The organism is Xanthomonas sp. BRIP62418 (assembly GCF_003993495.1).
Lineage (GTDB): Bacteria > Pseudomonadota > Gammaproteobacteria > Xanthomonadales > Xanthomonadaceae > Xanthomonas > Xanthomonas euroxanthea.
The window spans coordinates 171,013-228,683 of record NZ_QEZG01000041.1 but is presented as its reverse complement, the minus strand read 5'-3'; the positions used below and the strand labels follow the sequence as shown (position 1 = coordinate 228,683).

Annotated in this window: 45 protein-coding genes (2 of these 45 only partly in view); 34 read left to right on the top strand and 11 right to left on the bottom strand. The window is 65.0% G+C overall.

Translation table 11 applies throughout. The annotated features are described in order from the left end of the window. The 9 genes from EO174_RS15705 to EO174_RS15665 all read left to right on the top strand — a co-directional run. A protein-coding gene (locus EO174_RS15705; RefSeq protein ID WP_126945706.1) for a peptidoglycan endopeptidase crosses the window boundary here: on the top strand, positions 1 to 160 show its 3' end. The gene continues 233 nt to the left of window position 1, outside the view; the window shows 160 of its 393 coding nt (coding positions 234-393); its start codon lies beyond the left edge, outside the window; it ends in the stop codon at positions 158 to 160. Continuing rightward, the gene (locus tag EO174_RS15700; RefSeq protein ID WP_241240021.1) at positions 151 to 4,761 is read left to right on the top strand and encodes a phage tail protein; all 4,611 of its coding nucleotides are present in this window, start codon (positions 151 to 153) and stop codon (positions 4,759 to 4,761) included. The genes EO174_RS15705 and EO174_RS15700 overlap by 10 nt, the downstream gene beginning before the upstream one ends. Further along, on the top strand, positions 4,758 to 5,069 hold the full coding sequence (locus tag EO174_RS15695) for a hypothetical protein (RefSeq protein ID WP_126945703.1): 312 nt from the start codon (positions 4,758 to 4,760) through the stop codon (positions 5,067 to 5,069). The genes EO174_RS15700 and EO174_RS15695 overlap by 4 nt, the downstream gene beginning before the upstream one ends. Continuing rightward, positions 5,069 to 5,746, top strand: a complete 678-nt coding sequence (locus EO174_RS15690) for a hypothetical protein (protein WP_126945700.1) — start codon at positions 5,069 to 5,071, stop codon at positions 5,744 to 5,746. The genes EO174_RS15695 and EO174_RS15690 overlap by 1 nt, the downstream gene beginning before the upstream one ends. A 29-nt stretch (positions 5,747 to 5,775) precedes the next feature. Further along, positions 5,776 to 6,042 (top strand): hypothetical protein, encoded by a 267-nt coding sequence (locus EO174_RS15685; protein ID WP_126945697.1) that lies wholly within the window; start codon positions 5,776 to 5,778, stop codon positions 6,040 to 6,042. Beyond that, the gene (locus tag EO174_RS15680) at positions 6,039 to 6,689 is read left to right on the top strand and encodes a hypothetical protein (protein ID WP_126945694.1); all 651 of its coding nucleotides are present in this window, start codon (positions 6,039 to 6,041) and stop codon (positions 6,687 to 6,689) included. Before EO174_RS15685 ends, EO174_RS15680 begins: the two co-directional genes overlap by 4 nt. A gap of 258 nt (positions 6,690 to 6,947) precedes the next feature. Next, entirely contained in the window at positions 6,948 to 8,054 is a 1,107-nt protein-coding gene (locus EO174_RS15675) for a DNA cytosine methyltransferase (protein WP_126945691.1), read from the top strand. A 10-nt stretch (positions 8,055 to 8,064) separates the two neighbouring features. Continuing rightward, on the top strand, positions 8,065 to 9,396 hold the full coding sequence (locus tag EO174_RS15670; RefSeq protein WP_126945688.1) for an ATP-binding protein: 1,332 nt from the start codon (positions 8,065 to 8,067) through the stop codon (positions 9,394 to 9,396). Beyond that, on the top strand, positions 9,393 to 10,433 hold the full coding sequence (locus EO174_RS15665) for an O-methyltransferase (protein ID WP_126945685.1): 1,041 nt from the start codon (positions 9,393 to 9,395) through the stop codon (positions 10,431 to 10,433). The genes EO174_RS15670 and EO174_RS15665 overlap by 4 nt, the downstream gene beginning before the upstream one ends. 16 nt (positions 10,434 to 10,449) lie before the next feature. Here the strand turns inward: EO174_RS15665 and EO174_RS15660 are convergent, their stop codons facing one another. Continuing rightward, a complete protein-coding gene (locus EO174_RS15660) occupies positions 10,450 to 10,653 on the bottom strand; it encodes a hypothetical protein (protein WP_126945682.1) in 204 nt (67 codons plus the stop codon). Positions 10,654 to 10,712: 59 nt separating this feature from the next. On the opposite strand from EO174_RS15660, the gene EO174_RS15655 reads away from it, so the two are divergent. Both EO174_RS15655 and EO174_RS15650 read left to right on the top strand, forming a co-directional pair. Further along, positions 10,713 to 10,937 (top strand): hypothetical protein, encoded by a 225-nt coding sequence (locus EO174_RS15655; protein ID WP_126945679.1) that lies wholly within the window; start codon positions 10,713 to 10,715, stop codon positions 10,935 to 10,937. A 9-nt stretch (positions 10,938 to 10,946) separates the two neighbouring features. Next, positions 10,947 to 11,885: an SOS response-associated peptidase family protein gene (locus EO174_RS15650; RefSeq protein ID WP_126945676.1), complete on the top strand. Its 939-nt coding sequence runs from the start codon at positions 10,947 to 10,949 to the stop codon at positions 11,883 to 11,885. 421 nt (positions 11,886 to 12,306) lie between these two features. Here EO174_RS15650 and EO174_RS15640 read toward each other — a convergent pair whose 3' ends face one another. Then, a complete protein-coding gene (locus EO174_RS15640; protein ID WP_126945673.1) occupies positions 12,307 to 12,771 on the bottom strand; it encodes a hypothetical protein in 465 nt (154 codons plus the stop codon). A 434-nt stretch (positions 12,772 to 13,205) separates the two neighbouring features. On the opposite strand from EO174_RS15640, the gene EO174_RS15630 reads away from it, so the two are divergent. Then, the gene (locus tag EO174_RS15630) at positions 13,206 to 13,463 is read left to right on the top strand and encodes a hypothetical protein (protein ID WP_104582079.1); all 258 of its coding nucleotides are present in this window, start codon (positions 13,206 to 13,208) and stop codon (positions 13,461 to 13,463) included. A gap of 191 nt (positions 13,464 to 13,654) precedes the next feature. Next, positions 13,655 to 14,257, top strand: coding sequence for a hypothetical protein (locus EO174_RS15625; RefSeq protein WP_104647963.1), 603 nt, complete (start codon positions 13,655 to 13,657; stop codon positions 14,255 to 14,257). Between the two features lie 13 nt (positions 14,258 to 14,270). On the opposite strand, the gene EO174_RS15620 is transcribed toward EO174_RS15625, so the two are convergent. Then, complete coding sequence (locus tag EO174_RS15620; protein ID WP_126945671.1) at positions 14,271 to 14,945, bottom strand: methyltransferase domain-containing protein; 675 nt, start codon at positions 14,943 to 14,945, stop codon at positions 14,271 to 14,273. Positions 14,946 to 15,452: 507 nt separating this feature from the next. Here EO174_RS15620 and EO174_RS15615 point away from each other — a divergent pair. Beyond that, entirely contained in the window at positions 15,453 to 17,075 is a 1,623-nt protein-coding gene (locus EO174_RS15615; protein ID WP_126945668.1) for a hybrid sensor histidine kinase/response regulator, read from the top strand. A 264-nt stretch (positions 17,076 to 17,339) separates the two neighbouring features. On the opposite strand, the gene EO174_RS15610 is transcribed toward EO174_RS15615, so the two are convergent. The 5 genes from EO174_RS15610 to EO174_RS15590 all read right to left on the bottom strand — a co-directional run bounded on the left by EO174_RS15610 (position 17,340) and on the right by EO174_RS15590 (position 21,612). Beyond that, positions 17,340 to 17,618, bottom strand: coding sequence for an oxidative damage protection protein (locus EO174_RS15610; protein ID WP_104647961.1), 279 nt, complete (start codon positions 17,616 to 17,618; stop codon positions 17,340 to 17,342). A 22-nt stretch (positions 17,619 to 17,640) separates the two neighbouring features. Then, the gene (gene mutY, locus EO174_RS15605; protein WP_126945665.1) at positions 17,641 to 18,714 is read right to left on the bottom strand and encodes an A/G-specific adenine glycosylase; all 1,074 of its coding nucleotides are present in this window, start codon (positions 18,712 to 18,714) and stop codon (positions 17,641 to 17,643) included. A gap of 75 nt (positions 18,715 to 18,789) precedes the next feature. Next, positions 18,790 to 18,981: a hypothetical protein gene (locus tag EO174_RS15600; RefSeq protein WP_241240020.1), complete on the bottom strand. Its 192-nt coding sequence runs from the start codon at positions 18,979 to 18,981 to the stop codon at positions 18,790 to 18,792. A 72-nt stretch (positions 18,982 to 19,053) separates the two neighbouring features. Beyond that, positions 19,054 to 20,691, bottom strand: coding sequence for a signal recognition particle-docking protein FtsY (gene ftsY, locus EO174_RS15595; protein WP_164739125.1), 1,638 nt, complete (start codon positions 20,689 to 20,691; stop codon positions 19,054 to 19,056). Between the two features lie 204 nt (positions 20,692 to 20,895). Then, positions 20,896 to 21,612: an AraC family transcriptional regulator gene (locus EO174_RS15590; RefSeq protein ID WP_104582088.1), complete on the bottom strand. Its 717-nt coding sequence runs from the start codon at positions 21,610 to 21,612 to the stop codon at positions 20,896 to 20,898. Positions 21,613 to 21,772: 160 nt separating this feature from the next. Between EO174_RS15590 and EO174_RS15585 the strand changes: the two genes are divergently transcribed. From EO174_RS15585 to EO174_RS15525, 13 genes are all read left to right on the top strand, one after another. Beyond that, positions 21,773 to 22,711, top strand: coding sequence for a proline racemase family protein (locus tag EO174_RS15585; RefSeq protein WP_126945655.1), 939 nt, complete (start codon positions 21,773 to 21,775; stop codon positions 22,709 to 22,711). Then, the gene (locus tag EO174_RS15580) at positions 22,711 to 23,961 is read left to right on the top strand and encodes an FAD-dependent oxidoreductase (protein ID WP_126945652.1); all 1,251 of its coding nucleotides are present in this window, start codon (positions 22,711 to 22,713) and stop codon (positions 23,959 to 23,961) included. Before EO174_RS15585 ends, EO174_RS15580 begins: the two co-directional genes overlap by 1 nt. Then, complete coding sequence (locus tag EO174_RS15575; RefSeq protein ID WP_024937895.1) at positions 23,958 to 24,203, top strand: 2Fe-2S iron-sulfur cluster-binding protein; 246 nt, start codon at positions 23,958 to 23,960, stop codon at positions 24,201 to 24,203. Before EO174_RS15580 ends, EO174_RS15575 begins: the two co-directional genes overlap by 4 nt. After that, entirely contained in the window at positions 24,196 to 25,509 is a 1,314-nt protein-coding gene (locus EO174_RS15570; protein ID WP_126945649.1) for an FAD/NAD(P)-binding oxidoreductase, read from the top strand. The genes EO174_RS15575 and EO174_RS15570 overlap by 8 nt, the downstream gene beginning before the upstream one ends. After that, positions 25,506 to 26,414, top strand: a complete 909-nt coding sequence (locus EO174_RS15565) for a dihydrodipicolinate synthase family protein (protein ID WP_104582093.1) — start codon at positions 25,506 to 25,508, stop codon at positions 26,412 to 26,414. The genes EO174_RS15570 and EO174_RS15565 overlap by 4 nt, the downstream gene beginning before the upstream one ends. A gap of 186 nt (positions 26,415 to 26,600) precedes the next feature. Then, positions 26,601 to 28,217, top strand: coding sequence for an aldehyde dehydrogenase family protein (locus tag EO174_RS15560; RefSeq protein WP_126945646.1), 1,617 nt, complete (start codon positions 26,601 to 26,603; stop codon positions 28,215 to 28,217). Then, positions 28,214 to 29,413: a Xaa-Pro peptidase family protein gene (locus EO174_RS15555; RefSeq protein ID WP_126945643.1), complete on the top strand. Its 1,200-nt coding sequence runs from the start codon at positions 28,214 to 28,216 to the stop codon at positions 29,411 to 29,413. The genes EO174_RS15560 and EO174_RS15555 overlap by 4 nt, the downstream gene beginning before the upstream one ends. A 140-nt stretch (positions 29,414 to 29,553) precedes the next feature. Beyond that, complete coding sequence (locus EO174_RS15550; RefSeq protein ID WP_164740230.1) at positions 29,554 to 31,371, top strand: DUF885 family protein; 1,818 nt, start codon at positions 29,554 to 29,556, stop codon at positions 31,369 to 31,371. Then, positions 31,368 to 33,233: a DUF885 family protein gene (locus EO174_RS15545; RefSeq protein ID WP_164740229.1), complete on the top strand. Its 1,866-nt coding sequence runs from the start codon at positions 31,368 to 31,370 to the stop codon at positions 33,231 to 33,233. The genes EO174_RS15550 and EO174_RS15545 overlap by 4 nt, the downstream gene beginning before the upstream one ends. 145 nt (positions 33,234 to 33,378) lie before the next feature. Further along, on the top strand, positions 33,379 to 34,965 hold the full coding sequence (locus EO174_RS15540) for an APC family permease (protein WP_126945637.1): 1,587 nt from the start codon (positions 33,379 to 33,381) through the stop codon (positions 34,963 to 34,965). After that, positions 34,955 to 37,303: a S9 family peptidase gene (locus EO174_RS15535; RefSeq protein WP_126945634.1), complete on the top strand. Its 2,349-nt coding sequence runs from the start codon at positions 34,955 to 34,957 to the stop codon at positions 37,301 to 37,303. The genes EO174_RS15540 and EO174_RS15535 overlap by 11 nt, the downstream gene beginning before the upstream one ends. Next, positions 37,303 to 38,940, top strand: a complete 1,638-nt coding sequence (locus EO174_RS15530; protein WP_164740232.1) for a DUF5597 domain-containing protein — start codon at positions 37,303 to 37,305, stop codon at positions 38,938 to 38,940. The genes EO174_RS15535 and EO174_RS15530 overlap by 1 nt, the downstream gene beginning before the upstream one ends. 242 nt (positions 38,941 to 39,182) lie before the next feature. Next, positions 39,183 to 39,479, top strand: a complete 297-nt coding sequence (locus tag EO174_RS15525) for a hypothetical protein (RefSeq protein WP_126945631.1) — start codon at positions 39,183 to 39,185, stop codon at positions 39,477 to 39,479. 635 nt (positions 39,480 to 40,114) lie between these two features. Here the strand turns inward: EO174_RS15525 and EO174_RS15520 are convergent. After that, positions 40,115 to 41,281 carry a DUF5694 domain-containing protein gene (locus EO174_RS15520; RefSeq protein WP_241240019.1) on the bottom strand — a complete coding sequence of 389 codons (1,167 nt, stop codon included), beginning with the start codon at positions 41,279 to 41,281 and terminating at the stop codon, positions 40,115 to 40,117. Between the two features lie 279 nt (positions 41,282 to 41,560). On the opposite strand from EO174_RS15520, the gene EO174_RS15515 reads away from it, so the two are divergent. The 4 genes from EO174_RS15515 (at position 41,561) to EO174_RS15500 (ending at position 52,442) form a co-directional block, all read left to right on the top strand. After that, complete coding sequence (locus EO174_RS15515) at positions 41,561 to 43,918, top strand: Tat pathway signal protein (protein WP_126945628.1); 2,358 nt, start codon at positions 41,561 to 41,563, stop codon at positions 43,916 to 43,918. 186 nt (positions 43,919 to 44,104) lie between these two features. Then, positions 44,105 to 46,444 (top strand): S9 family peptidase, encoded by a 2,340-nt coding sequence (locus EO174_RS15510; protein WP_126945625.1) that lies wholly within the window; start codon positions 44,105 to 44,107, stop codon positions 46,442 to 46,444. 582 nt (positions 46,445 to 47,026) lie between these two features. Then, positions 47,027 to 49,924: a TonB-dependent receptor gene (locus EO174_RS15505; RefSeq protein WP_126945622.1), complete on the top strand. Its 2,898-nt coding sequence runs from the start codon at positions 47,027 to 47,029 to the stop codon at positions 49,922 to 49,924. A gap of 142 nt (positions 49,925 to 50,066) precedes the next feature. Next, positions 50,067 to 52,442, top strand: a complete 2,376-nt coding sequence (locus tag EO174_RS15500; RefSeq protein ID WP_126945619.1) for a glycoside hydrolase family 127 protein — start codon at positions 50,067 to 50,069, stop codon at positions 52,440 to 52,442. A 412-nt stretch (positions 52,443 to 52,854) separates the two neighbouring features. Here EO174_RS15500 and EO174_RS23255 read toward each other — a convergent pair whose 3' ends face one another. Both EO174_RS23255 and htpG read right to left on the bottom strand, forming a co-directional pair. After that, positions 52,855 to 53,487: a DUF6624 domain-containing protein gene (locus EO174_RS23255; RefSeq protein ID WP_241240018.1), complete on the bottom strand. Its 633-nt coding sequence runs from the start codon at positions 53,485 to 53,487 to the stop codon at positions 52,855 to 52,857. A 690-nt stretch (positions 53,488 to 54,177) separates the two neighbouring features. Continuing rightward, positions 54,178 to 56,082, bottom strand: a complete 1,905-nt coding sequence (gene htpG / locus EO174_RS15490) for a molecular chaperone HtpG (protein WP_126945616.1) — start codon at positions 56,080 to 56,082, stop codon at positions 54,178 to 54,180. A gap of 172 nt (positions 56,083 to 56,254) precedes the next feature. Between htpG and rsmD the strand changes: the two genes are divergently transcribed. The 3 genes in view from rsmD to EO174_RS15475 are tightly spaced (at most 47 nt apart) and all read left to right on the top strand, a layout consistent with a single transcriptional unit that may run on beyond the window. After that, positions 56,255 to 56,944 carry a 16S rRNA (guanine(966)-N(2))-methyltransferase RsmD gene (rsmD, locus tag EO174_RS15485; RefSeq protein WP_206515076.1) on the top strand — a complete coding sequence of 230 codons (690 nt, stop codon included), beginning with the start codon at positions 56,255 to 56,257 and terminating at the stop codon, positions 56,942 to 56,944. After that, positions 56,941 to 57,447 carry a pantetheine-phosphate adenylyltransferase gene (coaD, locus tag EO174_RS15480; protein WP_104582103.1) on the top strand — a complete coding sequence of 169 codons (507 nt, stop codon included), beginning with the start codon at positions 56,941 to 56,943 and terminating at the stop codon, positions 57,445 to 57,447. The genes rsmD and coaD overlap by 4 nt, the downstream gene beginning before the upstream one ends. A 47-nt stretch (positions 57,448 to 57,494) precedes the next feature. Next, positions 57,495 to 57,671 carry the 5' portion of a hypothetical protein gene (locus EO174_RS15475; RefSeq protein WP_164739854.1) on the top strand. Its footprint extends 321 nt past the window's final position, so the window shows 177 of its 498 coding nt (coding positions 1-177); it begins with the start codon at positions 57,495 to 57,497; the stop codon falls past the right edge of the window.

The following is a 57,671-nucleotide window of genomic DNA, read 5'->3' as shown; positions in this document are numbered from 1 at the left end:
GGGCCAGAGCCGGCCCGGACACGTCGGCATCTTCTTCTACCTGGCCCACGAGGGTTGGGTGCTTCACACAACCAGCGCGCTGGGCAGCAGCTGGCTGCACCGGGCGCGCGAGTTGCCGGACTACGGCGCAAGGATCGAGGGGTATTACACATGGGTCTGATGACCACGCCTGCGAGCGACGGCCAGTTGGTGCTGACGCCGCATCCGGTCACTCTGGAAGGGCAGCGCCACATTGCGATGGATCTGCGGCCGGGCGAGCGCCTGTGTGAGTTCCTGCATCGGCACGTGATCGACCTGGATCAGGGCGATTGGTCGGTGTCGATCGGCGGGCGCGTCGTTCCGCGGCATCTGTGGGCCTACGTCCACCCGAAGGATGGCCAGGTCATCGAGGTACGCGGCGCGGTTGGCCGGAACGCGCTGTACATCGTGGCAATGGTAGCGCTGACCTATTTCACCTTCGGTATCGCCGGTGCGGGCGGCGCCGTAGCAAGCGCCTGGGGCGGCTTAGCCGCATCTGCGGTTTTCGTGGCCGGTTCGCTGGTGATCAACAAGGTGCTGGGTCCGAAGGTCGAGAGTCCGGCCGGCCCGAGTACCGCCGGCACGGTCTACAGCCTGGCAGCGCCGCGCAACCGTCTGCGCCCCAATGAAGCGGTGGGCCTGCTGTTCGGTCGCATGCTGATCGCCCCCGATTTCGCCAGCAAGCCCTACACCTTCTACGAGGGCGACAACCAGTACATCGGCATGGTGCTCACGCCGGGCATCGGCGTTGGCCGGGTGGGCGGGTTCACCAATGCTGGCACGCCGCTGTCCAGCTATGAGGGTGTAAGCGTCTACCACTCCGGCTATAGCCAGATGCCGGATGAAACCATTCCGCTATACAGCAACGTGGACACCACCGACGGTGGTGAATTGCCCGACACTGCGGACTTCGTTACGCGCACCACCAGCGCCGACACCGTCCGCATCCAGATCAACCTGGAATACGTGCTGGGCGGCGTGGGCACGTCCGGCAAGAAGTACAACGTGTCGGAGACCGTGCAAGTGCAGTACGCGCCGGCGGGCACTGGCATCTGGGAAACGCTGGCCACGCAGATGTTCACCGGCGACAAGCTGGACGTAAGCAAGCGCGCAACCGTGTCGGCAGACGTGGCCAAGGGTCAATACGACGTGCGCGTGCGCATCCTGGGGCAGGGCAACTACGAGGGGGAAAACACCCAGCGCAACGACTTCCAGTGGTCGACGATGGGCAGCGTGCAGGCCGACGCCGCGACCTATGCCGGCTTGGCGCGCACCGGGATCCTGCTGAAGGCCACTGGCCAGATCAACGGTCAGCCCGATGAACTGCGCGCCGAGCATATCGCCTCGCCGATCCCGGTATGGCGCAATGGCAGCTGGGTGGCGGAAGAGTCAAGCAACCCAGGCGCGCACATCCTCAAGTACGTCCGCGGCTACTACGACCAGAACGGCAAGCTCATCGCCGGCATGGGCAAGAGCGACGAGGAGATCGACATCGAGTCGCTGCAGGGCTTTATGGGCCACTGCGAGGCGAACGGCTACACCTACGACTACTGGCTGTTCGAGGAGCGCAACCACGACGAGGTGCTGCAGGCGATCGCCCTAGCTGGCATGGGCCAGACCACCTGGGCTGGTGGTCGCCTTTCGGTGGTATGGGCAGCCGACGAGCAGCCGCTCTCCGGCGTGGTCAACATGGCCGAGATGAAGAAGGGTAGCTTCAGCGTGGACTACACGCTGGCAAGCGCTGCAGACGGCATTGAGTACAGCTATTTCGACAGCACGACCAAGAAGGTCGAAATGCTGCGCGTGCCGGCGCCGGGCATCAAAGTCGAAGATATGCTCAACCCTGCGCGGTTCACCGGTGAGGGTATTGGTCGTGAGGCGCACGCGGCCGAGATGGCGCGTTATCACCTCGCTCAGAGCTTGTTTCAATACAAGGACATCGGCTTCGCCCAGGATCTGCAGTACCTGTCCTATCGCCGCATGTCGATGCTGTCGATCTCGCACGACCTCACGCAATGGGGCTTCGGCGGGCGCATCGTCGCGGCAGAGCGGAGCGCGCTGCTGGGCACGGTCACGCTGACGCTGGACGAACCAGTGCCGCCACCAGATGCCCGCAGCGCGTTCATCGGCCTGCGTATTCCGGGCGAGGCGGTCTATCGCACGTTCCGCGTGCGCAGCTTCACCGAGGCAACCGACACCATCCAGTTGGTTGGGGGGTGGCCGGACGATGCGCCGCTGCCGGGCGAGGGTTACGACGACCCCATGGTGCAGGGTGGTTGGCAGGACAACCCTGCGCACGACACGGTGTGGATCTACGACTTTAAGGCCACGCCGGGCCTGCGCGCGCGCGTGGTTGTGATCCAGCCGGAGAGCGATCTCAAGGGCGCGAACATCAACGTGGTGCCGGAGGGACCCGAGTTCTGGATTTACGTCAAGACCGGACAGTACATCCGGCCGGAAAATGGCTCATCGCTGGCTACCCGGCCGGTCCTCAGCAACCTGGCAATTAACGAGGACCAGATCACCACCGGTGACGTCACGGCCACCGATCTGGTGGCCACCTTCGACATCACCGGCCCGTTCGATCACGCTGTGGTCTATGCCTCGGCGTCAGACGGCAACGGCGAGCTGCAGGAAGTGGCGCAGACGCGCACCCGCACGGCGCGGTGGCGGATCCCGCGCGCCGGCACCTACACGATTAACGTGCGCCCGTTCGGCCCGGAGGGGCAGATGGGTATCGGTGCCTCGCTGATCTTCACGACCATCGGCGCCGACGCACCGCCGGTGAACTACGACCTGTTCGACGTGGAGGAGATCTCCGGCGGCATCCGGCGCTACACCTGGGGCTTCTGGAACGACACCATCCGCTCGGCCAACCTGGCCGGCGCGGAGATCCGCTACACCGCGGCACCGGAGCAGGGCGCGCCGATGCCGGCGTGGGAAGCCATGACGCCGGTCGGCGACAGCGGCTACCACACCGGTGCGTTCGACTCGCCCATTCCGGCCTCGGGCAAGTGGACGTTCGCTATCCGCTCGCGCAATACCAACGGCACGCTGTCGGTGGCGGCCAAGTACGTCACCAAGTCGCTCGGCAAGAACCTGGGCGAGCTGCAGGAGGAAATGCGGCAGGCGATCGACCAGACCACCGAAGAGGTCCGGCAGGGCTTCCTGGAAGCTGCGGCGCGCGACCGCCAGATCGCCGAGGCCGCTCTGGCGGCAGCAAACAAGGCACGTGAGGATGCGATCGCACATGCGGACGCGCTCAATGCCACCCTGGGCGACCTGGTCAACGCTGACGAATGGAACGCGACGTCGCAGTATCCGAAGGGCGACTTCGTGCGCCACGACGGGCGGCTGTACCGGGCGCGGGTGCCAAACTCCGGCGTGGTGCCAGCGGGCAACGACGCCACGTGGCAGAACGTGGGCAACTACGCGAGCGCGGGCGAGGCCATGGCGGCCGCAGTCGACATGGCAACGCAGACGGCGAACAACCTGGCGGCCGAGGTCACCCGGTTATCAGCGGTGTATGCCCGCCTACCTGCGGGCGACGGGCAGCTGGCTCCATCCGCATGGGTTTCGGAGGGTTTTGCGGCACTGACGAATGCAGACTCTGCGATAGGCCGGCGCGTCGGAACTGTAGAGGGCCGCATGCCGTCTGGTAACGGTGCCCTCGAGACAGCGGCAAGAGTCACGGCAGTGGATGAGGCGGCGGTCCGGCGCGATGAGGCGATTGGCCAGCGGGTGGTGGTTGTGGAGGCACGCATGCCGGCCGGCAATGGCGTTCTTGCGACTTCGGCAACTGTGAATGCCGTAGATCAGGCGCGCAGCGGCGGTGATCAGGCGCTGGGCCAACGCATTGAAGCGACGAACGCAGCAGTGGCTGGCAAAGCCGACACCTCGGCGCTCAACGCGCTGAGCTCACAGGTGCAGCAGGTGGGCAATCAGGCCAACGCCACCAGTACCGCGGTCACGGCCGTGGTGGCAAAGACGAACATCAACGCCAACATGCTGAAGAATCCCACCTTTGCCCGAGGGTCTTCGAGCTGGGTCCTACCTGCCGGAGCGGTCCTGTTCAATAACGCGTTGAACGGGCCCTACCTGGTGATGCCTGCCACGTCTGGCGGGGCCGCGGCGGAGCAGTTCGTAAACGACACACCTGCCGGCATCTACACATTGTCGGGGGACATCCTAAAAACCAATGGTAATGGGGTGTCTAGGCTAGAGATCGGTGCATACAACTCGTCCGGCTTGATTGGATCGGTGTCGGTTTCAGCTGACTCTGGCAGCTGGCTTGTCTGGAAGAGATTTCAAATAAGCGTGAACGCACCTTCGGGCACGACTCGGCTATTAGTGCGGCTGATCGTCGAAGGAACTCCGGGGCCAACGTACTTCAGGCAGCTCAAGGTGGAGCCGGGGCTGGTCGCTACGTTGTGGACCGATGACACCTCTGTCTTGGAGCAGGCGTCCGTCACGCAATCGCTGGAAGCACGGATGACGGTCAACGAAAACGGGTTCGCTAGCTACTCGGCGTCGTACACGTTGGCGCTGGACGTGAACGGGAAGGTGGTTGGCATGCGTTCGGTCAACGACGGAGTGATCGGCAAGATCACGTTCTCCGCTGACGTGGTGGAGATCATCGGCGCCACGCCAGGTGGCGGCCGCAATGAGTTCGTCGGCGGGAAGTTCTACGCCTACGCGCCCAACGGCCGCCGTGTGGTTGCCCTCGGGTATGGAGTGACATGACCAACGTCCTGATCATCAACGACGCCGACACCGGCGTCGTGCTGCTGCAGGTAACCGATCAGCCCGACTCGGACCTGCTGACGCAACACATGGGTGCGGTCGCCATCGCCAGCGGCAGCAATGGGTCTGTGCCGGTGCCGGTCACAGGGAGCGCCAACCAGCTGTACTACTGGTTCGTGGCCGATAGCGGCGCAGGCAACAGCCTGCTGCCGTACTTCAGTGACGACGGCAACACCATCAGTTGGGTATCGCCGGCGGCAAACGTCGGCGCGCGAGCCGGCGGCACCCTGTTTTACGGGAGGTTCTGATGGCCTATGCAATCTTCGAGGCCGGCCCCAATCGCGTTGTCATCTCTGAAACCTGGAAGAACCTGGCGCTGGCGTCGAAGCAGACGATCACCCCCGCTGGCAGTGGCGTGCTCAAGGCCTGGAGCCTGACTGTCACCGGCACCAATCCGGCCATCGCTTTTCTTGGTGAGAGCAACGCCGTGCTCGCCACACGCACCCAGAGCGGAAACAGTTTTACGTTCAGCGGCTTCACGACCAGCGGCAGCTTTGCGGCCTACGTCTTCGACGAGCCGAACTTCGGGCGGCGGGACTACCTGGTGATTACCAATCCCGACACCGGTGAGGTGCACTTCGACGCTACGCTGAAGTACATGAAGGTGCGGGCGTTGCTGCAGGGAAATGCCAATCAGGGCGGGTCGATCACCTTGCCCGCAGGCCGGACCTACGCCGCGCTGGCCGGCTCCACCGGCAACATCATGCTGGCCATCGGCGGCCTGATTGGCGGCGGCCCGCAATGGCAGGTGCAGCAGTTGTGGCGCAAGGGCGTGGTCAATATCAACGGCAATGTCGCTTCGATTGCCACCATCGATACCGCCCAGGATCTGCGCACAGGCACTAGCGGAACTCCTCAGCCGCCCCCTGGCAACTACGGCCAGGCCTGGGTGCGCTCTCCCATCATCGACGTCACCGGATACTAATCATGATCACGTGTCACACTGGAAATAGCATGAAGATTCGACCCCACCGTGGCGCCTTGGCCGAAGCCATGGCCAACTGCCGAAACATCGAGCCGACACTCGGTGCCGTCGTAGAATTTCTGCGCGGCGACGGGCGTGGGGCTTTCGTGGTCACGCCAGACGTGGTCAGTGTCAAGAAGTACGGCAGAGGTTTGGATGAGCGAACCGGCTGGGATACCTATGCAGTGTCCGTGCGCGGCATGGGGATCATGGCGTGGATCGACGGCCCGCTGGAAGGCATGGAGGTAGCCAAATGATCATCAGCCAGAACCCGACTTTCGGCACCACAACGCGCCTATTGGCCCCACGCATTGAGATCCGTTGGGACCCGGCCACCAATGACGGACCGGTCGAGTTCCACCTTGAGCAGATGACCACCAAGCCGCACCCCGACGGCTGGACCCAGACGCTGGAGCGTTTCTTCCTGCGCGTGCTCACGATGCAGATAAGCGACCTGATCGGCCGTAGCTACGACATCACCGCACCAGCAACGACCGAGCCAGACCCGGCGACAGGAGAGTTGGTCAAGGTGCCAGGCGACACGGTGACCGAACCCGGCGTGCATCTGCTGCTGGGTATCAAGGCGGCCACGCGCGCCGCCTACGATTCCAACGTCGCCGCACCCGACGCAGATGCCGACCCGATTGCGCGGCAGATCACCATCATCTGGAACCCGACCAACGACACCGGCACCGTTACGTTCCAGGTCGAAGACCGTGGCACCGCCCTCGGCGTGCTGGCTGCGCCGATCGCCGACCTGATTGCCCCGACCTACGCCATCCGCTATGCCGGCGCTGAGGCGCCGCAGGATTTGGCCGGCTGGAAGCTTCAGGCTCTGATCAAGGCGGCATCGGACAGGGCAATTGCCGCCAGCTTGCTTAAGCTGGAGGAACATGTGGTCTGAGCGGGCTGTACTGTGCCGACACGCCCAAACTCCCGGCCCCGTGCGGCCAATGTTCGCTCAGACGTGGCCTGTTTTCTTTTTGCATCGCACACTGCATAGTTAGAGCGTAGCCGTCTTGGTAGTCTCCGATTTAACAAAGCGAAGTGCTAAGGCCTGCGACCTCTGCAATAGCAACCTACCGCTTGGTTGTGGATGCTAAATTTTCAGTGATCTCGAACGGATATATTTGAGTGTCTAATCAAAGTGCCAAAATCTAGCATGAGAAAGGTTGTAGATCTCTTTGCGGGCGTCGGCGGACTGTCGCTCGGCGCTGCTCGTGCTGGTTTTGATGTAAAAGCAGCATATGAGTGGGATGCTAATGCAATTGCGTACCATGGTAAAAATTTTCCATCGAGCCGGCACATTAAAGCTGATATTGCTGAGGTCAGGGCTGCGGAAATTCTGGAATCAGCTGGTGTTGTGAATGGTAGCGATCTTGGGATTATCGGCGGTCCCCCTTGTCAAGGCTTTAGCGACATAGGAAAGAAAAGCGCCAGCGATCCAAGAAATCAGTTGTTCAGCCATTTTTTTAGATTGGTCAGCGAGGTGGGGCCTTCGTTCTTTGTTGCAGAAAATGTCCCCGGGATATTGAAGGTAAGAAATTCAGGGGTGCTAGCAGAAGCCCTCTCGCAGGTTCCAAAACGATATAGGTTGCTAAAGCCGATCCTGGTGAAAGCGTCTGATTATGGCGCTCCTACAATTAGAACGCGGGTATTCTTTGTTGGGTATGATCCAGATTGTGTGGGTAATCTCAGCGAAGCGAATTTTTTACCAGAAGAAAAAGAGGACGTTAGAGTGGGGAGGGCTCTTAGGGGGCTGCCTGCCATTCGTTCATCTTGGTCTAACGAAATCTCTGGTTGGAGAAAAGTAGCAGAGTGGGATGCTGGAGAATTCGAGCAGCGGCTCAAAGGCGTGATCCCTGTGGGCGTGGGCGATCAGGAATCCATTATAAAACTCAAGCAAGAGCGCCTTGTTTCTGGATTTTTGGGGACAGTTCATTCGAGCGAGTCGGTTCGCAGGTTTTCCCTAGTTAAGCCGGGAAAGACGGATCCAATATCAAAGTGCTACCGATTGGATAGGGATGGCTATTGTCCGACTTTGCGGGCTGGTACAGGGCCAGATAGAGGAAGCCACCAAGCGCTTAGGCCACTTCATCCTTCCTCTCCGCGGGTGATTTCACCGCGAGAGGCAGCTCGTTTACAGGGCTTTCCCGATTGGTTCCAATTCCATCCAACAAAGTGGCATGCATTTCGACAAATAGGAAATAGCGTTAGCCCGATAGTTGCTGAATCAATATTGGCGTCAATACATAGAGCTATGGATTAGGTGGAAAAAAATGAATAATGAAGCGAGTTCTCAGGTGGCAGTTAGGAAGATACATGCGAATGCAACAAAGGATTTTTTTGTCACTATGATAACTCGCGATATTTCTCTAAGGGACTGCATATTTGATCTGCTAGACAACTCTATAGACGGAGCCCGGCGTGGCCATATGCCGGGTGATAAACAAAGTCTTGCTAGTTATGAAATCAATTTAGCTTGGCGGAATGATTTTTTTTCGATAGAAGACAATTGCGGAGGTATCCGCCTGAGTGATGCTATTGATTACGCTTTCCACTTTGGCCGAAGAATAGATGCGCCCGCAGAGACTAAGGGGGGGATTGGTCTTTACGGTATAGGTATGAAGCGTGCCATTTTCAAACTGGGGCAGATGTGCCGGGTGACAAGCCACGCTAGTGATGCATCGTTCCAGGTAATAATTGACGTTGCGGAGTGGGAAAAATCAGTTGATTGGGATTTTGACTATGTCGATATTCCTGTGGTTGAGCAGAAGGGATCGAAAATTGAGGTTCAATCGCTGAATGCGGGGGTCAGCAGTATTCTTAACGACCCTTCATTCGAAACGCAGTTTATTCGCGATGTTGCCAGAGACTACGCTTTCTTTATTGCACAGGGGCTTAGAATCCGCGTTAACAATACGTTGGTCCCGGCGTACAAATATGTTTTGAAGCAGTCGGACGAGTTAAGGCCGTTCGTTGAGTCTTATGACGATGCAGGTGTCCGCGTAAGAATACTTGCTGGTTTGGCTGAAGAGCTTCCTGGTGATATTCCGGATGATCTCAGGCCAGACAAAGTAGAGCAGTTCGGCTGGTTCGTAATTTGTAATGGCCGCGTGGTCTTGGCTGCGGACAAAACAGAGAAAACTATTTGGGGCGTGGATGGCTTCAATGTCTGGCATCCTCAGTACAACGGCTTTGCAGGGTATTTGTTTTTCGAAACGTCCGACCAGCGGGCGCTTCCGTGGACTACGACTAAGCGTGAACTGGACGTGTCTAATGCTTTGTACAGACGTGCATTAGTTAAAATGAAAAATGTCTCCAGATTATTTATGGAGTACACAAATAGGCGCAAGTCTGATCCCGATAAAGCGCGTACTGCGGAAAGCAGTAGCAAGAAGGTGGACATCGGCACGCTAGTTGTCGCTCAACCTCTGCTTTTGCCCAGAGTCGACGTGGTTCAGCGCCCGGATCTTGTAAATATTGCTTATAAGCGAGATCGGAAAGAGGTGGAAGCCGTTAAAGATCATATTGGTAATGCTGGGATGTCACTCAAGGATCTGGGGGCGTACACCTTTGAATACTATAAAGCTGTGGAAATGGGTCAATGAGCGCGCCATCTTTCCAGCGTTTTGACTACGTGTTGCGAACTAACAAGGCAATTGAACGAAAGCTCTTTTTTGATGTCGTTTATTCTGCAAAAAAAGAATTCAAGCTTTCTGCTCAGTGGTACCTTGGGTTCGGTTCGATGTGGTTCAACGATTTTAAAATTGCTCACAGACTTCTTCATCTTGATGACATGATATCTATTGAGCATGAGCCTCATGCGGCAAGAGCGGAATTTAATCGCCCGTTTTCTACCATCAAGGTTATCGGTGGTGAGAGTGGCGAAGTTCTTGAAAATAGAGTCAACGCAGCGTTGTGGACCCGCCCTTTGGTTGCTTGGCTTGATTATGACGGCCGTTTGAACGAGTCAGTGGTTTTAGATCTATCTACCTTATTGCAGAAATCGGCTAGAGATTCCATTGTTGCTGTAACTGTTAATGGCGCTCGAGGCACCTATCGGCCCAAGCCAACGTCGTTTGTTTCTGGCTCGACTTCTTCGCGGAACGGAGCCGGCGTCGTCGCTGCCTTTTTGGGTATCAGCTCTGCTCCGAAAGAGTTTTTGGATGCTGCAAGTGCTCCTGGTCCTACAGGAGATGTAAGTGATAATGACTTTCCGAGATTTTTAGGGTCTTATATCCTTAATTATATGTGGCATACCGTGGTTTCACTCGCTCGCAAAGACGCTGATGGAGAATTTGGTTTCAAGCCTTTGTTCTTAATGCACCACAAGGACAACGCGGACATGGTGACAGTGGGGGGCGCAATAATCTCTGAGGCGAGCCGTAAAAAGTGGGATGAGATGTTCAAGGCTCATACAGGACTGTCGGATGAGAAATCGGACGTTAAATATTGTGTGATGGATTTGGCTCCAGTGACGTTGAGGGAAAAAATTACATTAGATCGTCATCTGCCTAACTCGCTTTCGGTGGAGGAATACGAACAAGCAGTTATCTCAGAAGGAGTGAGGCTCGAAGTAGCCGAGGTGGAAAAATATAGAAAGTTTTATCGGCAGTTTCCGCTGTTCATGGAAGCTAGTTATTAGCGTAACGGTTTAGATCCTAGATAAATCCATCTAGATCCTCGCGAGTGAGCACGCCGAGGCGATGGCCCCACGACGCGACCAACTCAACAACTGCCGTTGCCTCACTAGGAAAGGCAAATAGCAGCTCCGCCTCGAACTGATTGAGGACCTCTAGCGGCTCGGACGCGGCCACCAGCCGTTGCTGCAGCTGTTCGAAGAGGCTGGGGGTGGTGGTCTCCATGCCAGCAGTCTACGGCCACCTGTCTCACGCCCTGAGACGGTGCTGCCGATACTGCGGGCATGGACAGATCCCAGCTTCGAACCCACCTCGACAACCTGGACGCGGCCGTGCCGGCGCTGCTGGCAAACAGCCCCGACCGTTGCCACTTCTGGCAAGCGTTTGCCGGCATGGCGGATGTCGTCGGCGACGGTGCCGTCACGGGGGAGGATGCCCAATTCGTCTCCCGGCGGCTCGATGAGATCCTGGCCTGGCATGGCCTGGAGAACAGCGACCGCGACTGCTGAGGGTCCGCCATGTGCTACTCCGCTGAGATCCAGGCCGACTACCGAAAGCTGGTGCGCAACTTCGGGGCGATCATGTCGATCGAGGAGTTCTCCAAGCTGTGGCTTCGGCAGGGCGAGGCGGAGAAGCGGCCCAAGACCCCGAAGGCAATGGACGATGCATTTCGCGCGGGCGGGGAGGGCGGCGTGGCCGCGATCGCCGCAGAGCTTGCCGTATGGGACGCCGAGGACACGCAGGCCCTGGAACAGGAACTGTTCAAGCAGGCCCGACGCCTGGCAGATGCAGAGCGGGTGCTGGCCAGCGCCAAGCCGACCAAGAAGGCGGCGAACGACCAGCGCATCGCCACGACCAAGATCGAGCAGATCAAGGGCCGCATCGCTGACCTGCAGCGGACCGAACCAAAGGCGCGGGATTACCGCATCTTCCCCGGCTACTACGCGCCGGTGATCATCTCCGAGGGCGCCCAGCGCGTCATCAAGCCGATGCGGTACCAGTGCCGTCCGGCCGGCAAGCCGCCGATCTACGACACGAAATACCCGGGCACCTACAACGCCCGGCGGGACAGCCTTCAGGGGTTCTGGCGCGAGCAGTTCGGCTATACCCACGGCCTGCTGGTCGTCGGCAGGTTCTACGAGAACGTGGAAGGGCCGGACGGCAAAAATCGCGTGGTGCAGTTCCAGCCAAGCGACCGCGAGCCAATGCTGGTGGCCTGCCTGTGGTCCCGCTGGACAGATCCCGCCGGCGAGCAGCCGGACCTGCTGAGCTTCGCCGCCATCACCGACGAGCCGGAGCCCGAGGTGGCCGCAGTGGGACACGATCGGACCATCATCAACATCAAGCCCGAGCACGTCGACGCCTGGCTCAATCCGGATCCGGCCAACCTTCAGGCGCTGCAGGCGATTTTCGACGACAAGCGGCACCCGTACTACGAGCATCGGCTAGCAGCGTGACCAGCAACAGCCACCAACAGGATAGATAAGCCATGCCATCCCGATCTGCGCACCGCGCCGCTCTCCGGCGATCTCAGGAGCCGAATGTCATTGCTCCAGCAGGCATTACGCTGCCAGATCTACCCAACCGTATGAATTGGCACAACCCCGTGATAGGAGATCGCACCGATCGCGATCGTTGGGACGTGCTGAATGTAGGGCCTAGTGGCGCGGTTGTAGTTGCATCAGTACACCGCGGGGAGCAGCACTATGCCGACGTGTTTCTTCCAATCCCCGGAAGCCCGCTCGTACCCGCGCCGCGCACGTTGCCGATCGTTCAGGCTTTCGAGGTTGCGGCAGAGTTCGCGCGAACCATAGCAAAGTAGTCGCTCACCGCGCTGTCCTGCCAAATGGACGAGGGCTGCCGGTCAGCTGCAGCGGTTTAGCGTCTTGGCTTGACTTTTCTAGAGCGCCGAGTGTCTTGGTAGCGCACTCCTATCTCAGTGACAAGGTAGCCGGGCCGCTTCCAATCCTCCAGGCTGAACGTCCAGCAGTCTTTCAACAGACTTGGATGCGTGTGCACGTATGGCAGCCCGTCGCGCTCAACGAAGCAGCTGTACCGGTCATGGTAGGTGCGGATAACCACAGCATGCCGACCTTGCTCTGTGCGAATTGTTCCGCAGACTTCTGCGCGCAGGTTCGCTGTGAATTTGTTCAGCCTTGGTGCTATGCGGAGGATGAAGGCATCCATCGTCTCCCCTGGTTGAGAGAGTTCGACTGACAGCTGCGTCACCCGTGGATCGGCGTTTGCTGGTGTGATCCAAACGGCGCAGGCCCATGCCAAAAGCTTGAGCCAAATTTGCACCAGTGCCAGCTTTTCATGCCGCGTCAGAGCCTTCTGTTTCATTCGCGCTTTCTCCAAGTGACTCAGAGAAAGGCTTAGGGATCAGTTACTTAGATTTGCGGTTCGGGATTGAAAATCCCCGTGTCGGCGGTTCGATTCCGTCCTCGGCCACCATTTCCAAGCCTTCGATCGCAAGGCTTCCCGGCAATCGCCGGATGTGCAATCTCCTCCCGTTTTTATTGATGCCACGTTGCAGCGATTGCTGCAGGTGGATGTGCTGCGTCTGCCGGCAGACCTGTCGCATGCGGCTGGACGAATTGCCGTGTCGCTCTGCGCTGTCACGCCAGCGTCCGGGCGCTGCCGGTTGCGTCCCCAAGGAGGCCCGGCAGCGTGCGCCGGGGGGGAGTAAAGGAAATGACTGCATTTGCGCGCGCCCGGCCGGGTCGCGGCGGTTTTTTCCACGTCGTCTTCAACTGCACGTGGCGATACTTCCGCGCATGACGCACAAAACACTTCGACGCACGTTGATTCACGGGTACTGCGGTGAGTTCCGCGTGGAAACGATGGAAAGTCAGGCCCCTGGACAGACGCAGTGGTCGTCGACGGCGTTCGTGTATCACCGCGACCGCGCCTCGCCGATCGCCACGATCGAAGGTGCGGGGCAGGGCGAATACCGCGGTGATGCGCGCGAGCAGGCGCTGCGTGTGGGCTCCTGCCTGGCCGAGTTTCTGGACCCGAAGGAATATCGCCGCTGACGTCTGACGTCCGGCGCCGGCAGTGCGGCAGACGTGTTCGCATCATCGAGCCGGCGGCCATGCGATTGAGTGCCGGTGTGATGCAATGGACTGCAATCGCCCATGCAGACGCGATCTCACGCAGTGCACCACCGGCCGGCCGAGCTGGATCGCCGCGTATGCTGGCGTCCCATGCACATGAAGGAACGGCAATGACAACGCGATACTGGTGGTTGGCCCTGACACTGGCAGCCGTTGCGCCGTGCGGCGCAGCGACGCTGCCTGCTGCTGCGTCCAGGCTGCTGCCGTCCGGGCAAACGGTCATCGGCCTTGCCGAGGCGGATCTGAGCGGAGATGGGCGGCCGGATTATGTGGTGGCCCTGCGCGCCGCCACAGAAGATGCACGCAAGGCAGACGGCGCCCCGGCGCCGGCGCGAACCCTGCTGGTCGTGATGGCGACCGCCGATGGCGGCTTTGCGATCGCCGGGCGCAATACGCGGGTGATCTTCAAGGCCGACGAAGGCGGGCAGTGCGATCCGTTTCTGGATGGCGAAGACGGCCTGGTGGCCAAGGGCGCCTACTTCACCGTGCAAAATGGCGTGGCCTGCGGCCAGCACTGGACCGACTACATCACGTTCCGCTATGACCGTGCGCGTGGCGGGGTGTTCTTCCACAAGCGTGTGCTGGAAGGCTGGGAGATGAACTCGGACGACTCGCCCGATGCCGACGCGCTGCGCATGAGCGAGCACAAGGAGATCAAGGCCGATCCGCGCAAGCCGATCGCCCTGTCTGCCTATAACCCTGCAGTCGAGTGAAGCGGCAGGCCGCTTAGCCGCCTGCCGGCCACCAGTTGTCCATGTTGCGCCGGTAGACGAACAGTCGCGGCGCCTTGGCCACCTGGGCGGCGGCCTGGCGCTCGCCGGCGACCAGCGAAAACCCGATGTCCGCCAGCATGCGCGAGAGCGCGTTGGCATTGCCGCGGCCCGGGTCGCTGATGACGATCTCGCACGAGGGCTTGGCCAACGCAGGGATCAGGGTGGCCAGCATGGTGGCGTGGCGGCTCTCGTAGAGCACGTCGCTGGCGATGATCATGTCGAACCGGCCCATGTTCAGCGCGCCGGCGTCCCAGTCGAGCCGGCGATACGGCACCGAGTCCAGCGAGTTGAGCGCAGCGTTGTACGCCAGAAACACCTCGGCCAGCGGGTGATGGTCGCTGGCGACCACGTCGGCGCCGCGCCTGCGCAACACCAGGCTGGCCAGCCCCAGGCCGCAACCGAGTTCGAGAATGCGCTTGCCGTCGATCGGGCGCGTGGCCATCGCTTCGGCCAGCAGTCGACCCGCAGGCCAGACCTGTCCGAACAGGCTCCATTGCGCCGAAGAGATGCCCGCATCGGACGCACTCTCGTCCGGATCGGCGTATTGCTGCTTATCGGCAAGTGCGCGGATGACGTAGGTCAGTTGCCCGAAGGTCAATTCGTGAATCTGGGTCTGGTAGCCCGGCATGGTGGCATCGCATGGTCGCCAGAACCTGCGCTGGCTGGAAGGACGCGCGCAACGGCGCCAGAACGGCCGAATGAAGCGCAGGAGCTGCTTGCTGCCTCCGCATGCTACGGCAAAACCGCCGATGCGCCTGCCTGCCACGGACGGCCTGTCGCGCCACCATTAACCTGCTTTCGGCAAGCGACGGCGCAGGCAATGGCTCACAGCTGCGCGCGTGCCTGCACGCCGGTGCCTGCGGCGGTGGGCGCCATCGCGTTTCGTCGGTTGACCGGGCCGTGCACGGACCATGGCTGGATGTGCCGGCGATGCGGGCACGGGGCTGCTGGTGGCCGCTGCGGCGGGCATCGACGTGGTGTCAACGCAGGCGCCGCATCGGCACGTGCTGCGTCAGGCGGGTTGGGTTGCGTCGGCGGGCGCGGCCGTACGGGAAAGGCTCATGGATGTGAGGGATCAGCTCACCGGCCCCAACTAGACTGTCGCCACGGGAATGGCCCCGCGGAGAACATGCACTTGAACGATCCTGGGTACGGAGAGCCACGGGCGCCTCACATCGGCGAATCACGCAGTCTTCCGGTCGAGAAACATCGCTCGGATATCTTCTTTGCGGCGGTGGAGACCACGCGGATGCCGATGACGGTGACCGACCCGCACCTGCCGGACAATCCGATCGTGTTCGCCAACCGCGCATTCCTGGAAATGACCGGGTATTCGGCAGAGGAGATCATCGGCAACAACTGCCGCTTCCTGCAGGGGCCGGAGACCGACCGCTCCAGCATCGACGATGTCCGCGAATCGATCGAAAACCGGCGCGAATTCGCCACCGAAGTGCTGAATTACCGCAAGGACGGTTCGTCGTTCTGGAATGCGCTGTTCGTTTCGCCAGTGTTCGACGAGAGCGGCCGTCTGGTGTATTTCTTCGGCTCGCAGCTGGATGTGAGCCGTCGCCGCGATGCCGAGGACGCCTTGCGCCAGGCGCAGAAGATGGAAGCGCTGGGGCAGCTGACCGGCGGCATTGCGCACGATTTCAACAATCTGTTGCAGGTGATGGCCGGCCACCTGGAAGTGATCCAGATGATGGCCAACAAGGGCGGCGACAACGCGCAGCGCATCGCCTTCAGTGCCGAGCACGCGGCTGCGGCAGCCGCCAAGGCGGCCACGCTCACGCAGCAACTGCTGGCGTTTTCGCGCAAGCAGAAGTTGCGCGGGCGGGTGGTGAACCTCAACGGTCTGGTGTCGGGCATGAACAACATGGCCGAGCGCGTGCTGGGCGGCGGCATCACCATGCAGCAGTCGCTGGACGAGCGGCTGTGGAATTGCCAGATCGATACCACGCAGGCCGAAGTGGCGTTGTTGAACGTGTTGATCAACGCGCGCGATGCGATGGCGCAGGTCGAGCGCAAGCAGGTCACGGTGCAGACGCAGAATGTGGAAATCACCAGCCACGATCTGGCGATGTATCACCAGCTGGCACCGGGCCGTTATGTGAGCCTTGCGGTGAGCGATACCGGTTCGGGCATGCCGCCGGATGTCGCCAGCCGGGTCATGGAGCCGTTCTTCACCACCAAGGACGAAGGGCAGGGCACAGGCCTGGGCCTGTCGATGGTGTACGGCTTCGTCAAGCAATCCGGCGGCACCGTGCGCATCTCCAGCGAAGTGGGCGAGGGCACTACGGTGCGGCTGTACTTTCCCGCTTCCAGCGAGTTCGAGAACGAGCTGCAGGCGGCCAAGGGCCGCGCGATCGACAAGGGCGGCAGCGAGACCATCCTGATCGTGGAAGACAAGCCGGATGTGGCGGTGGTGGCGCAGATGTTCCTGGAAGATGCCGGTTACCGCATCCTGACCGCAGCCAGCGGACGGGAGGCGGTCGAGGTGCTGGAACAGCATCCGGAGGTGGACGCAGTGTTTACCGATCTGATCATGCCCGGCGGCATGAATGGCGTGGTGCTGGCACGCGAGGCGCGGCGCATGCTGCCCAGGGTCAAGGTCCTGCTGACCACCGGCTATGCCGATGCCAGCATCGAGCGCACCGACGTCGGCGGTGCGGAATTTGACGTCGTCAACAAGCCGTACACGCAGAAGGAACTGCTCAAGCGGATCCGCATGCTGCTGGATGGACCCACCGGCGTCGGCTGAGCTGCGCGCATCCGGGCATCGCGGTGCCCGGATGTCGGTTGCAGCTGGTCGGCGATCGTGCAGTGTCGCTGCACTGCCGGGGATGCGCTGCGCCAGGCGTATCCCGCTCAGGAACGGTCAGCCAGTTGTAGCGAGCAATCCTTCTGCTTGGGTAAACGGCGCAGGATCCGCAAGGCACACGCGATGCACGCCGATGCCATGCACCGGCCGGCCCTGCCCGGCACGAGCGCAGTCGTCGGTGGGCGGCGGCGAGTCCTGGTGCGCTTACTCTTCGCGCATCGGCGCGACATAGCCGTCGGGCTTGTCGGCATTGCGCTCGAACAGGAACTTCTGCAACTCGGCCTCGAGAAACGCGCGGTGCTTGGGGTCGCGTGGCGAGAGCCGGTTCTCGTTGATCAGCATGGTCTGATGCGCCAGCCACGCCTGCCATGCGCTCTTGCCGATCTGCGCGAACACGCGCTGGCCGAGCTCGCCGGGATACGGCACAAAATCCAGGCCTTCGGTGTCGCATTGCTGGTACTGGCAGAACACGGTGCGGGACATGCGGATTCCTTTGAGTGCGCGCCTAGAGGGCGTCGAGCAGTTTGCGGATCGGCGCCGGCAAGCCCAGCGATGCGAGATCGGCGCGGGCGACCCAGCGCAGATCGTCATTGTCGCGTACCACCGGGCGCAGCGCGACCTTGCGGATGCGCAAGGGCTGCAGATGCAGGCGGTAATGGCTGAAGGTGTGCACGATCAGCGGCATTTCGTCGGCGCGGTCGTAGTTGCCGTCGATATGTGCCGCGAACCAGGCGCGCATGCCGCCATCGGTCTCGGCCTGCGGCAGCGTCCACAGCGAGGCCCAGATGCCGGTTGGCGGGCGGCGCTGCAGCAGGATCTGCCTGTCCGCGTTTTCCAGCAGCAAGGCGGTGGCTTCGCGCTCGGGCAATGCCTTGCCGGGCTTGGGCGTGGGCAGTGCGTCCACCAGGCCATCGCGGCGCGCGGCGCAAGCGTCCTGCAGCGGGCACAGCACGCAGGCCGGTCTGGCGCGCGTACATAGCGTGGCGCCGAAATCCATCTGCGCCTGCGTGTAGTCGGCCAGGCGGCCGGCCGGCACGTGCGCCACATGCGTCGTGGCCAGCTGCCATAACTGTTTTTCGATCATCGGCAGGCCGGGATAGCCGGCGATGCCGTGGAAGCGCGTCAGCACGCGCTTGACGTTGCCGTCCATGATCGCGAAGCGGTCGTTCCAGGCCTGGCTGAGGATCGCGCCCGCAGTGCTGCGGCCGATGCCGGGCAAGGCGAGCAAGGCATCGACATCGCGTGGCAGTTCGCCATCGTGCAGGGCCAGGCATTGTTTGGCGGCCGCGTGCAGATTGCGTGCGCGTGCGTAGTAGCCCAGCCCGGCCCAATGCGCCATCACGCTGTCGTTGTCGGCTGCGGCCAGATCGGCCAGGGTCGGAAAGCGGGCGACGAACTTCTGGAAATACGGAATGACCACCGCGACCTGGGTCTGCTGCAGCATGATTTCCGACAGCCACACCCGGTACGGCGCACGTGGATGCTGCCAGGGCAGGTCGTGGCGGCCGTGGCCGTCGAACCAGTGCAGCAGGCGGTCGACGAAAGCGTCAGCGGTGGCAGTGGCGTGGTCGGCTGGCATAGGTTCTGCTGGCGATGGAGGGCAAAGGGCTTCAGGGCGGGGCCGGGCCGGCGGCTTGTGCTGCGCCGGTGCCGCTCAGTGCAGCGGAAAGGCCAGTCCGGCCAGGCGCTGTTCGCAGAAAACGCCTTCATCGCCAGGGCCGTGCGGCGCGGCCGGTGCATGGTAGTAGACCGCCGCGGGAGTGGCGCGGGCCTGTCTGCGCAGCGCCGCCGGCAGGGGTTGGGCAAACTCCAGTACACGTTTGGCACGCGACCAGTCGCCCGACATCTGCCGCACCGTGCAGCCTGCCTGCAGCGCCTGGCTGCATAGCGGCTGCAGATGCGGGCAGGCGCGTTCCACTCAGCTGCCCAAGGCTTCCGGCAACAGGGCATCGACGAAGGCGACCGGGTCGAACACACGCAGGTCTTCCGGGCGTTCGCCGATGCCGGCGAAGCGGATCGGAATATTGAACTCGCGGGCCAGGGCGAACACTACGCCGCCCTTGGCGGTGCCATCGAGCTTGGTCACGACCAGGCCGGTGACGCCGACCGCGGCATGGAACTGACGCAGCTGCGAAATGGCGTTCTGCCCGGTGGTGCCGTCGATGACCATCAGCACTTCGTGCGGCGCGGCGGCATCGATCTTGCCGAGTACGCGGCGGATCTTGCCCAGCTCGTTCATCAGCCCGGTCTGGGTGTGCAGGCGGCCGGCGGTGTCGGCGATCAAGACCTCGGTGCCGCGCGCCTTGGCGGCCTGCAGGGCGTCGAACGCCACCGAGGCGGCGTCGGCGTTTTGCCCCTGCGCAATCACGGCCACGCCGTTGCGATCGCCCCAGGCCTGCAGCTGCGCCACCGCGGCGGCGCGGAAGGTGTCGCCGGCTGCCAGCATCAGGCTGTTGCCGTCGTCCTTGAAGCGCTTGGCCAGCTTGCCGATGGTGGTGGTCTTGCCGACGCCGTTGACGCCGACGGTGAGCACCACGAAGGGCTTGGCCGCGCGGTCGATGACCAGCGGCTTGGAAACCGGCTGCAGCAGCGCGATGAGATCGGCGCGCAAGGCCTTGAACATCGCCTGCGCATCGACGAACTCGCGCGACTTCATGCGCTTGCGCAGCCCTTCGACCAGGGCGGTGGTGGCGCCGATGCCAACGTCGGCGGTGATCAGCGCGGTTTCGATCTCGTCGAGCAGGTCGTCGTCGAGCTTGGGGTTGCGCGAGAACAGACCGCCGAAACTGCGCGCGAAGCTGCTGTTGCGCAGGCGATCGCGCCAGCCCGGTTTGCCGGCCGGGGCGGCCGGTAGCGCATCGCGCTGGCCGACGATGCTGTCGTTGTCGGAACTGGCCGGCACTGGGGCGCTGATCACGGCCGGGGCGACCACAATGGGGGCGGCCGCGGGCGGCGGGGCGACGACCGGCGTCGCTGCGGGCGCAGCGGGTGTGGCGGCAGGCGCAACGACGGCGGGCGTGGCAGCGGGCACGCCGGTCGGCGGTGCGACTGCGGGCGTGGCATGTTGCGACGGCGTCGGTGCCGGCGTAGCTGCCGGTGGCAGGGGCGCGCTCTGTGGCTGTACGACTACCGGCGGCACCACCACTGCCGTGGTGGGGCTGGGCGTGGCAGCGGGCATCGGATCGGGCAGCGCCTGCAGGGCCGAAGGCGCTGGTGTTGCCGGCGGTGTGGGTGCGCTGGGGACTGCGGCAACGCTCTGCGCCTGACCGGCCCGCGCGGCGATGTCCTGCGCATGCTGTTCGGCCGGTGCGGCGGCGGGCGGCGTTGCGGCCGGCGTTGGCGCTACCGGTTCGCTGCTAACGGGTGCGGCAGGCGCAGGCGATGCCGTCGTTGCCGCCGCGCCGGGTTCGGCAGTGGGCATTGCCTCGACCGGCGACGCCGGGGTGGCAGCGGAGGGCGCGGTGGGGAATGCGGCTGCCAGTTCTTCCAGGCTATAGCGCGAGGTACGCGCGCTGTCGGGCGTGGTTGGCTTGTTACGGCGGAAAAAGCTGGCCATTGGCAACGCAGTAGGGGAAACCCGAAATTCTATCATCCGGGTCCTGGTTCGCCTTGACGCGCCCTTCAGCGCGGCCTTGGCCGGCACTGCCATGCGCGCTGCGACAGCGCCGCAACCACCCAGGCAAACCGCATTGCCACAGCACCGTCGATGCTGCCGAATTCGGCATTTGTGGCAGCGATGTGCCGGCGCGTGTCTGCGTGCCTACAGCTGGCCCTTGAGCGCACGGTAATCGCGCGGGGTCATGCCGACGGTTGCCTTGAACTGACGCGCGAACGCGCTCTGGTCGGCAAAGCCGCAACGTTGCCCGATGCTGGCGATGCTGTCGTCGCCGTACAGCAGCCGCATCGCCGATTCGATACGCAGCTTGGTCAGCAATTGCTGCGGGGTCACCTGGAAGACGCGGCGGAAATGCCGCTCCAGCTGCGCCACCGACAGGCCGGCCAGGTCGGCCAGGCTCTGCACGCGCAGGTTGTCGCCGAAGTTGGCCTGCATGTGATCCATCACCTGGCTCAGGCGCTCGTACGCCGAGTGCCGGCTGTCGGGCTGGCCCAGGTCGCGCGAAATGCCGACCACGCCGATCACCTCATTGGCCTCGCAAAGCGGGCGCTTGAAGGTCAGGCACCAGCCGGGCAGGCGGTTGGGATACAGATGCACCTCCAACTGGTTGTCGATGAGCTCGCCACACAGCACGCGGCGGTCCTGCATCATGTAGCTGCCGCCCAGCGGCAGCGGGAACACTTCCAGCGGCGAGCTGCCGATGATGTCGCTGCGCAGTTTGCGTCCGAGCCGGCGCACCAGCGTCAGGTTGCAATGGGTGTAGCGGCCCTCGCTGTCCTTGATGAAGAACACCACGTCCGGCAGCGCATCGAACAGCGTCTGCATTTCCAGCGCGGGAAGGTTGAGGTCCATCGGCGTCATGGTGGAGGTCACGATTGACGGCTGCACGAAAGGCGCGGCCCTGTATGGATCCTAGCGCAAACGCGGGGCCGTGAATCGGCTTGTCGATTGTGCGGATTTCCGCATTTGCAACTCGCATTGGACGCTAGTCGCCTGCCAGCCGGCAGTGGGAGCATGAGCCATGCACACGATCGACGTCATCGACTCCCATACGGCCGGCGAACCCACCCGCGTGGTCCTCTCCGGCTTCCCCGACCTGGGCGATGGCGATCTGGCGCAATGCCGCGAGCGGTTTCGCCGTGATTTCGACCCGTGGCGCAGCGCGATCGCCTGCGAACCGCGCGGCTCGGACACCATGGTCGGCGCCTTGCTGCTGCCGGCCCGCGACCCCGGCGCCTGCACCGGGGTGATCTTCTTCAACAACGTCGGCTACCTGGGCATGTGCGGGCACGGCACCATCGGGGTGGTGCGCACGCTGGCCGAGCTGGGGCGCATCGCGCCGGGCCGGCACCGCATCGAGACGCCGGTCGGCACGGTGGGCGTGGAACTGGCCGAAGACGGCACGGTGTCGGTGGACAATGTCGACAGCTATCGCGTCGCGACCGACGTGGAGGTGGACGTGCCCGGTCACGGGCCGGTACGCGGCGATGTGGCCTGGGGCGGCAACTGGTTCTTCATCACCGGGCAGGCGCCGTGTGCGCTGGAGCTGGCGCATCAGCGCGAACTGACCGCCTACACCGAGGCGATCCGGCTGGCGCTGGAAGCGGCCGGCATCACCGGCGAGGCCGGTGGCGAGATCGACCACATCGAAGTCAACGGCGCCGCACCCGACGGCAGCGGCGTGGCGCGCAACTTCGTGCTGTGCCCGGGCCTGGCCTACGACCGCTCGCCGTGCGGTACCGGCACCAGCGCCAAGCTGGCCTGCCTGGCCGCCGACGGCAAGCTGGCCGAAGGCGAGCGCTGGGTGCAGCAAGGCATCCTGGGCAGCGCCTTCGAAGGCAGCTATCGCCTCAGCGGGCGTGGCATTGCGCCACGCATCAGCGGGCAGGCCTACATCACCGCACGCACGCAGCTGCTGATCGACCCGGCCGACCCGTTCGCCTGGGGCATCGTGGCCTGATGGACGAGCAGCTGCGCGCGCAGGAGGGACACGCCGGCGCAGCGTCTGCCGCGGCCGCCCGCTTGCCCGATGCGTCGCTGGCCGCCGCGGATGCGCCAGCCACCGACACCCGCAACGTGCCGGCCGCTGCCGGTACGCGACGCAGTTACGACCTGATCGTGGTGGGCGCGGGCATCGTCGGGGCGGCCTGCGCCGAGGCGGCGGCCGGCGAAGGGCTGCGGGTGGCGATCGTCGAGCCGGGGCCGATCGGCGGCGGTTCCACCGCCGCGGCGATGGGGCACCTGGTGGCGATGGACGACGACCCGGCCGAGCTGGCGTTGTCGGCGTACTCGCTGCGGCTGTGGGAGCGGTTCGCACAACTAAGCGAAGCCGAGTTCAGCCGCTGCGGCACGCTGTGGGTGGCGCGCGATGCGCGTGAACTGGCGGCGGTGCCGGCCAAGATCGCGCGGCTGGCGGCGGCCGGTCTGCAGGCCGATGCCATCGCTGCCAGCCAGTTGTATGCGCTGGAGCCGCACCTGGTGCCGGGCCTGGCCGGCGGCATGCGCGTGCCCGGCGAGGCCGTGGTGTATCCGCCGCGGGTGGCGCGGCATCTGGTGAGCCTGGCCTGCAAGGCCGGCGCGCAGCTGTTTGCCGGCCGCAGGGTGGAGCAGTTGCAGGCGCAGGGGGTGCGTCTGGACGATGGCCAGCTGTTGGCGGGGCCGGTACTGGTCGCCAGCGGCGTGGCCTTGCCGCAGCTGTTGCCCGAGCTGGCGCTGCGCCCGCGCAAGGGCCATCTGGTCATCACCGACCGGCATCCTGGTTTGATCCGGCATCAGCTACTGGAACTGGGCTATGCCGATTCGGCGCATGGCGCCGACGCCACCAGCGTGGCGTTCAATGTGCAGCCGCGGCCGACCGGGCAGATCCTGATCGGTTCCTCGCGCCAGTTCGGCGAGCACGACCGCGCGCTGTCGCTGCCGGTGCTGCAGCAGATGCTGCAGCGCGCCTTCGCGTACCTGCCGGTGCTGCGCGAGTTGCAGGCGATCCGGGTGTGGGCCGGGCTGCGCCCGGCGACCCCGGACGGGCGCCCGTATCTCGGGGCGGTGCCCGGGCGGCGCGATGTCTGGGTGGCCGCCGGTCACGAGGGGCTGGGCGTCACCACGGCGCTGGGGAGCGCCCGGGTGATCGTGGACAGCCTGCTCGGGCGCACGCCGGCCATCGACCCCAGCCCGTACGCACCGGCACGCGCCGTGCACGGTGCCGCCGCATGAGCGCGACGGTGCGCCTGCACGTGGATGCGCAAGCGGTCGAAGTGCCGGCCGGCGCCAGCGTGGCCGCGGCGGTGGCGCAGGCGACGCTGCAGTTCCGGCAATCGTGCAGCGGCCAGCCGCGCGCGCCGTTGTGCGGCATGGGCGTGTGTTTCGAATGCCGGGTGCGCATCGACGGCATCGGCCAGCAACGTGCCTGCCTGGTGGATGCGCGCGACGGCATGCAGGTACGCACCGATGGCTGAGCGGGTGCAGCATTTCGATGTGCTGGTGATCGGCGCCGGCCCGGCCGGCCTGGCGGCGGCGCAGGCCGCGGCCAGTCATGGCATGCGCGTGGGCGTGGTCGACATGCAGCCGCGTGCCGGCGGGCAGGTGTGGCGCAGCGACCTGCTGCATGGCGCGCCCGCCGATGCGCGCACGCTGTTGCAGCAGGTGCAGGGCGCTGCGTCGATCACGCTGCTGACGCGCACGCAGATCCTGCTGGCGCAGCCGGGCTGGCTGTTGGCCGATGGCCCGGACGGTTCCCTGCAGCTGCATTACGCCGCCCTGGTACTGGCCACCGGCGCACGCGAACTGCTGCTGCCGTTCCCCGGCTGGACCTTGCCCGGCGTGACCGGCGCCGGCGCGGCGCAGGCGCTGGCCAAACAGGGCTGGCCGCTGGCCGGCACGCGCGTGGTCGTCGCCGGCAGCGGCCCGCTGCTGCTGGCCAGTGCGGCCACGCTGCAACGGCATGGCGCACGGGTGCTCGGTATTCACGAACAGACGTCGGCAGCCGCGTTGCGGCAGTTTGCGCTGCAGCTGTGGCGCTGGCCGGGCAAGGCGGCGCAGGCGGTGGCGTTGCGCCTGCAATTGCGCGCGGTGGCCTATCGCGCCGGCAGCATCGTGGTTGCCGCGCACGGCGACACGCAACTGCGCGAGATCGACATCGAAGGCCCTGCCGGTCGCGTCCGTATCGCCTGCGATCACTTGGCGGTGGGCTATGGCCTGGTGCCGAACACCGAGCTTGCACAGCTGCTCGGCTGCCGGCTGGACGCATGCGGCGCGCATCAACAGGTGCAGGTGGATGCGCTGCTGCGCACCAGCGTGCCCCAGGTGTTTGCGGCGGGCGAAGCCTGCGGCATCGGCGGGCGCGATTGCGCGCTGGTCGAAGGTGCGATGGCCGGGCATATGGCTGCCGACGCACCGGACGCCGCGCTGCGGCTGCAGCCGCGGCGGCGTGCCGCGCGTGCGTTTGCCGAATTAGTGCAACAGCAATTCGCTCTTGATCCACGCATCCGCACGCTGGCCCGGCCCGACACGCTGGTATGCCGCTGCGAAGACGTGCCGCTGGCTGCGCTGGACAACTTCGACGATGCACGCGACGCCAAGCTCGCTTCGCGCTGCGGCATGGGCGCCTGCCAGGGCCGCATCTGCGGCACCGCGCTGGCCGAACTGGGGCGCTGCCCGCCCGCGCTTTCCACCGACGCCGGCCGCCGGCCGCCGTTGTTCCCGGTCCGCCTCGCGGCGCTGGCCGACCCGTTCACTTCCGACTCGCAAGGGAATCATCCATGAGTATTGCTGCGTTCTGGCACGGCGTGTTGCCGGCCATCACCACCCCGTTCACCGCCTCCGGCGAGATCGACCACGCCTTCCTGGGCAAGCACGCCAATCAACTGGTGGACGCCGGCTGCACCGCGATCGTGCCGCTGGGTTCGCTGGGCGAAGCGGCTACCTTGAGCGTGGAGGACAAGATCGCCGTGCTCAAGACGCTGATCAGCGCATTGAACGGCCGCGTGCCGGTGGTGCCGGGCATCGCCAGCCTGGCCACCGGTGAGGCGGTGGCGCTGGCCAAGGCGGCCAAGGAGCTCGGTTGCGGCGGGCTGATGGTGTTGCCGCCCTACGTCTACTCCACCGACTGGCGCGAGATGGGCGCGCATGTGCGCGCGGTGATCGCCGCGACCGACCTGCCGGTGATCCTGTACAACAACCCGGTGGCCTACAAGACCGACTTCGGCCCGGCCCAGATTGCCGAGCTGGCCGCCGAATTCCCCAACCTGCAGGCAGTGAAGGAGTCCTCGGGCGATGTGCGCCGCTTCGCCGCGCTGCAGGAATTGCTGGGCGACCGCCTGGCGCTGCTGGTCGGCATGGACGATGCCATCGTCGAAGGCCTGAGCATGGGCGCCAAGGGCTGGATTGCCGGGCTGGTCAACGCCTACCCGAAGGAATCGGTGCGCCTGTTCGAACTCGCGCGCGATGGCGGCTACCCGGCGGCCAAGGAACTCTACGACTGGTTCCTGCCGCTGCTGCGCCTGGATACCGTGCCCAAGTTCGTGCAGTTGATCAAACTGGTGCAGGAAAAGGTGGGCCTGGGCAGCGAGCGCGTGCGCGCCCCGCGGCTGGTGGTCGACGGTGCCGAACGCGAAGCGGCGCTCAAGGTCATCGATCACGCCATCGCCACTGCGCCCACACTGTCCTGACGATGAGGTCTCGCCGCACGTCCCTGGATACGCGACGCGCACGGAGTCATGCGCGCATGGGGTGGCCGGTGTAGCGAGACGCGGGTCGCCGAGGGTGTCGCATCAACATGGCATCCTCGGCGTTTTTTGGTCGGCCGCTGCCGCATGGCGTGCAGCGGCCGTCCTCATGTAACCGAAGGTGCCGCAATGAACGAGACGCTCCACTCCACCTCCAGACAGCAGGCCGAGGTATTGCTGGCCGGGCAGTGGCAACCTAGCCGCGCCGCCACCGGCAGCTTCCGTGCCGCCGACCCGGCCACGGGCGAGGCGATCGGGCCGCAGTTTCCGGTCAGCGGTGCGGAGGATGTCGAAACCGCGATTGCGGCAGCGCAAGCGGTTGCAGCAGAGCTTGCGGCGGCGCCGGTCGAAAGGATCGCCGCATTCCTGGACGCCTATGCCGACGCGCTGGATGCCGATGCCGACACCCTGGTGGCGCTGGCCCATGCAGAAACCGCATTGCCGGCACCCACGCGCTTGCGCGGCAACGAACTGCCGCGCACCAGCGGGCAGTTGCGTCAGGCCGCACAGGCGGTGCGCAGCTATAGCTGGACCCAGCCCATCATCGACACCGCTGCCGACCTGCGTTCGCATCTGGCGCCGTTGGGCAAGCCGGTGGTGGTGTTTGGCCCGAACAATTTCCCGTTCGCCTTCAATGCGATTGCCGGCAGCGATTTCGCCTCGGCCATTGCCGCGCGCAATCCGGTGATCGCCAAGGCGCATCCGCTGCATCCGGCCACCAGCCAGCGCATGGCACAACTCGCGCACACAGCCTTGCTCGCGGCGGGCCTGCCGGCTGCGGCGGTGCAGTTGCTGTATCACGTCGACAACGCGACCGGCCTGCGACTGGCCGGCGATGCGCGGCTGGGGGCGATCGGCTTCACCGGTAGCCGTGCCGGCGGGCTGGCGCTGAAGGCCGCCGCCGATGCGGCCGGCGTGCCGTTCTATGCCGAGCTGTCCAGCGTCAACCCGGTGTTCCTGCTGCCGGGCGCCCTGGCCGAACGCGGTGCCGCGCTGGCGCAGGAATTCTTCTCCTCGTGCACCCTGGGCAGTGGCCAGTTCTGCACCAATCCGGGGGTGGTGGTGGTGCCGCAGGGCGAAGCCGGCGATGCCTTCGTGGCCGCGACCACGGCGCATTTCGAGGCCGCCCTGCCGATGGTGCTGTTCTCCGGATCCGGGGTGGAAGGCGTGCAACGCGGTGTGGCGGCCCTGCGCGCTGCCGGTGCCGCGCTGCTGGCCGGTGGACATACCGGCGAAGACGGCTATCGCTACGCGCCGACCTTGCTGAGCGTGGATGCGCAGGCATTTCTCGCCAATCCGCATGCACTGCAGACCGAGGCCTTCGGCCCGGTGAGCCTGCTGGTGCGTGCGCGTGACCTCGCGCAGATGACGCAGCTTGCCGCGGCATTCGAAGGCAACCTCACCGGCACCTTGTATCGTGCAGCCGATGGCAGCGACGATGCGGCCTGGCAGGCCATCGCCCCGGTGCTGCGGGCGCGGGTGGGGCGGTTGATCAACAGCAAGATGCCGACCGGCGTGGCGGTGAGTGCGGCGCAGAATCACGGCGGGCCATTCCCCAGCACCGGGCATCCGGGCTTCACCGCGGTGGGCATGCCCGGTTCCATCCGCCGCTTTGCCGCCTTGCACAGCTACGACGCGGTGCCGGACGCGTTGCTGCCGGCCGAGTTGCGCCAGCGCAATCCGGGCGGGGCGGCGCGTCTGGTCGATGGGCAATGGAGCACCGCCGATCTTGGAGGGGGCACATGAGCGGCCAAATCGGCGGGCTGTCGCTGGAGCAGGCGCGCGCGCAACTGGCGCCGTGGACGCAACGCGCCGCGCCGATCGCCGTGGGCGAATACGCACAGCGCATCGAACGCGCGCGCCGCCTGATGACTGCGCACGGCGTGGATGCGCTGTTGATCGGCGCCGGTACTTCGCTGCGCTATTTCACCGGCGTGCCGTGGGGCGCGAGCGAGCGCCTGGTCGCGCTGCTGCTCACGCTGGACGGCGACCCGGTGCTGATCTGCCCCGCGTTCGAGGAAGGCTCGCTGGATGCGGTGTTGAAGATTCCGGTCGCCAAGTATCTGTGGGAGGAACACGAGGACCCGTACGCGCTGGTGGTGCAGGTGATGGACGACCGCCACGCGCATGCACTGGCGCTGGATCCGGGCATCGCCTTTGCCGTGCACACCGGCCTGCGCGCGCACCTGGGCACGGCCATCCGCGATGCCGGGGCCATCATCGATGGCTGCCGCATGTGCAAGTCGCCGGCCGAGCTGGCGCTGATGCAGCAGGCCTGCGACATGACCCTGCTGGTGCAGCGGCTGGCTGCCGGCATCGCGCAGGAAGGCATCGGCACCGACCAGTTGGTGCGCTTCATCGACGAGGCGCATCGCGCGCTGGGCGCGGACAACGGCTCGAGCTTCTGCATCGTGCAGTTCGGCCATGCCACCGCATTCCCGCATGGCATTCCCGGCGTGCAGCACCTGCGCGCCGGCGAGCTGGTGCTGATCGACACCGGCTGCACCGTGCAGGGCTACCACTCCGACATCACCCGCACCTGGATCTACGGCACGCCCAGTGACGCGCAACGGCGCATCTGGGACCTGGAACAGGCAGCGCAGGCGGCGGCATTTGTAGCGATCCGCCCGGCTGTTGCGTGCGAAGCAGTGGACCAGGCGGCGCGCAGCGTGCTGGAGGTGGCAGGGCTGGGCCCGGACTACCGCTTGCCCGGCCTGCCGCATCGCACCGGTCACGGCTGCGGGCTGGCGATCCACGAAGCGCCGTATCTGGTGCGCGGCAATGCGCAGCCGCTGCAGCCGGGCATGTGCGCCAGCAACGAGCCGATGATCGTGGTGCCCGGCGCGTTCGGCGTGCGCCTGGAAGACCATTTTCATGTCACCGATGCCGGCGCGCAGTGGTTTACGCCGCCGTCGCCGGCGATCGACCACCCCTTTGCATGAGCCTGTACAGGCCCACGCACGCGTAGGAGCGCACCCGGGCGCGACGGGCATTTCCGATAAAGCCCGACGGGCATTTCCGATAAAAAGCCGTCGCGCTCAGGCGCGCTCCTACCGCCGCCATTGCATCCTGGAGTCACTGCATGAACCACCTGCGTCCTGTCGCCATCGGCCTGCTGGCCGCCGCCCTGTTCACTGCCTGCAAGCCGGCGCCGCCTGCCGCAGAAACATCGGCTGCGGCCACGGCCGCGCCGACCGGCGAACAGGCCGCCAAGGCCTTCGATGCGCTGCTGGACAAGCAGTGGCAATACCACCTGCAGCACAACCCCGAGTTCGCCAGCATCATCGGCGACAAGCGGTACAACGACCGTTGGAGCGATTATTCGCTTCAGGCCGTGCAGGCCGAACGCAGCGCCACCGCCGAGCTGCTCACGCAATTCGAAGCGATCGATAGCAAGACGCTGGACGAGCAGCGCCAGCTCAGCCTGCAGATGATGCTCGGCCAGCTGCGTGACACGCTGGAAGGCATCGACCTGAAGACCTACGCGATGCCGCTGGAGCCGATCGGCGGCATCCAGCTGGGGCTGGCCGGTTACGGCGATGCGTTTCCGTTCGAGAACGCCAAGGATTACCAGGACTACATCAAGCGCCTGCAGACGATTCCGACGGTGATCGACCAGGTGATCGCGGTGTCGCGCCAGGGCGCGAAGGACGGCCTGGTGCAGCCGCGTTATCTGCTGGAGCGCCTGCCCGAGCAGATCGACAAGATCGCCGCGCTGACCGACGAGCAGAGCCCGTTCGCCTCGCCGCTGAAAAAACTCGATGCCGCGGTGCCGGCCGACCAGCGCGCCGCGCTGCGCGCGCAGTTGCTGGCCGCGATCGCGCAGCAGGTGCGCCCGGCCTACGCCAAGCTGGCCGCGTTCGTGCGCGACGAATACGCCGCGCAAGGGCGCGCGCAGGAAGGGCTGTGGTCGCTGCCCGATGGCGAGCGCCGCTATCGCTATGCCATCCATACCCAGACCACCACCGACATGGCGCCGGAGCAGATCCATCAGATCGGCCTGAAGGAAGTGGCGCGCATCGAAGGCGAGATGACGGTGATCGCCAAGGCACAGGGCTTTGCCGACCTGGCCAGCTTCCGCAAGGCGGTGGACACCGACAAGCGCCACTTCGCCAGTTCCGGCGAGCAGATCCTGCAGCAGTACCGCGATTACATCGCCGCGATGCAGCCGGAGCTGCCCAAGCTGTTCGGCCACTTGCCCAAGACCGCGCTGGAGGTACAGGCGATGCCCGCATTCCGGCGCAGCGCGCCCGGCGCCGAATACTGGCAGAGCAATCCGGAAGGCACCAAGCCGGCGATCGTGAAGGTCAACACCAGCGACTTCGCCAGCCGCACGCTGGTCAATATCGAAACCACCGCCTATCACGAGGGCGTGCCGGGCCATCACCTGCAGATCTCGCTTGCGCAGACGCTGCCATTGCCGCCGTTCCGGCAGCAGGCCGGCTACAACGCCTATATCGAGGGCTGGGCGCTGTATGCCGAGCGGCTGGGCAAGGAGATCGGTTTCTTCAAGGACCCGTACAACGACTACGGCCGGCTGTCGGGCGAGCTGTTGCGCGCCAATCGCCTGGTGCTCGACACCGGCGTGCATTACAAGCGCTGGAACCGCCAGCAGATGGTGGATTTCTTCCACGCGCATCCGTCCGACGACGAGCCCAGCATCCAGTCCGAAACCGATCGCTATATCGTCTGGCCGGGCCAGGCCCTGGGTTACAAACTGGGGCAGCTGCAGATTCTTGCGCTGCGTGCGGAGGCGGAAAAAGAACTCGGCGACCGCTTCGATGTGCGCGCCTTCCACGATGCGGTGCTCGGCGGCGGCGCCATGCCGCTGGCGATGCTGCAGCAGCGCGTGCGCCAGTGGATCGCGCAGGCCAAGGCGGCGCCGGAGGCACGCGGATGAGGACCATCACCGTCTGGCGCGCGAGCGCATTGGGTGTGCTGATTGCTGCCAGCCTGGGCGGCACCGCAATGCAGGCGCAGGCCGCAGCGCCGGCAGCAAGCACGCAGGACAGTGCAGCGGCACGCTTCAAGGCCTTGTATACGCGCGAATGGCGCTGGCGCCAGGCGCAGTTGTCCGGCGCCGTGGATGAAGACAATCAGGCCACCCAGGACAGGCAGTCCGACCATCTGCCCAAGGTCGATGTGGCCACCCAGAACCTGCGTACCGCGTACTGGCAACAGGCCTTGAAGGAACTGGATGCGATTCCGGCAGCGCAGTTGCCGGCCGAAGATCAGGTGAGCTACCAGGTGTACCGGCAGCAGCTGCTGGTGCTGCTGGACCAGCAGCATTTCCGCGCCTGGGAAATGCCGTTCAACAGCGACTCGGCGTTCTGGAGCGACCTGGGCTTCAACGCGGAGGTCAAGCTGCGCACGCGCGAGGACTACCAGCGCTATCTGAAGATGCTGGCCGATATCCCGCGCTATTTCGCCGAGCACACCGACAACATGCGTGCCGGCCTGGCGCGTGGTTTCAGCCAGCCCCGGGTGACCCTGACCGGGCGCGACCAGTCCATTGCCGACGTGGTGCAGGCAAAGGGCGAGACCAATCCGTTCTACGCACCGTTCAAGCAGATGCCGGCGACGCTGCCTGCCGACGTGCAGGCGCAATTGCGGCAGCAGGCGGTCAACACCATCGATACGCAGGTGCTGCCCGCCTACGCCAAGCTGCTGGACTTCATCCGCAACGAATACCAGCCACGCGCGCGCACCACGCTGGCCGGCGAAGCCCTGCCGGATGGGCAGGCGTACTACCGCGCGCAGATCCGCGAGTTCACCACGCTCGATCTCAGCCCCGAGCAGATCCATCGGATCGGCCTGCAGGAAGTGGCCAAGCTGCGCACGCAGATGGATCAGACCATCGCCGCCAGCGGCTTCAAGGCGCCGGCCGGGCAGGCGGTGTTTCCGGCCTTCCTGCAGTTCCTGCGCAGCGACCCGCAGTTCTATGCCAAGACGCCGGAACAGTTGCTCAAGCAGGCCGCCTGGATCGCCAAGCGCGTGGACGCCAAGGTGGGCGATTACATCGGCCGGCTGCCGCGGCGACGCTTCGCGATCGAGCCGGTACCGCCGGACCTGGCGCCGTTCTACACCGGCGGCCGTGGCGGCCCCGGCATCTACCTGGTCAACACCTACAACCTGCCATCGCGGCCGCTGTACAACCTGACCGCGTTGACGCTGCACGAGTCCTCGCCCGGCCACGCGCTGCAGATGCCGCTGGCGGCCGAGGCGCAGGGGCTGCCGGAGTTTCGCCGCTACGCCTACATCTCTGCCTACGGTGAAGGCTGGGCGCTGTATTCGGAGTACCTGGGCCAGGAAATGGGCATGTACGACACGCCCTACGATCGCTTCGGCTATCTGACCTACCAGATGTGGCGCGCCTGCCGCCTGGTGATCGACACCGGCATCCACCACCAGGGCTGGACGCGCGCGCAGGCGCAGGCCTACCTGCGCGACAACACCGCCCTGAGCGAGCATGAAGTCACCACCGAGGTGGACCGCTACATCGCCTGGCCGGGGCAGGCGTTGTCCTACTACCTGGGCGAGTTGAAGATCCTGGAACTGCGGCGCAAGGCCGAAGCCGCCCTGGGCGAAAAATTCGACCTGCGCCATTTCCACGATGCGGTGCTGCAGACCGGCTCGGTGCCGCTGCCGGTGCTGGAAGCGCGCATCGACCGCTTCATCGCCGACGGGGGTGTCTCGCCCTATGCGGACGGCACCGCGGCAGATACCGCCGATGCAGGGACGGGGGCGGCTGCCGATGACTGAGTGCGGCCAGTTGCGCCTGCATCCGTTTGCCGGACCTGTGTTGCTGCCGTCGTACAGGACCACCGACGCGCGATCGCAGAACCACTGACCGCCATACGCCACGCCATCTTCCGCAGCACGCGCTTTCATTTGTCCGGGGCCAGCTATGACCACACACGGTGCGACCACGCAAGGCAAGTTCCACAAGCGACTGAGCCTGACCGACCTGACCTTCATCGGGCTGGGCTCGATCTTCGGGTCGGGCTGGTTGTTCTCGGCCAGCCATGTCTCGTCCATCGCCGGGCCGGCCGGCATCCTGTCGTGGATTCTCGGTGGCATTGCGGTGTTGCTGCTCGGCCTGGTGTATTGCGAACTCGGCGCCGCGCTGCCGCGCGCCGGCGGGGTGGTGCGCTACCCGGAGTATTCGCATGGCGCCTTGCTGGGTTCGTTGACCGGCTTCATCACCCTGATCGCGTTTTCCAGCCTGATCGCGATCGAGGTGGAAGCGGCGCGCCAATATGCGGCGGCGTGGTTTCCGCTGCTCAACCAGCCCAACGGCACCCATCCCAGCGTCTGGGGCTGGCTGGTGCAGCTGGCCCTGCTGCTGCTGTTCTTCCTGCTCAACTACTTCAGCGTCAAGACCTTTGCGCTGGCCAACAACATCGTCAGCATCTTCAAGTTCCTGGTGCCGATCCTGGTGATCGTGCTGCTGATGAAGCACTTCAATCCAGGCAACCTGAGCGTGCACGGGTTCGCACCGTCGGGCATGGCCGGGGTGGAGGCGGCGATCTCCGCCGGCGGCATCATCTTTGCCTACCTGGGCCTGACGCCGATCGTGTCGGTGGCCAGCGAGGTGCGCGACCCGCAGCGCAATATCCCGATCGCCCTGATCCTGTCGGTGGCCTTGTCCACGGTGATCTATGTGCTGCTGCAGCTGGCGTTCCTGGGTAGCATCCCGGCCGCGCAACTGGCGCCGGGCTGGAGCGGCATCGACAAGGTGTTTGCGCTGCCGTACCACGACATCGCGTTGGCGTTGGGGATGGCGTGGCTGGCCGCCCTGGTGATCTGCGATGCGATGGTCTCGCCCAGCGGCACCGGCAACATCTACATGAATGCCACCCCGCGCGTGGTGTATGGCTGGGCGCGTAGCGGCGGGTTCCTGCCGGTGCTGACGCGGGTGGATCCGGCTTCGGGCATTCCGCGTCCGGCATTGTGGCTGAGCCTGGGCTTGTCGATCTTCTGGACGCTGCCGTTTCCCTCGTGGGAGACCTTGATCGGCGTGGTGTCGGCCGCGCTGGTGCTGAGCTATGCGGTGGCGCCGGTCACGGTGGCGGCGTTGCGCCGCAGCGCGCCGGAGCTGCCGCGTCCGTTTCGCGTCCGTGGCCTTGCCGTGCTGGGGCCGCTGTCGTTCATGGTCGCGGCCTTGATCGTGTACTGGTCCACCTGGCCGACGCTGTCGTGGTTGCTCGGCCTGCAGGTGCTCGCGTTTGCGCTGTACGTGCTGTATCGCCTGCCTTCGCGCGCGGGCAGGGCACGCCTGCTGCGCCAGGTGCGCGCATCGCTGTGGCTGATCGTGTTCTTCGTGCTGGTGATGGCGGTGTCCTGGGCCGGTACGTTCGGCGGTCACGGCTGGATCGCGCATCCGTTCGACACCGTGAGCGTGGCGGTGATCGCGTTCTTCATCTATCACTGGGGCGCGCGCAGCGGCTTGCGCAGCGACGAGCTGGCGCTGGAAGAAGACGATGGCGAATGACGCTCGGCGTCCCGCATGGGCAGTGCAGGTCTCGCGCGCCATGGCCGCCTGCATGCTGTTGCTCGCCGCCACTGCGCAGGCGGAGCCCGGGGTGCCCGATTACCAGCGTTCGCTTGGCCTGCGCGCGCACTGGAGCACGCTGACCGAAAACGTCGCCTGGCCGGCGCAATGGCAGGACGACGGTACGTTCTACTACCGCAAGACCGTGCCTGGTGGTTTCGCCTTCGTTCGCGCGGACGTGGCGACAGGGCACAAGCAGCCGGCCTTCGACCAGGCGCGCGTGGCGCAGGCGCTGCAGGCCGCCACCGGCGCCGCATATGCGGCGTTGGCGTTGCCGTTCGAGCGGTTTGCGTACTCGCAGGAAGGTGCGCGCGAAGACGGCGCGATTGTGTTCGCCATCGGGGAAGCACCCTGGCGCTGCAGCTTGGCCACGTATCAATGCGCGCCCGATGCCCCCGGCCGGCAACCGCAGTCGCAGCAGCGACCACGCGGCTTCGGCGTGGTGCGCGACCCGGATGTGGCGGCCGACACCACCCCACGCCGTTCGCCCGACGGGCAATGGGAAGCGCTGGCCGATGGCTGGAACCTGATCGTGCGCCGGGTGGCCGATGGCCGAAGCGTGCAGCGCACCGACGATGGACGCGCCGAGGATTATTTCGATCCGGAAAGCATTGCCTGGTCGCCTGATTCGCAGCGGTTGGCGGTGTATCGGGTACGGCCGGGTACTGCGCGCCGCGTCACCCGCGTGGAGGCCGCGCCGGCCGGACGTCTTCAACCGCTCGTGCACACCCAGCTGTATCCCAAGCCGGGCGATGCGGTGGATGTGGAACGGCCGGTGCTGCTGGCGGTGGATGGCACGCGGCGGGTGGTGGACAACGCCTTGTTTGCCACGCCGTACTCCTTGTCGCCGCTGCAATGGCGGACGGATGGGCGCAGCGTGAGCTTTGAGTATGTGCAACGCGGCTTTCAGCACATGCGCGTGATTGCGGTGGATGCCCGCAGCGGGCGGGCGCATGTGGCCGTGGCCGAAGACGCACGCACCTTCGTCTATGCGGACCGCAGCTTTCGTCACGATGTGGACGCGCATGGCAACGAGATTGTGTGGATCTCCGAACGCGACGGCTGGCGGCACCTGTATCTGGTCGATGGCCGCAGCGGCAGGTTCAAACGCCAGCTCACGCGCGGGCCGTGGATCGTGCGCGATGTGCTGCGCGTGGACGACGCACAACGGCGCATCTGGTTCACTGCCAGCGGCACTGAGGCGGGCAAGGACCCGTACTACCGGCAGCTGTACAGCGTGGATTTCGACGGCCGCCGGTTGACCCGGCTGACCCACACCGATGCCGATCACGATGTGGCCATTGCAGAGGACGGCCGGCATTACGTCGATGTCTACTCGCGTCCGGATCTGCCGCCGGTGATGGAGCTGCACGCCATCGATGGCCGGCTGCTGCAGCAGGTGGAGCAGGGCAACATCGACAAATTGCTGGCCGCCGGCTGGCGCGCGCCGGAGACCTTCGTGGCCAAGGGCCGCGATGGCCGCACCGACATCTGGGGCATGGTGGTGCGCCCACGCGATTACGACCCGCACAAACAGTATCCGGTGATCGAGAACATCTACGCCGGCCCGCACGACTCCTTCGTGCCGAAGACGTTCTGGCCGTTCGGTTATCACTCCGGTGGCGACAAGCAGATCGGCATGCAGGCGCAGGCCGATCTGGGCTTCATCGTGGTGATGATCGACGGCATGGGCACCGCCAACCGCTCCAAGGCCTTCCATGATGTGGCGTGGAAGAACCTGGGCGATTCCGGCTTTGCCGATCGCATCGCCTGGCACCGTTCGCTGGCCGCCAGGGACCCTTCCTACGACATCGGCCGGGTCGGCATCTACGGCGCCTCGGCCGGTGGGCAGAGCACGCTGGGCGCGCTCGAACGCCATCCGGAGTTCTACAAGGTGGGCGTGGCGTTTGCCGGTTGTTACGACAACCGCATGGACAAGATCAGCTGGAACGAGCAGTGGATGGGCTGGCCGGTGGATGCCGGGTATGCGCAGGCCTCGGGCGTGGTCAATGCGGCCAAGTTGCAGGGCGACCTGCTGCTGATCGTCGGCGAGCAGGACAGCAATGTGGACCCGGCCTCCACCGCGCAGGTGGTCGATGCCCTGATCAAGGCCGGCAAGGACTTCGAGCTGCTCAACGTGCCTGGTGGCGAGCATTCGGTGGGCCGTTCCAGCGGGCCGATCGACTATGTGCAGCGTCGCCAGTACGACTTCTTCGTGCGCCACCTGCGCAACGAACCCACGCCGCACTGGAATTCACTACCGTCGGAGGCGCGATGATGCGTTTGCTTGCCCTGAAGATGCCTTGGCCGCGCGGCTGCATCGCAACCCTGCTGTGGTCGCTGGCGGTGCTGGCCGGTTGCGTGCCGTTGCTGGCCAGCGCGGAAGAGCTGCCGCGCTTCGTTACCCAGAATGGCCGGCATGCGCTGTTCGTCGATGGTGCGCCATACACCGTGCTGGCAGCACAGCTGCACAACTCCAGCGCCTGGCCGGCGGTGCTGCCCAAGGCACTGGACGAGGTAGTCGCGCTGCATGCCAATACGGTGGAAGCGCCGGTGTACTGGGAGCAGTTCGAGCCGGCGCCTGGCCGCTTCGATACCACCAATGTGGATGCACTGGTCGCCGGCGCACGCAAGCGCGGCCTGCGCGTGGCCTTGCTGTGGTTCGGCAGCTGGAAGAACGGCCAGATGCATTACGTGCCGGAGTGGATCAAGCGCGACGACGCCATGTACCCGCGCATGCGCGATGCCAATGGCGAGCCGGTGGACGTGCTGTCGCCGCATGTGGCCGCCAACGTGCAGGCCGATGCGCGCGCCTTCACCGCGTTGATGCAGCACCTGCGCAAGGTCGATGGCGACCGCCACACGGTGATCCTGGTGCAGGTGGAAAACGAGCCCGGCGCGATCGGCACGGTGCGCGACCATGGCCCGGCCGGCGAGGCGGCGTTCGCGCAGCAGGTGCCCGCCGCGATTGCGCAGGCGCTGGGCAAGCCGCAGGGCAGCTGGCAGCAGCTGTTCGGTGCAGAAGCTGCCGAAGCCTTCAATGCGCATGCAACGGCGGCGTATATCGAACAGGTGGCTGCGGCCGGCCGGCGTGCATATCCGCTGCCGCTCTACGTCAACACCTGGCTGCGCTACAAGGGCAAGCGCTATCCGGGGCTGGATTATCCGTCCGGCGGTGCGACGGTGAACGTGTTCGCGCTGTGGCGCGCGGCCACCCCGTCGATCGACTTCATCGGCACCGACATCTACACCAGCGACTACAACGAATACACCAAGGTCATCGGCCAGTACGCGCGGCCGGACAATCCGGCCTGGGTGTCGGAGACCGGCTTCGAAGCGGCGACCGCGCCGTATCTGTTCCATGTGCTGGGGCAGGGCGGGATCGGGTTTTCGGTGTTCGGTATGGATGGCAACCCGGACAGCGCAGCCAACCGCGACGCGATCGCTGCGCACGCCGCCAATTTCAAGCTGCTGGCGCCGCTGCAGCGCGTGATCGCCCAGGCCGCCTTCGACGGCCGGCTGCAGGCGGTGGCCGAACAGCCCGGCGCGCCGCAACGCACGCTGCGCTTCGGCGACTGGCAGGCCAGGGTGTCGTTCGGCGCGCCGCTGTGGGGCGATGCGCCGGCCATCCTGCCCGGTAACGACGACCATGCGGGCCGGCTGCTGGTGGCGCAGCTGGGGCCGGAGGAGTTCCTGGTCACCGGCATGGCTGCGCGCATTGAATTTTTCCGCGAGGCGGCCGATACCCGTCATGGACAACTGTTGCGGGTGGAGCAGGGGCGGTATGTGGACGGGCGCTGGCAGGTCGAAAGACAGCTCAACGGCGACCAGACCGACTACGGGCTCAACTTCGGGCGGGTGGATGCGGCCGGCGAGGTGCCGGTGGTGTTGCGTGTGCGGGTAGGCACCTATTGAGCCGGCGTGAGGCGACTGCGCAGCCGTGAGGTGGGCGTGATCGGAATCGGTGGGTGGGACACGTCATTGCGGTTCCTGTTGGCTGGTTCCAACTCGTGAGACACGCTCGCCACGCGCATTGGGTGGCGTAAGTGGGTTGCGTAAGAGCGAAAGCGGTACGGCGCAACTGCCAGCAGCGGTTGTGCTGATTGTTTGGTAAGCAAACGTCATTGGTATTTCTCAGTTTCTGCACCGGAGCCATCATGAGCATAAGCAGCATCGCCAGTTCCGGAATGCAGGTCGCCGCACTGCGCCAGCAGGTGGCCGCCAGCAATGTGGCGCGTCAGCCGGTGGACGGCAGTCCACGTCAGGCCGTTGCAGCCAGCACGCAGCTCAATGGTGGAGTGGCAGCCAGCGTGGTCGACGCCAACGCCGATCCATCGGCACCGGCCACCGATCTGGTCGAGGGGCTCTCGGCACGCAACGACTTCCAGGCCAACGCCAATGCGCTACGGCGTTCCGACGAGATGCTGGGTAGCTTGCTGGATGTGCTGACCTGAGAGCCTGGATTGACGAAGGCCGGTTGTCGATCTAGTGCATTAAGTGCACGGCCTTCGCCTTGATGCCGCATCTGGCTGCACCTGAAACCGGACTCACGTTCTGCATCTCGTGGAGTCAGCGAATTGATGGCTGCTGCTCATACCGGTATCGATAACTGCGGTTGTCTTGTCTGCGGGTGTTACGACCGTGCGGGCAGCCCGCAAGCGTAGAGCGGCTGATCTGTTACCTGGCTGCCGGGCCCTTGCCCGCCCACCATCGCGGGACACGCCGTGAATCCGTCCATGGAGGCTCTTACGCGGCATCCATGCCGCGTAAGGTCCCGCGACGGTAGGCAGGCAAGGACCAGTCGAGATGGTCGGCGCGCAAGGTCGTGAGCAAAACATGACGTGTGTTGTTTGGAGCGTCGCCTCCGATCAGCCTTCCAATGCACCCCGAGCAACAAGCAGATTTTTGCCAAATCACCGACCAACTCTCTGATGCGGTGTGCTCGCCGGTTGCGGGATCGTATGGCGGCATGGATGCCGACACCGAGCCCCTAGCGAAAGGTTTACGGCGTGTCCCACGAGCGGCGAGGGCACCGCGCCCTCGGCCAATCAGGCTTTTGCGTTAGAGCGTCACGCTGAAGTCGTTGTACTCACTTTCCGTCAGCACCCAGCACCTGCGCCGCATCCACGATATCCACGCCCTGCAGCTGTCCCAACCAGTTGTCGAACCAGGGCTTGTGCATCGCGCCCACCATCGCCAGCACACGTGCACCGGGTTGGTCGGCAAAGCTGGCACGCACGTTGGACACCATGCGCAGGTTGCGGATCTCCCAGCCGGAGACGTAGCGATAGCCGTAGTGTTGCGGCGAGGTCTCGCTCAGTGCGGCGCGAAAATCCACCGCGATGGCCAGCTGCTGGCTGGCCGGCAGGTTGATCGCGCGATAGAGCTCCAGCAGCTTGCCTTGACTAGCCAACTGGTCCTCGCGCTCACGCATGGTGCTCGCCCGCGGTGCGGCCTTGTCCCAGGCGGCCTGGATCGCCTTGCCATACGCCGCCGGGTCGCCCAGGTCAACGTTGTCGCCGGTGTGATCGTCAGCCGGGTGGACGCGTTGCAGGCCAAGGCGTGCCGCCAACCGTGCGGCGATCTGGTAACTCTCGTTGGGGCGCTGTTCCATGCTGCGCAGTCGCGCGACCAGCGCCGCATCCAGGCCATCGCCGCTGCGCTGGTCGGCTTGCGCAAGCTGCAGCCACTGCACCAGCGCAGACGCCGGCTCGCCCGAGGCCAGGAACAGCGCGGCCAGGTGCCGACGCTGTGCCGGCGTGGGCGCAGCCGGCCAGGTGCGCAGCGCTGTGCGGACCTGGCCGATGGCGGTGGGAACGTCCAGCCCGGTGGCACGCGCTGCCTCGCTGGTGTCGGGGCAATAGGTCGTGGTGTCCTCGGGCAGGTAGACCGCAGGATGGCGCCGCATCAGGTCGCAGGTTTCGCCCGACAAGTCCTCCGTGGTGATGATGTCTGGCTTGTAGGCGGCCAGCCGGTCCAGCAACGGTTGCAGGCGCGCGGCACGGATATCGCTGCCCTTGGGCAACTGCGACAGGTGCACGCTGCCGAGTACCAGCACCTGAGTGCGCGGCGCGGCCATCTCGGCATCGAGCTGCGACAGGTCCACCTGCGCCTGCGCGATGCAGGGCGCGATCAAGGCTAGCCACAGCCAGCAATGCGCCGGACGTTTCAACCGCCTGGCGGACGCGCTGCCGGCATCGAAAAACCGCGCTGTGGCGCGGGCACTGTGCGCGATGCGCGGTGAGGATGGCTGCATGACGGTCCTTGTAGTGGGCTTGGGATGCGCGGCGATCTGGCGACGGTGCCGCCTGCGTCTGTACAGCCAGTGTGGCTGCCAGCGCAGATGCCGGCGTGGCCAGAAAGTCACGCGGCTAAATGGCAGGGGGGCGGCAACTGGGCGCTGCGCCGTTGCTGCGATGGCAACGCAGCAATAGCTGTTTCTGTGCGGATTTCCGCATACGTGCCAGACAGCTGCCACAAGACGCAAGCCGCGCAGTCGCGCACGATGTGGATGAGATCACTCGAGGGCGCGACGATGGACCGCAGGACCTTTTTGCGTCAGGGCATGGCCGCGACCGCGGCGGTGGGCGCAGGTGCCGCGCTCGCGAAGCCGGGCAGGCCACACACCCCGGCGACGTTGCCGCCACCGGCGCTGCCACGTCTTGAAGCATTGCCGTCGGCCGCGCATGTCGGCAGCAAACTTTGCAGCTTTCGGCATCTGCAGCAGGACTGGACCGTCTACGAGCATCTCGACGACCCGCAGGGTGCGCTGACGCTGTGGACCGACAGCGGCATGCTGCGCCTGGATAAACGCACCGAGCCGGCCTATCCGGCCGAGGGCAAGCCCTACTTCGGCATGCCGCTGGCCGAGGTGGCGATGGCCGAGGCGGATCTGCTCGCCGACCGCCTGCTGCGCGATGGCGACCCGGACGAGGCGCAGGTGCGCGATGTCGCGCCGCCGCCGGCCTCGCTGCTCGACCCCAAGGACAATGGTGGCCGCTGGCCGTGGACCACCTTCGTCGGCACGCGCGAAGGCCTGGACACCATGCCGATCCTGCCCAACGGCCGCAGCCGCACCTCGCGGCCGGAACACGCCTTCGCCGAGCTGGGCGAAGAGGCGTTGATCAAACGGCGCGAGGAAGGCCTGCTGGGCGGCTGGATGCCGGCGGTGCGCAAGGTGATGCGGCGCGACGGCGAGGCCGATGGCTGGTACGACGTGCTGGTGTTTGCCGATGTGCGTGCCAGCGATCGCTTCGTGGTGCAGACCTGGCACCGCACGATGCATGTGCGTGGCGGGGAGATCGTCGGCGTGCATTACACCCACAGCTATCCCGCGTTCGCACCGTCACGCAAGCCGGCCACTGCCGAACAGTTCTACGCGGCCTTGCTCGATTTTGCCGCGTACTGGCAGCAGGCCCTGGACGGCACGGTGCAGGCGCAACTGCCCGATGCCAGCTGGAACGACATGGCACAATTTGCGTTTGCGCGCGAGCTGGTAGTGCGCCCCGGTGGCGATTACCCGAAGTACGGTGCGGTGGAGCGCGACTACTACGGCAACGAGTACGACGGTTTCCAGGACACCTTCACCAGTTCGTTCTACGCCAATCTGGAATGGGGCCGCTTCGCGCAGGCCGCTGCGGTACTGGATAACTATTTCGACGAGTTCGTGCAGGACGACGGCCTGCCGAACATGCGCGGGCCGGAGGTCGGTCAGTTCGGGCTGACCCTGTCGCTGCTGGCGCGCTATCTGCGCTACACCGGCGATGCGGCGCGGTTGCGGCGCCTGCTGCCCAAGATCGCCGCCACCGCGCAGCTGCTGTGCGAGCTGCACGACCAGGCGCTGGCCTTGCCGCGCAGCGCGCATGGGCATGGCCTGCTGCACGGCTGGAACGAATCCGATGCCTGCCTGTTTCCCGACCCGTCGCTGTGGTGGAAACCGTATTACGCCAACAGCGCGCTGACGATTCGCGGCTGGGAAGACATTGCCCAGGTCTGGAGCACGCTCGGCGGCGATGCCGGCCTGGCCGCGCAATGGCAGCGTCGCGCCAGGCAGTTGCGTGCACGGCTGGAGGCCAGCCTGCGTGCCAACGTGCGCCGCGATCTGTCGCCGCCGTATATCGGCCCGTTGCCGGGCACCACACTGACGTTTCGCCAATCGCTGCTGCAGGAAAAACCCAGCGAACAGCAGTGGCCGCATCGCGCCTATGCCGAGTTGCTGCAGGCCGATGTGCTGCCCGACGACCTGGCCAACCTGGTGGTCGACTGCCTGCGCGGCCATGGCGGCACCAGCATCGGCGTGGTGGCCAATATCGCACCGCCGGAGCCGGGCAGCCGCGATCTGCTCGGCTTCATTTCCTACGGCTATGCGCAAGAGCTGCTGCGGCTGGATCGCATCGAAGAGTATCTGCTGTTCGTCTACGCGCATCGCTACCAGGTGCATACCCGCGGCAGCTGGACGGCCGGCGAGGTCAGCGGCATCACCGGCGGCATGCCGTTGTTCTGCATCCCCGCGCAGATGACCATCCCGTTGCTGCTGCGCTGGATGCTGGTCAGCGACGACAGCGCGGGCGAGCAGTTGTTCCTGGCACGTGCGCTGCCGCGCGCATGGCTGGGCAGTGGCGCTGCGGTCGGCATCACGGCGGCGCCCACACGCTGGGGCACGCTCACGCTGAGCTTGCGCGCTGATGTGGAGGCACGCCGTATCGATGCCGAGGTGCAACTGCCGGAACGGTCACCCAGGCACACCTGGCTGAGCCTGCGCGTGCCCAAGGGTAAGAAGCTCACCCGCGTACTCGTCGACGGCAAGCCGGCGCGTCCGCAAGGCCCGCATGCCGATCGTGTGGCATTGCCCGGCAGCACGGCGGAGGTGAAGGTGCAGGCCTGGTACGCGTGATGGGCCGTTGGCGCGATGACCGTGCCAGCCCTGTCGCGTTACCGCGGCCGCCATCGACCACGGAGGCCTTCGCAGCCCGTTGTGTACAGGCCGCTTCGGGCATGCACCCCATTGCCAATGCACGTCCTTTCACCTCGACGTGCACGACGCGCAGCCAATAACCGCGCCATCTCCGCAGATAGACACATGACGCCACTCCTGCATCAGACCTTTCGGTGGCACCGCATCGCTGCGTGCTGCCTGAGCATTGCACTCTGGACGCTGTCGGCAAGCGCGGCGGCTGCAACGCCAGCGCCCACGCCCGCGCAGTACGCGCAGGCGATCGGCCTGTCCGATCACTACGCGTCGCTGGTCGACAGGCAACCGACCGCGCCGGTGTGGATCGATGCAGGGCATTTCCTGTATCGGCGTGGCGTTGCACGTGCCGATCAGGCGCCGGCCATCGAGTACCGCCTGGTGGATGCGGCCAGCGGCCGCAATACGCTGGCCTTCGATCATGCGCGGCTGGCGGCGGCCCTGACGCAGGCCGGTGCGCAAGGCATCGACGCCACGCATCTGCAGCTGGAACAACCCACGCTGCAACAGCAGCGCCTGGGCTTTCAGCTGGCGAAGCTGGGCTGGCAGTGCGATCTGGCCCGCTATCGCTGCGCGCGTGTGCCCGAACGCGACGTGCAGGCCGAGTCGATGGACATGCGCCTGCCGCTCAAGCAGGGCGAGCGGCAGGCCAGGCTCTCGCCGGATGGCCGCTGGCGCGCCTGGGTGGAGCAGGCCAATCTGGTGATCGCACCGGTCGGTGGTGGCGCGCGCAGCGTACTCAGCCGCGATGGCAGTGCCGACGATTACTACGCACTCGACAGCGTGGTGTGGTCGCCGGACTCGCAGCATCTGGCTGCGTATCGGGTCAAGGCGCCACCGCCGCGCATGGTCTATTACATCGAATCGGCGCCAGCCGATCAGCTGCAGCCGAAGTTGCATCAGCAGGTCTATCCCAAGCCCGGCGATGCCTTGCCGGTGATGCAGCCGGTGTTGTTCGACATCGCCACGCGCGCCGCGCATCCGGTGGCGATGACGCTGCTGTCCAATGCCTTCAGCTTGAGCGAGATGGTCTGGTGGAAGGACAGCCGCGGCCTCACCTTCGAATACAACGCACGCGGACACCAGCTGTATCGGGTCATCGAAGTGGACGCACGCACGGCCGCCGCGCGCACGCTGATCGAGGAAACCTCGCCCACTTTCATCGAATACTCCGAACTCAGCGGAACCCAAGAGGACGGCGGCAAGCATGCGCGGCGCGATCTGGCCGATGGCGCGCAGATCCTGTGGGCCTCCGAGCGCGATGGCTGGGAGCACGTGTATCTGTACGACGGCCCCAGCGGTGCGGTGATCCGCCAGGTCACGCGTGGCGATTGGGTGGTGCGCAAGCTCGACTACATCGACGAGGCCGCAGGCCAGCTGTATTTCACCGCCTCCGGCATGCAGCCCGGCGAGGACCCGTATTACCGCCACGCCTATCGCATCGGTCTGGACGGCAGCGGGCTCACTGCATTGACACCAGCGGCCGCCGATCACCAGGTGAGTTATTCGCCCGATGGCAAATGGTATCTGGACCTGTACTCGCGCGTGGATCTTGGCCCGGTACTGGAGTTGCGACGCAGTGCCGACGGCGGGTTGGCACGCACGGTGGAGCGCACCGACCTGCGTCGTCTGCAGGCTGCCGGCTGGCAGCCGCCGTTGCCGTTCCACACCACCGGCCGCGACGGCAGAACCGAGATCTGGGGCGTGATCCAGCGCCCGCAACACCTGGATCCGCAGCAGCGCTACCGCGTGATCGAAGACATCTACGCCGGCCCGCAGGGGTCCTTCGTCCCCAAGACGTTCAGCACCCGCACGCCAGCGCTGACCGGGCTGGGATTTGCAGTCGCGCAGATCGATGGCATGGGCACCAACAATCGCTCGCGCGCCTTCCACGATGTGGCCTGGCGTGACCTCAAGGATGCGGGCTTGCCGGATCGCATTGCCTGGCACAGGGCCGCTGCCGCGCACTATCCCTGGTACGCCGTCGACGGCGGCGTCGGTGTCTACGGCACCTCGGCCGGTGGCCAGAACGCATTGGGTGCGCTGCTGTTCCATCCGGAATTCTATGTGGCAGGCGTGGCCAATTCCGGTTGCCACGACAACCGCATGGACAAGATCTGGTGGAACGAGCAATGGATGGGGTGGCCGGTCGGGCCGTGGTATGCCGAATCATCGAACGTGGAAAATGCCGCGCGGCTGCAAGGCCATCTGCTGCTGGTCACCGGCGACATCGACATGAATGTCGATCCGGCCAGCACCTTCCAGGTGGCCGATCGGCTGATCAAGGCGGGTAAGGATTTCGATCTGCTGGTGGTGCCCGGCGGCGATCACGGCGCCGGTGGCGACTACGGCAAGCGCCGCCTGCTGGATTTCTTCCTGCGCTGGATGCAGCAAGCGCCAACGCCGGACTGGAACCACACCCAGGCAGCGACACCGACGCAGACGCCGTGACAGCCCAGGTTCGGGCCTGCCGGCACACCGGTTGACGGCACTGCATAGACCGCGGCCGTTGAACGAGTGCGGGCAGGGCAGTGCACGCTGACGGCCCTCAGTGCGCTGCTGCATACAGACGCATCGCGCGATGCCTGGATCGACTGACATCGCAGATGGTTGCAGGCGATACATCGTCAGGGTGCGTCACCATTGGTCTTGCGCGTAACGTCCAGCTGCCGACATCGCTGCAGAGCGCATCGACACAGGCTGGTTCATTTGCGAACCATGCGGTTATCCGCATGCGCTGTCGCCAAATGCGACAAGACGTGGCGCATGCGCACAGGCACATTGTGACCAGCTGATGAAACTGGAGCGCATGGGCGCCTCCGGTGCGGAACCAACACCTTTTTCGACAACACGCGCTGCTGCGCGACCCTGGGTGGTCGTGCGCGTCGCGGGTTGCCTGCATGTCTGCAGCACGGCCGTGGCGAGAGATGTCGCTGCGTGTGCGTCTGCCATCCATCTTGCCCTGCGCTGGTGTCCGCCGGCACGGGCGTGTGTTGCCCATCGTTTGTCTGCCATACGACTCAGGAGCCCTGCATGCCGATGTTGCTGTTGCCTCTCTCCCGGACCACCGGCACGACCACGCGCCCGCTGCCGAGCATGCTCAGCGCCGCACTGCTGCTGGCGCTCTCTGCGGGCGCCGCCGCTCCCGTGTCTGCGCAGCAGGCAGGCAACAGCGCTGATGCGCCACAAACGCTGGATAGCGTGGTCGTTACCGGCTCGCGTCTGCGCCGCGTGGATACCGAAACCGCCAACCCGGTGGTCACGGTCAGCCAGGAACAGATCGCCGCCACCGGCAAGGCCACGGTCGGCGACCTGCTGCAGGAGCTGCCATCGATCGCTGGCAACGCCACGAATCCTTACACCAACAACGGCGGCGGCACCGGTGCGTCGGCCATTTCGCTGCGCGGTCTGGGCGACAAACGCACGCTGGTGCTGGTCAACGGTATTCGTCTGGCCTACAACGACGTCAACGCGATTCCGTCCAGCATGATCGAGCGCATCGAAGTGCTCAGCGACGGCGCCTCTGCGGTCTATGGCTCCGACGCCATCGGCGGTGTGGTCAATTTCATCCTGCGCAGCCAGTTCGACGGTGTGCAGTTCAGCAGCGACTTCGGCACCAGCAGCGAAGGCGATGGCAATCGACGCAACTTCACCCTGACCACCGGCAAGACCTGGGAGCGCGGCAGCCTGATCGGCGGCCTGTCGTATCACAACATCGATCCGGTCTCGGCAGCGGCGCGCGACTATTCCAGGGACGCGCTCGCACTGACCAACGGGCAACCGGTGAAGCAGGGCTCGTCCGCAACGCCGACCGGTACCGTGAACTTCAACGATGGCTCGGATCAGTCCGCGCAGCTTGCGCAGGCCAACGGCTGCGGGCGGGTCACCCTCAACAGCGGCGTCAGCGGTCGTGCCGGCCCGGGCGATTTCCACTGTTACAACGCCAGCGCCGACTCCTACAACTACCAGCCGTTCAACCTGTTGCAGACCCCGCAAAAGCGCACCAATGCGTTTTTGCTGGGCAGCTATCGCTTCAGCGACAACGTCGAGGGCTACGTCAACACCTGGTTCAGTAAAACCGAATCCGCCTCGATCATTGCGCCGATTCCGATCTTCGCCAACGGCGACAACATCCTGGTGTCGTCGCAGAGCTACTACAACCCGTTCGGGGTGAACTTCGGCACCGATCGCAGCACCGGCACCTCCTACAACGACCTCAACACGCGCGCCACCGTACTGGGCAACCGCAGTTATCAGTACAACACCTACAACTTCCAGATCAGCCCCGGCCTGCGCGGCCGCTTCGGCGACAGCTCCTGGCAGTGGGATGCCACCTTCAACTACGGCAAGGTCAAACAGAAGTCGATCAACAACGGCTTTCTCGACTATGCCGCATTCAACCAGGCCATCGGCCCGTCGTTCCTGGACAGCGATGGCGCAGTCAAGTGCGGCAGCGCAGGCGCGGCGATTGCCGGCTGCACACCGCTGAACTTCTTCAACCTCAACGACAGCGCCAACCTGTCCACCTTGCAGGGCAAGGTGGTCAACCCGATCGTGACCAGCGTCTACACGGTCAAGCAATTCGAGGCCAATGCCAACGGCTCGCTGTTCGATCTGCCGGCCGGCACCGTCAGCCTGGCAACCGGCGTCTCCTATCGCAAGGAGCGCTCGACCACCGCCTCGGACCCGCTATGGACCGGCGATGAAGACGGCCTGTGCGGGGTGATCGAATTCTGTTCGTCCACCCTGGTCGGCAGTTTCGACGTCAAGGAAGCCTATGCCGAGGCGCTGTTCCCGCTATTGAAGGACTTGCCCGGCATCAACGCCTTGAACATCACCTTGGGTACGCGCTTTTCCGATTTCAGTTCGGTGGGCAGCAAGACCAACAGCAAGGTGTCGCTGGAATATCGCCCGATCGAGAACCTGCTGATCCGCGGTACGGTGTCGGAGGTGTTCCGCGCGCCCAACATCAACGAGCTGTATGCCGGCGTGGCCGGCGATGCGGCCACCGTCAACGACCCGTGCAATGGCTACACCGGTGGCAACAGCGTGGCCTGCGCCAATGTGCCCACCGACGGCAGCTACCAGCAATCCGATGGCCAGGTGTCGGGCAAGGTGTCCGGCGCGGCGGTGGCCGGGTACCAGCTCAAGCCGGAAACCGGCAAGTCCTACGACGTGGGTTTGGTCTACGACCCGCAGTGGATCGACGGCCTGTCGCTGAGCGCGGACTGGTGGCGCATCGATCTGGAAGACACCATCACCACGGTGTCGGCGCAGACCGTGCTCAATCAATGTTTCGCCAATTCGGCCAGCGCCTTTTGCGCGTTGATCCATCGCAACGGCAACGGCACCATCAATTACATCGCCGAACCCACCGTCAACCTGGGCAAGCTGTGGGCCAAGGGCCTGGACGTGAACCTGACTTATCGCGCGCCGCCCACCGCGTGGGGCAATCTCAGCGCCGGGCTCAACGGCACCTATCTCACCCGTTACGACGTGCTGCCCGATACCACCGACCCCAGCTCGGTCACCATCCACAACGTGGGCCGCTATACCCAGGCCTACGGCAATTTCCCGCGCTGGCGTGCGCTGGGCACGGTGAACTGGGCGTTGGGCGACTGGAGCGCCACCTGGCGCATCCGTTATGTGGGGCACACCGCCATCGGCAGTTCGGACCCGGACCAGAGCCTGTCGGCCGATTCCAGCGAACCGATGGTGGTGCGCAAGATCGGCGCCTACGTCTACAACAACCTGCAGCTCGGCTACAACGTCGAGCCGTGGCACACGCGTTTCGAAGTGGGCGTGGACAATATCGCCAACAAGCAGCCGCCGCTGTACTACTCCAACAACGTCGGCAATGCCAATACCGATGTGGCCACCTACGATCTTCTGGGTCGGTTCTACTGGGCGCGTGCCACGGTGAAGTTCTGATCGGGCGGTTTGTCGCCGGTGCGTGCGGCCAGATGTGATCGGTCGCGCGCATGTCTGTGCGGTCGCGGGCGTACGCGGCTGTGCAGGCGTGTGTCGCAATGGCGCGCGGTCTGTGCGCGCCGACAGGAGTTAAGCTGAGCTCATGACAGATATGCATGTAAGCAACTTGCCCGACGACCACGCGCCGAGCCTGTCACGACGCCGTTTTCTGGCCTGGAGCAGCCTGGCGGTTGCGGCTGGTTTCCTGAGGTTTCCGGCGCAGGCCAGTGCCGCGCAACCCGGCAGCGTGCGCGCCGTGCCGCTGGCACAGGTGCGGCTCGCGCCGTCGTTGTTCCTGGACGCGCTGCAGACCAATCGTCGCTATCTGATGCGGCTGCAGCCGGACCGGCTGCTGCACAACTTCGTGCTGTACGCAGGGCTCGATCCCAAGGCCAAGGCCTACGGCGGCTGGGAGGCGGACACCATCGCCGGGCATACGCTGGGCCACTACCTCAGCGCGCTGGCACTGATGCATGCGCAGACCGGCGATGCGCAATGCCGCGCACGCGCAGCCTATCTGGTGGGCGAGCTGGCGCGGTGCCAGGCACACGCAGGCGATGGTTACGTGGCCGGCTTCACCCGCAAGAATGCCGCAGGCAAGATCGAAAGCGGCCGCGCGGTGTTCGATGAGCTCAAGCGCGGCAAGATCGACCCGGCCCCGTTCTACCTCAACGGCAGCTGGGCACCGCTGTACACCTGGCACAAGCTGTTTGCCGGCCTGCTCGACGTGCACGCGCATTGCGACAATGCGCAGGCGCTGCAGGTCGCGGTGGGCCTGGCCGGCTATCTGCAAGGCGTCTTCGCCGCACTCGACGACGCGCAGCTGCAGAAGGTGCTGTCGTGCGAATTCGGTGGCCTCAACGAATCCTTCGTCGAGCTGCATGTGCGTACCGGCGATGCGCAGTGGCTGGCGCTGGCGCAGCGCCTGCACCATCACGCCGTGCTCGACCCACTCATCGCCCAGCGCGACGAGCTGGTGCACCAGCATTCCAACACCAACATCCCCAAGCTGATCGGCCTGGCGCGCGAGTACGAAGTCACCGGCGATGCCGCCTCGGGCGCGGCGGCGCGCTTCTTCTGGCACACCGTCACCGACCACCATACCTACGTGATCGGCGGCAACGGCGACCGTGAGTATTTCCAGCAGCCGGACAGCATCTCGAAGTTTCTCACCGAGCAGACCTGCGAGCACTGCGCCAGCTACAACATGCTCAAGCTCACCCGGCACCTGTACCAGTGGGGCCCGCAGGCCGAGTTCTTCGACTACTACGAGCGCACGCTGCTCAACCACGTGATGGCGCAGCAGCATCCGCGCACCGGCATGTTCACCTACATGACACCGATGCTGGCCGGCGAAGCACGTGGGTGGTCGTCGCCGTTCGACGATTTCTGGTGTTGCGTCGGCAGCGGCATGGAAGCGCATGCCCAGTTCGGCGATTCGATCTACTGGCAGGACGGGCAGGGCGTTTACGTCAACCTGTATGTGCCCTCCAGCGTGCGCGATGCCGCCGGGCTGGGCATGACCCTGCACAGCACGATGCCGGAGCAGGGCAGCGCCTCGCTACGCATCGACGCCGCGCCGGCCGAGCAACGTACGCTCGCACTGCGTGTACCCGCCTGGGCGCAGTCGCCGCTGCTGCAGCTCAACGGCCAGCCGGTCGATGCCGCCGTCAGCGAGGGCTACCTGCGCATCACCCGCCGCTGGCGCGCTGGCGACACGCTCACCCTGTCGTTGCAGATGCCGCTGCGCCTGGAAGCCACAGCCGACGACCCGGCCTGGGTCTCGCTGCTGCGCGGGCCGCTGGTGCTGGCGGCCGACCTGGGCGATGCGGCAAAACCCTGGTCGGGCAAGGCCCCGGCACTGATCGGCGGCGAAGAGGTGTTGCAGCGCCTGCAGCCGGTGGCAGGCCAGGCCGCGTTCGACTACCGCGACGGCGATCAGCAGTGGCGCTTGTCGCCGTTCTACGCCCAGTTCGATCGCCGCAGTGCGCCCTACCTGGAGCATCGCGATGCCGCCGCATGGCAGCAGCATCAAGCCGAGCAGACCGCAGTAGACGCGAAGCAACGGGCGCTGGACGCGCGCGCACTGGACCGCATCGCCCTGGGCGATGAAGCATCCGAAAAAGCCCACGGCCTGCACAGCGAAAGCTCCTACGCACTGAGCTACCGCCGCCGCGCCGGCCGCGACGCCCGCACCGGCGGCTTCATCGCCTTCACCCTGCGCAACACCGCCCGGGCCCGCATCCTGCGCCTGCGCTACTGGGGCGACGAAACCCGCCGCCGCTTCCGCATCCTCGCCGACGGCGAACTCATCGCCAACGAACGCCTAGATGGCAACCGCGGCCTGGACTTCGTCGATGTGGATTACGCCTTGCCTGCATCGGTCGCCGGACGCGACACGCTGCAGATCCGCATCGAACCGGAGACCGGCTACTCGGCCGGGCCGGCGTTTGGGTGTTGGGTGCTGGAGTCGGCGTGATCAACGCATGGACCGCCATATTGCTCTGCTTACCTACGCGCTGCGTCAGGTGTAGATGGCACATCACACAGCGATCCCGAGCACGCAAGGAGCGAAGCATTAAGAGCAGCCTGCGCAGAAGATAAAAGCCACTCTCCCCCGGGAGAGGGGTAGGGGTACGGGCCTAGCGCAGAGTCATTTCAGTCGCGCCAAGCCTGTAGTTCAGCACCTCACTGTCCAGCATTGCGCGCCACCGTCATCACCAGCTCGCCCGCGCGCAGTGATCTGCAGCTTGCAACTTTGATCGTTCGTTTGCCGCTGGCTCGCCGCACCATGGGGGCTTCTACGCGGCCTCGGTCGGTGAGGCTGTATGGCAGGCGCAGCATGGCCTCGAAGCATCGCGGTGATCCGATGCATGCTTCATGACACAAGGCTATTCACCCAGTCCCTTACCGGATGCCACGGCCTTCTTGACGTGCCGTAGCTTTGCGCGCAACTCCGATATGGGCGGCAATCCCATGGATTCCCGCCGCTTGTCTACATTGCTTTCGTCCTCAATGGGATACAGCTCAAAAGATTCATTTGCTTGGGTGCCAAAACGTTGAGGCTTCCCGGCGTAGACCAGCTGGCGATCAATGAATGTGGCGAAGGCATCCTTGGGAAATTCACCCTTCTCAACCAGCTCTTGCAGCTGTTGGGTCATGTCCGCGTGGAGCGTGCGGTTGTCAGAGTGTTGGAGGATGAGAAATTGCGCGGACACCGCAGCTTCACCCACTTCGCTCAGGCCCAGTAGCCTCCCCGAGGTGATCTCAAGCCAGGCTGCCTCCCGGCGCCGGTCTGCCTCTGCAAGTCGGGCGTCATCGAATCCGGGGGTCATGGCCTGCTTGCGATCACGCTGATCTTCTTCGACAAGCGCAATTAATTGCTGCGCGACCTCAGCTGATGACGGTTTGTCAGTTAGATGGACTGCGACCTCACGAGACTCACTCGCCAAGTTTGAGGCAGTCACAGTCCCTGCTGCTAAGCCCATGGCGATAAAAACTAAAGATGCCGCTCGTGGTTTCATGGATGCTCTACCACTGATCATGGCGTTGCCTGGTCGAAAACCTTGCTCCTGGTGAATTTATACGATCCTGCATCTCCGCAAAAGCAAAGGAAGTCTGTGGTTTGCGTAGCTTTGGGATGTCTTTTGAAACGCGGAGCCAACCCTGCTTTGCAAGGAATGAGCGGAATTTTGAAAGAATATTGGAATCCGGCGTATTGGTTGCCAACAACAACCAGGTGCCGGAACGGATTGAGTTCAGGAAATAATGCGGTCGTTCTAGTCTAGGGGCGTTCCATGCAGGCCACTTCGGTACCCGTCCTCGACGTCAAAAACCTGCATTCCCTCGCATCTCTGCGCTGAGCCGCCTGGCATCGGGTACGCGCATTTCAACCAATTCGTTGTGCTACAGATAGCGCGAGGCTTCGCTGAAGCCATGGCGCCGGCAGGTCCTTCGCCACGCTAGCTTCGGCTACGCGTCAGAAACCGCGCCCCAACAGGATAAATCGATGGATTTTTTGTCAGCAATGCTTGAAGCATCTTTCAAGTCTCACGAACTGCGCTGAATGGACAGGAGACTTTGTCTGCGGTCAAGCATTACCGAGGCATCTGGTCGAAGCGGTGCAGAGACAATGACTCGAACAGCTGGCAGATTCAATACAACGGCCAGTACCTGCGCTGGCCGTTGTATTTTCAGCTACGCCATCGCAGCTCTCAGGCCGACAACTCCAGCAACAACTTGTTCAACCGCTTCACATAGCCAGCCGGGTCCTTGAGGCTATCGCCCGCTGCCAGCGCGGCCTGGTCGAACAGCACCCGGCTCAGATCGCCGAAGCGATCCATGTCGGCTTCCGCATCCAGCTTTTCGATCAGCGGGTGGGCCGGGTTGAATTCGAATACCGGCTTGGTTTCCGGCACGGCCTGGCCGCTGGCTTCCAGCAGCTGACGCATCTGCAGGCCCAGGTCGCCCTGGCCGATGGCCAGGATCGCCGGGGAATCGGTCAGGCGGTGCGAGACGCGCACTTCGGCCACGTCGTCGCCCAGGGCGGCCTTGATGCGCGAGGCCAGGCCTTCCTTGGACTTGGCGACTTCTTCCTGCGCCTTCTTGTCTTCTTCCGAATCCAACTTGCCCAGGTCCAGGTCACCGCGTGCCACGTCCACGAACGACTTGCCGTCGAATTCGGTGAGGTAGCTCATCAACCATTCGTCGATGCGGTCGGTGAGCAGCAGCACTTCGATGCCCTTCTTGCGGAACACCTCCAGATGCGGGCTGTCCTTGATCTGCGCGTAGCTTTCGCCGGTGAGGTAGTACAGCTTGTCCTGGCCCTCGGCCAGGCGGCTCACGTAATCGGCCAGGCCCACGCTCTGCGCGCCAGTGGTGTCATGCGTGGAGGAAAAGCGCAGCAGGCCGGCGATCTTTTCGCGGTTGGCATAATCTTCGGCCGGGCCTTCCTTCAACGCCTGGCCGAAGTTGCGCCAGAACGTCGCATAGTCGTCCGGCTTGTCCTTGGCCAGTTTCTCCAGCATGTCCAGCGAGCGCTTGGTCAGCGCGGACTTCATCGAATCCACGACCGGGCCGGATTGCAGGATCTCGCGCGACACGTTGAGCGACAGGTCGGACGAATCCACCACGCCCTTGATGAAACGCAGGTACAGCGGCAGGAACTGCTCGGCCTGGTCCATGATGAAGACGCGCTGCACGTACAGCTTCAAGCCCTTGGCCGAATCGCGGTGATACAGGTCGAACGGGGCGCGGCCGGGCACGAACAGCAGCGAGGTGTACTCCAGCTTGCCTTCGACCTTGTTGTGGCTCCACGCCAGCGGGTTGCCGGCATCGTGGGCGACGTGCTTGTAGAACTCCTGGTACTCGGCGTCCTTGATCTCGGACTTGGGTCGCGTCCACAGCGCGCTGGCGCGGTTGACCGCTTCCCATTCGGGCTCGGCCGGCGCGTCGGCTGCTTCGCCGTGGTGTTCCTTGCGCATCTCGATCGGCAGGCCGATATGGTCGGAATACTTCTTGAGGATGCCGCGCAGCGTCCAGCCGTCGGCAAAGCTGTCCTCGCCGTCCTTCAGGTGCAGCACGATGCGGGTGCCGCGCTCGGGCTTGTCGACGCTGGCCACTTCGAACTCGCCCTCGCCACGCGAGGACCAGTGCACGCCCTCGTTGGCCGGCAGGCCGGCGCGACGCGAGTAGACATCGACCTGGTCGGCGACGATGAAGGCGCTGTAGAAGCCCACGCCGAACTGGCCGATCAGGTTGGCGTCCTTCTTCTGGTCGCCGCTCAGATGCTTGAGGAAGTCGGCGGTGCCGGACTTGGCGATCGTGCCCAGATGCGAGACCGCGTCCTCGCGGCTCATGCCGATGCCGTTGTCGTCGATGGTGACGGTGCGCGCGTCCTTGTCGTAATCCACGCGGATGCGCAGCTCGCCGCCGCCTTCCAGCAGCTCCGGCTTCACCAGTGCCTCGAAACGCAGCTTGTCGGCGGCGTCGGCGGCATTGGAGACCAGCTCGCGCAGGAAGATTTCCTTGTTCGAATACAACGAATGGATCATCAGCTGCAGCAGCTGCTTGACCTCGGTCTGGAAGCCAAGCGTCTGCTTGTCGGTTTCAACGGTCATTGGGGTCGTGCTCCATGGTGGCCCAGGCCGCAACGCGGCCGATGGCCTGGGGGATGAGGCCGTGTGGGGATTTTTCAAGGCGAGCGTGCGCCAGATCGCCTGCGTCGATGCCGGTCGGGGGAGGGCGGTTGCGGCAATCGCGGCGGTATCATGGCCGCCCAACCGTCCTGCCCTGAGCCATGTCGCCATCCGTGCCGCCGCTGTCCCGCCTCCGTTCGCCCGCCCTCGGCGCGTGGCGATGAGCCGCCCCGCACGGCCGGCGCCACGCGGCGCGGAAGGGCAGGTGCGCATCGTCGGTGGGCGCTGGCGCAACACCAAATTGTCGGTGCCGGACCTGCCCGGCCTGCGCCCGAGCAGCGACCGCGTCCGCGAGACGGTGTTCAACTGGCTGATGCCGCGCCTGCCCGGCGCGCGCGTGCTGGACCTGTTCGCCGGCTCGGGCGCGCTGGGCCTGGAAGCGGTGTCGCGGGGTGCGGCGCATGCGACGCTGGTCGAGCGCGACCCCGGCCTGGCGCAGCGCTTGCGCCAGCACGTGACCCGGCTGGACGCGGACGACCAGGTGCAGGTGCTGCAGGACGACGCGTTGCGCTGGCTGGAGCGCTCGCCGGTGGCGCAGGCCAGCATCGTGTTCGTCGATCCGCCGTTTGCTGCCGGCCTGTGGCCCAGCGTGCTGGAACGCCTGCCTGCGCACCTGACCGCCGATGCCTGGCTGTATCTGGAAGCCCCGGCCGAGCTGCCGCCGCAGGTGCCGGCCGGCTGGCACCTGCACCGCGAAGGCGCCACCCAGCAGGTGCGCTATGCGCTGTACCGCCGGGCCGCTGCTACACTGAACGGCGATCCGACCCCGGTAGTTTCCGTATGAGCGTGGCCAATAGCCGCACCGCCGTCTATCCCGGTACCTTCGACCCGATCACCAACGGGCATATCGATCTGGTGAACCGCGCCGCGCCGTTGTTCGAGCGCGTGGTGGTCGGCGTGGCCTACAGCCCCTCCAAGGGCCCGGCCCTGCCGCTGGAACGCCGCGTCGAGCTGGCCCAGGAAGCACTGGCCGCGCATGCCAACGTGGAAGTGCGCGGCTTCGACACGCTGCTGGCCCACTTCGTGCGCGACATGGGTGCCGGCGTGCTGCTGCGCGGCCTGCGCGCGGTGTCCGACTTCGAATACGAATTCCAGATGGCCAGCATGAACCGCCATCTGATCCCGGAGGTGGAAACGCTGTTCCTCACCCCGGCCGAGCAGTACAGCTTCATCTCGTCCTCGCTGGTGCGCGAAATCGCGCGGCTGGGCGGGGATGTGTCCGGTTTCGTTCCAGCTTCGGTCGTCGAAGCCCTGCGGCAGGTGCGGCAAGCCCGCGCGCAGGCCTGATTCTCTAGCAGTCACATCACCACATGCTTTTCAAAGGGAGGAGTTTCATGAAACACACCATGCGCGCGCTGGCGCTCGCTTCGATCGCCGCTCTGGCCGTCACCGCCTGCAAGAAGGAAGAGCCGGCACCGACCGCCGCCGCGGCTCCCGCGCCGCTGAAGGCGCCGGCCAAGGACGACAACGCCGGCTGGAAGAAGTACCTGCAGGAAGTGGTCGGCCAGAAC

Coding starts and splice junctions, on each gene's coding strand:
- EO174_RS15670 (WP_126945688.1), top strand. CDS start 8,065: ATGAATAATGAAGCGAGTTCTCAGGTGGCAGTTAGGAAGATACATGCG.
- EO174_RS15520 (WP_241240019.1), bottom strand. CDS start 41,281: ATGCAGCCATCCTCACCGCGCATCGCGCACAGTGCCCGCGCCACAGCG.
- EO174_RS15610 (WP_104647961.1), bottom strand. CDS start 17,618: ATGTCCCGCACCGTGTTCTGCCAGTACCAGCAATGCGACACCGAAGGC.
- ftsY (WP_164739125.1), bottom strand. CDS start 20,691: ATGGCCAGCTTTTTCCGCCGTAACAAGCCAACCACGCCCGACAGCGCG.
- EO174_RS15580 (WP_126945652.1), top strand. CDS start 22,711: ATGGACGAGCAGCTGCGCGCGCAGGAGGGACACGCCGGCGCAGCGTCT.
- EO174_RS15650 (WP_126945676.1), top strand. CDS start 10,947: ATGTGCTACTCCGCTGAGATCCAGGCCGACTACCGAAAGCTGGTGCGC.
- EO174_RS15700 (WP_241240021.1), top strand. CDS start 151: ATGGGTCTGATGACCACGCCTGCGAGCGACGGCCAGTTGGTGCTGACG.
- EO174_RS15560 (WP_126945646.1), top strand. CDS start 26,601: ATGAACGAGACGCTCCACTCCACCTCCAGACAGCAGGCCGAGGTATTG.
- EO174_RS15525 (WP_126945631.1), top strand. CDS start 39,183: ATGAGCATAAGCAGCATCGCCAGTTCCGGAATGCAGGTCGCCGCACTG.
- EO174_RS15555 (WP_126945643.1), top strand. CDS start 28,214: ATGAGCGGCCAAATCGGCGGGCTGTCGCTGGAGCAGGCGCGCGCGCAA.
- EO174_RS15655 (WP_126945679.1), top strand. CDS start 10,713: ATGGACAGATCCCAGCTTCGAACCCACCTCGACAACCTGGACGCGGCC.
- EO174_RS23255 (WP_241240018.1), bottom strand. CDS start 53,487: ATGAAACCACGAGCGGCATCTTTAGTTTTTATCGCCATGGGCTTAGCA.
- EO174_RS15625 (WP_104647963.1), top strand. CDS start 13,655: ATGACAACGCGATACTGGTGGTTGGCCCTGACACTGGCAGCCGTTGCG.
- EO174_RS15585 (WP_126945655.1), top strand. CDS start 21,773: ATGCACACGATCGACGTCATCGACTCCCATACGGCCGGCGAACCCACC.
- EO174_RS15535 (WP_126945634.1), top strand. CDS start 34,955: ATGGCGAATGACGCTCGGCGTCCCGCATGGGCAGTGCAGGTCTCGCGC.
- EO174_RS15695 (WP_126945703.1), top strand. CDS start 4,758: ATGACCAACGTCCTGATCATCAACGACGCCGACACCGGCGTCGTGCTG.
- EO174_RS15570 (WP_126945649.1), top strand. CDS start 24,196: ATGGCTGAGCGGGTGCAGCATTTCGATGTGCTGGTGATCGGCGCCGGC.
- EO174_RS15590 (WP_104582088.1), bottom strand. CDS start 21,612: ATGACGCCGATGGACCTCAACCTTCCCGCGCTGGAAATGCAGACGCTG.
- EO174_RS15505 (WP_126945622.1), top strand. CDS start 47,027: ATGCCGATGTTGCTGTTGCCTCTCTCCCGGACCACCGGCACGACCACG.
- coaD (WP_104582103.1), top strand. CDS start 56,941: ATGAGCGTGGCCAATAGCCGCACCGCCGTCTATCCCGGTACCTTCGAC.
- EO174_RS15515 (WP_126945628.1), top strand. CDS start 41,561: ATGGACCGCAGGACCTTTTTGCGTCAGGGCATGGCCGCGACCGCGGCG.
- EO174_RS15540 (WP_126945637.1), top strand. CDS start 33,379: ATGACCACACACGGTGCGACCACGCAAGGCAAGTTCCACAAGCGACTG.
- EO174_RS15565 (WP_104582093.1), top strand. CDS start 25,506: ATGAGTATTGCTGCGTTCTGGCACGGCGTGTTGCCGGCCATCACCACC.
- EO174_RS15600 (WP_241240020.1), bottom strand. CDS start 18,981: ATGTCGGGCGACTGGTCGCGTGCCAAACGTGTACTGGAGTTTGCCCAA.
- EO174_RS15675 (WP_126945691.1), top strand. CDS start 6,948: ATGAGAAAGGTTGTAGATCTCTTTGCGGGCGTCGGCGGACTGTCGCTC.
- EO174_RS15545 (WP_164740229.1), top strand. CDS start 31,368: ATGAGGACCATCACCGTCTGGCGCGCGAGCGCATTGGGTGTGCTGATT.
- EO174_RS15550 (WP_164740230.1), top strand. CDS start 29,554: ATGAACCACCTGCGTCCTGTCGCCATCGGCCTGCTGGCCGCCGCCCTG.
- mutY (WP_126945665.1), bottom strand. CDS start 18,714: ATGCCAGCCGACCACGCCACTGCCACCGCTGACGCTTTCGTCGACCGC.
- EO174_RS15630 (WP_104582079.1), top strand. CDS start 13,206: ATGACGCACAAAACACTTCGACGCACGTTGATTCACGGGTACTGCGGT.
- EO174_RS15665 (WP_126945685.1), top strand. CDS start 9,393: ATGAGCGCGCCATCTTTCCAGCGTTTTGACTACGTGTTGCGAACTAAC.
- EO174_RS15680 (WP_126945694.1), top strand. CDS start 6,039: ATGATCATCAGCCAGAACCCGACTTTCGGCACCACAACGCGCCTATTG.
- EO174_RS15530 (WP_164740232.1), top strand. CDS start 37,303: ATGCGTTTGCTTGCCCTGAAGATGCCTTGGCCGCGCGGCTGCATCGCA.
- htpG (WP_126945616.1), bottom strand. CDS start 56,082: ATGACCGTTGAAACCGACAAGCAGACGCTTGGCTTCCAGACCGAGGTC.
- EO174_RS15660 (WP_126945682.1), bottom strand. CDS start 10,653: ATGGAGACCACCACCCCCAGCCTCTTCGAACAGCTGCAGCAACGGCTG.
- EO174_RS15575 (WP_024937895.1), top strand. CDS start 23,958: ATGAGCGCGACGGTGCGCCTGCACGTGGATGCGCAAGCGGTCGAAGTG.
- EO174_RS15690 (WP_126945700.1), top strand. CDS start 5,069: ATGGCCTATGCAATCTTCGAGGCCGGCCCCAATCGCGTTGTCATCTCT.
- EO174_RS15640 (WP_126945673.1), bottom strand. CDS start 12,771: ATGAAACAGAAGGCTCTGACGCGGCATGAAAAGCTGGCACTGGTGCAA.
- EO174_RS15685 (WP_126945697.1), top strand. CDS start 5,776: ATGAAGATTCGACCCCACCGTGGCGCCTTGGCCGAAGCCATGGCCAAC.
- EO174_RS15620 (WP_126945671.1), bottom strand. CDS start 14,945: ATGCCGGGCTACCAGACCCAGATTCACGAATTGACCTTCGGGCAACTG.
- EO174_RS15500 (WP_126945619.1), top strand. CDS start 50,067: ATGACAGATATGCATGTAAGCAACTTGCCCGACGACCACGCGCCGAGC.
- EO174_RS15510 (WP_126945625.1), top strand. CDS start 44,105: ATGACGCCACTCCTGCATCAGACCTTTCGGTGGCACCGCATCGCTGCG.